Consider the following 56,598-nt stretch of genomic DNA (forward strand, 5'->3'; position numbering starts at 1 on the left):
AGGCGCGGCCTCGGCGGCGGCGGGCTCCTCGGCGGGGGCGGCGGGCGCCTCGGCCGGAGCGGCGGGAGCCTCCTCGGCGACCTCGGCGGCGGCCTCGACCGCAGCCTCGGGCTCGGCGACCTTCTCGACGACCTCGACGGCCTCGGCAACCTGCGCCTCGGCGACGTCGCGCGTCTCGCCCTCGCCGGCCTGGGTCAGCGCGGCCTCGGCCTCGGCGCGCTTGGCGGCCTCGGCGGCGGCCTGCTCCTCGGCCTCGCGGCGGGCGCGCTCCTCCTGCTCGCGCTGCTGCTGCGCGGCGGCCTCGGCGCGGGCCTGCTCCTCCTCGGTACGGAAGCGGGCGCGGCCCTCGTGGACCACGTCGGCGATCGCCTTGGTGATCAGCCCGCAGGCGCGGATCGCGTCGTCGTTGCCCGGGATGACGTAGTCGATGCCGTCCGGGTCGCAGTTGGTGTCGACCAGGCCGATGATCGGGATGCGCAGGCGCTGGGCCTCGCGCACGGCGATCAACTCGGTCTTGAGGTCGATGACGAACATCGCGTCCGGGACGCGCTGCATGTTCTTGACGCCGCCCAGGTTGGCCTGCAGCTTCAGGAGGTCGGCCTCGGCGGCCAGGCGCTCACGCGTCGGCAGCAGCGAGAGCTGGCCGTCGGCCTGGTAGCGCTCGAGGTCGTGCAGACGCTTGATTCGCGCGGACATCGTCTGGTAGTTCGTCAACAGGCCGCCGAGCCAACGGTGGTTGACGTAGGGCATGCCGGCGGCGGTCGCCATTTCCTTCACGCCGTCGCGCGCCTGCTTCTTGGTGCCGACGAACAGCACGGTGCCGCCGCGGTGCGCGATCTCGGTCGCGAACTGCTGCGCCTGCGCGAGCAGGGCCTGCGTCTTGAGCAGGTCGATGATGTAGATGCCGCCGTTTTCGCCGTGGATGAACCGGCGCATCTTGGGATTCCAACGTCGCGTCTGGTGGCCGAAGTGGACTCCGGCTTCCAGCAGCTCCTTGAGACCGACTTCGGCCATCGTGGAGAACTCCTTGTGTGATTGGGCTGTGCTTCCGGGGCACGAGGCTGCGCGGACCTGACGCTCGTTACGCCAGGCAGGAACCGCGATCCTCGGCTCGGGCGAATGCCGCCCGCGCCCCGGGGTCGATTACTGGACGCGGAAAGTTTAGAACAAGCTTTGCGGGAGGCCTGCGTTAGAGGCTTGCGACGAGCCGGCAGGTACCCCTACACCGACAGGTCGGCTCGTTCCCCTGAAGCCTGCCGGAGGGCCCTAACCAGGTCCTCCGGCAGTGGCGCCCGCAGTTCGAGGGCCTCTCCGGTCGCCGGATGCTCGAACGCGAGGCGCGCCGCGTGCAGGAACTGCCGCAAGAGCCCGTGTCGCCCCGCGTTGCCGTATTCGGGGTCGCCGGCGACGGGATGGCCGATCGCCAGCATGTGCGCGCGGATCTGGTGGGTCCGGCCGGTCTCGAGCGTCACCCGCAGCAACGTGTCCTCGGGCAGCGCCCGCTCGGTCTCGAAGTGGGTGACGGCGTGGTGCGGGTCGTCCGTATCGCTGGAGATGCGCGTTCGAACCCGCCGGTCGCGGCCCAGCGCCGCGTCGATCGTCCCCTGCCGCGCGGGCGGACGGCCTTCGACCAGGGCGAGGTACTCGCGGGTGATCTCCCGGGCGCGCAGCGCGGCCTGCAGCGCCGCGTGGGTCTGCTCGTCGCGGGCCAGGAGCATCAATCCGGACGTGTCGCGATCGAGGCGGTGGACGACGCCCGGGCGTTCGGGATCCGGCCCGCCGGCGACCCGGCCCGCCAGCGCCTGGACGAGCGTGCCCTGCTCGTGCCCGCGCGCCGGGTGGACGACGACGCCCGCCGGCTTGTCGATCACGAAGAGGTGCTCGTCCTCGTAGGCGATCCGGAAGTCGGCAGGCGCGACGTCGGCCCGCGGCGCGGCCTCGGGCGTCTCGTAGCGCACCAGCTCGCCCCCGGCCAGGATGTGGCGCTTGGGCTTGGGCACGCCGTTGACGCGCACGCTCCCGGAGTCGATCAGCCGCTGGGCCTTGGTCCGTGAGCCCGCCGCGTCGGTGAGGAAGACGTCCAGCCGCTCCCCCGCCGCGGACTCGGGCACGCGCAGCTCGGTCACTCGCCGCGCTCGAGGACGAAGATCAGCGAGAGCACGCCGAGCGTGACGCAGATGTCGGCGACGTTGAACGCCGGCCAATGCGGGAACTTGATGAAGTCGGTGACCGCGCCGACCCGGATGCGGTCGATCAGGTTGCCCGCGGCGCCGCCGAGCAGCAGGCCGGTCGGCAGCCACACGAGCGGCTTGTGCAGGTGGGTGAGAAAGAACGCGAGCAGCGCCCCGAGCGCGATGAAGGCGATGATGACCACCAGCGGCCCGCCGCCCGAGAACATGCTGAACGCGACGCCGGTGTTGCGGGTGTTGATCAGCTTGATGCCGAGGAAGAGCTCGTGCTCCTCGAAGCGCGTGATCTGCCCGCGCACGATCGCCTTGGCCACCTGGTCGGCCACGACGACCGCCACCGCGACCAGCGCGGTGAGCGTTGCCGTCCGGGTCGCGCTCACGGCGCGATCAGATTCACGATGATCCGCCCGCCGACCTGCAGCACGATGATCGCCACGATCGCGCTGAAGTCGATCGGGCCGAACTGCAACCCGAGGCGGCGGAAGAGCCGCAGGTACGGGTTCGTGACGTCGCGCAGGAAGTCCAGCACCGCGTTCAGCGGGCGCGAGTACGGCACGCGCACGCCGAAGGAGAAGATCCAGGACACGATGATCGCGGCGAAGATGATCAGCGTGTAGACGCCGAAGAGCGCGCTGAGGAAGTCGGCGATGTTCTGACGAAGCTCCATTACGCCCCCACCACAGCATCCATCGCGTTGGCGAGCGCGGCGCGGACGCCGCCCTGCTCGAGCGCGTTGAGCCCGCGGGCGGTCGTCCCGCCCGGGGAGGTCACCCCGCGCCGCAGCGCGAGGGTGTCGGTGTCGTTGAGCAACGCAGCGGTTCCGGCCATGGTCTCACGCACCAGTGTGGCGGCTTGGGGCGCCGGCATGCCATGACGGATCGCTGAGTCCGTCCACGCCTCGGCCAGCAGGGCCCAGTAGGCGGGGCCGACGCCCGAGATCGAGTTGCCCACGCGCATCAGCTTCTCGGGGAGCTCGATGACGGTCCCGACGCGCGCGAACAGCGCCTTGACGGGCTCGGCGCCCTCCTCGTCGGTCTGCGCGAAGAGCAGCACGCCCTTGCGCAGCGCCACCGGCGTGTTGGGCAGGACGCGGAACACGGTGGCGTGCGGGTAGAGGTCCTCGACCTCGGCGATGCTCGCGCCGGCCACGATCGAGACGACGATGCCGCGGGCGAACTCGCCGATCTCCGCGGCGACAAGTTCCAGCTGCGCCGGCTTGTGGCCGAGGATCAGCAGCTCGGCGCGCTCGGTAGCCTCGCGATTGGAGACCGCCTCGCCGCCGATCTCCGCGACGAGCGCGCGCGCCCGTCCTGAACCGTGGTCGGTGGCGAGCACGGGGTCGCCCCAGCCGCGGGCCAGCGCGCCCGCCATGTTGCCTGATCCGATGAGCCCGATCCGCATGTGCGGTCGGTGAGTCTACGAAGATCCGCGAAGCGATCTTCGAAGCTGAGATGCGCGCGCGCCGGCGAAGCCGGCCGCGCGCATAGAACGCCTAGGACTGATTGAAAAAGCCCTTTTCGATCAGCGCCGCGCGCTCCTCCGCCGAGACCTCGACGTTGCGCGGTGTGAGCAAGAAGACCTTGTCGGCGATGCGCTGCATCCCGCCGTCGAGGGCGTAGGTGAGGCCGGAGCCGAAGTCGATCAACCGCTTGGAGAGGTCGGGGTCCGAGCTCTGCAGGTTGATGATCACCGGGATCGAGTCCTTGAACTTGTCCGCGATGTCCTGCGCGTCGTTGAAGGACTTGGGGACCACGAGATGCACGCGGACCTCCCCGCGGCCGTTGCGTGTCGGAACCGGGCGCAGCTGCGTCGTGCGACGCTCCGACGTGGAGTCGTCGCCGAAGATGTCGTCGATCTCGTCGCGCCGGCGACGGGAGGACTGCAGGCGCCGCACGTTCGGGCGCTCCTCCTCCTCGTAGCGGCTCGGGGCGACGGGAGCGCGCTCGCGGACCTCGGGCTCGTCGTCCTCGTAATAGTCCCGGTCCTCGGCCAGACCGAAGTACACGGCAACTTTTCGGAAGGAATCGCTCAAGGCCATAGTCGGGTCTGTCGTTCGCGGCAGGGCAAGGTTTCCCTGCTCACTCTACGTATAGAGCGTCGTGCCGATCCGCACAATCGTTGCACCTTCCGCTGCAGCGACGGCGAAATCCTGCGATGTGCCCATCGAGAGCTGCGGCAGCCCGTGCTCGGCCGCGAGCTCCGCCAAGCGCGCAAAGTGCGGGCGGCTGGTCTCAGGATTCTCCGCAAATGGGGGCATCGTCATCAACCCTACGACCTTGGCGGTCGACGCTTCGAGATAGCGGGGGATCTCGCCCGGCTCGATCCCGGCCTTGCCGGCCTCGCGGGCGACGTTGACCTCGAGCAGGATCTCCGTCTTGCTCGTCCCGTGGAGCTCGAGCTGCTTGAGCGCCGACTCGGACGCGACCGAGTGGATCAGCTCGACGAACGGCAGCACCTGCTTGACCTTGCGCGACTGCAGCTGGCCGATGAAGTGCCAGCGGAAGCCGGGATGCAGCGTCGCCTTGTCCTCGAGCTCCTGCGCGCGGTTCTCGCCGAGCAGCGTGAGCCCCGCCTCGTGCAGCGTGTCGATCTCGTCAATCGGCACGTACTTGACCGCGGCGAGGACCTCGACGGTCGCGGGATCGCGCCCCGCGTCGGCGATCGTCTCGCGCACCCGCTCGAGATTCGCGGCGATCCGGCCGGCGTCGAGGCCGGTGATCAGGCGCGGCATATGACCCCCGCCTGGCGGCCCGTGATGCCCTTGTCGCGGCGGTGCGAGAAGAAGCGGGCGTCGCACATCGTGCACAGCTCGACGTCGTGGACCGTGTCGACGCCGGCGTCGCGCAGCTGCTGGGCCGCAACGGCCGCGAGATCGAGGTTGCGCTCGCCCCGGCGGGCGTCGTAGGCGGCGAAGTGCGCGTGGACCTCTTCGCCGACCTCGTAGCAGCACCCGCGGGCGGCGGGGCCGAGCGCGGCGACGATCTCGCTCTCGCCGGCGACCTCGCGCAGCGCCCGCACGCCCTCGGCCACGATCCCGCCCGCGAGCGGCCGCCAGCCGCAGTGCAGCGCGGCCACGCCGCCCGGCGCGGCCAGCAGGACCGGGAGGCAGTCGGCGGTGAAGACGATCGCGGCGGCGTCGGTGAGCGCCGTCGCCTGGCCGTCCTCCTCGGTGTAGGGCCGCTCGGCGCTCGGCGGCTCGGTCGCGCGGCGGACCGTCGTGCCGTGGACCTGGCGCCCGTAACAGAAGCGCGGCCACGGATGCCCGACCGTCTCCCCCAGCCGGCGCCGGTTCTCGGCGACGTTCTCGGGCGCGTCGTCGGTCAGCAGGCCGAGGTTCAGCGAGGCGAACGGCCCGGTCGACACGCCGCCGCCGGCGGACGAGAAGACCGCCCGGGCGTGCGGCAGCTCACCGACCAGCTGTTCGTTCTCCCAGCGAAAGATCACGGCTCAAGAGGGTATTGCCGCCCGCAGTTGCTCCTCCCGGCCGGGAGCGTGGCCTTCGAGGAGGGCGATCATGGCGCGCGAGAGCCCCTCCCCCACCGCCGCCCCCGTCAGCCCCGCGGCGACCAGGTCGTCGCCGGAGATCGAGAGCTTGCGGTGGCGGATGCGGTCCAGCCAGCGCTGCGCTCCGGCGTCGCCGGCCGCGGCCAGCAGCTGGACCGTCTCCACCCGCTCGCGGCGCAAAAGGCGCCACACGTCGGCGTCGCTGCCGTCCAAGTGACCGTGAAGGCGCTCGAAGCCGCTCGCCGAGGCCACGACGATCTCTCGGTCCTGCCTCTCGAAGCCGAGGTGGTTGAGGCGGGCGGCGAGCCCTTCACGAGCGATCGCGGTGCAGCACGCGGCGAGGGCGAGCAGGCCCGTGGGGGCGCGCTCGGTGAGCCACCACACGCGGAACTCGGGGCCGAGCAGCGCCGCTCCCAGCCCCCAGGCGCCGAGGTCCCCGAACGCCGAGCGCGGCTCGCGCAGGAGCAGCTTGAGCTCGTTGCCGAGGCGATCGCCCGTGACCGTCGCGAACAGGCCCGGGTCGATCAGGGCGAGCGAACTCGGGGCGAAGCCGAGCCGGGCGGCGTAGCGGGCCAGCCGCAGCATGCGCGTCGGGTCGTCGATGAACGAGCGCTCGTGGAGCACCCGCAGCACGCCGTTGTCGAGGTCCTCGCGCGCTCCCGGCCACGTGGTGAGACGACCGTCGTGCAGGCTCACCGCCATCGCGTTGACCGTGAAGTCCCGGCGCGCCAGGTCCTCCTCGATCGTCGCGCCCAGCTCCACCGTCGGCAGCGCTCCCGGCCGCTCGTAGGTCTCCCGGCGCGCACCTGCGAGATCGAACGCGAAATCGCCGGTGCGGATCGTCGCGGTGCCGAAGCGCTCGTGGACGGTCAGCGTCCCGCCCACCCGCTCGGCCGCGTGCCGTGCGACCGCGAGCGCGTCGCCCTCGACGACCAGGTCGAGCTCTCTCGGCACCTCGCCGCGCAGTGCGTCGCGCACCGCGCCGCCGACGACGTGCACGCCCGGTTCACCCGCCACGGCGGCGAGCACGATGTCGGCTCCGGGCGCCGCGCGCAGTGGGTCCATGCCGTCATGTTCCATTAAGAGGCGCGGCTACCCTGCCTGAGTTCATGACGGCCAGGAAGAAGCTGCTCCTGGGCGCCGGTGTGGTGCTGCTCCTGTTGATCGCGGGCGGCACCGTGTTCGCGCTCACGCGCCCACCCGAAGACGTCTCGAACCCGAATGTGGAGTTCGACGCGGAGCCGACGGCGACCGAGGTTCCCGACGCGATCCCCGAGGAGCCCAAGCCGGGGTCCAAGAAGGTCGATCCGCTGCGGAACTTCGAGTGGGCCGACTACGGCTACTCCAACGACCGGCGCAAGTTCCTGCCCGCCTCCAAGCTCCTGCGGCCGCCGTTCTGGCGCGTCTGGACGTACCCGGGCTCGGTCCTGCTCGAGTTCCCGCCGGTGATGGCCGAGGGCAAGCTCTTCCTGCTCAAGAACAACGGCGCGCTGCACGCGATCGACAAGCGAACCGGCAAGATGCTCTGGAAGCGCAAGCTCGGCGTCCTCGCCGCCGCGTCGCCCTCCTACGGCAACGGGCGCGTGTTCGTGCCGCTGCTCTCGCGCGGCAAGAAGCTGCCGGGCGCGGTCTACGCGCTCGACGCCAAGACGGGCAAGATCCTCTGGAAGCGGCTGCTGCCGTCGCGCTCGGAGTCCTCGCCGGTGTTCGACAACGACCGCATCTACCTCGGCTCCGAGAACGGCACCGTGTACTCGATCCGGGCGGGTGACGGCGCGGTGCGCTGGAAGTTCAAGGCCAGCGGCGCGGTCAAGGCCGGGCTGGCGCTGGCCAACGGCAAGCTCTTCTTCGGCGACTACAGCGGGCGCGTCTACGCGATCCGCCAGACCGACGGCGGCCAGGTGTGGGCGACCGGGACCAAGGGCGGCAAGTTCGGCCTGCGCTCCGGCCAGTTCTACTCCACGGCGGCGGTCGCCTACGGCCGTGTCTACGTCGGCAACACCGACGGCAAGATGTACTCGTTCGCCTCCGACAACGGGAAGCTCGCGTGGACGAAGGGCACCGGGTCCTACGTCTACGCCTCGCCCGCGGTCGCACAGGTCCCGGGCATGAAGCCGACGGTCTTCTTCGGCTCCTACGACGGCAAGTTCTACGCGGTCGACGCTCGCACGGGCAAGGTGCGCTGGCAGCGCAACTTCGGCGGCAAGATCTCCGGCGGCGCGTCGGTGGTCGGCGACATCGTCTACTTCTCCAACTACGGCCACAAGGACACGACCGGGCTCGGCGTGCGCACCGGCAAGACCGTCTTCAAGATGGGCCGGGGCGCGTTCAACCCGGTCATCTCCGACGGGCGGACGATCTTCCTGACCGGCTTCTCGAGCCTCTACGCGCTCAGGCCCGCATCGCAAAGCCGGAAGCACTGATCGCCGCCTTCACTTCAGAGATCGTGTGCATCCCGTAGTGGAAGATCGAGGCGGCGAGCACGGCGTCCGCGCCCGCCTGCAGGCCTTCGATCAGGTGCCGCGGATCGCCGACGCCGCCTGAGGCGATCACCGGGACGTCGACCGCGTCGCTGATGAGGCGGGTGAGCGTCAGCTCATAGCCGTCCTGGGTGCCGTCGCGGTCCATGCTCGTGAGCAGGATCTCTCCCGCCCCGCGCTCGACGCCCTCACGCGCCCAGGCGATCGCGTCGCGGCCGGTCGGCGTCCTCCCGCCCGCGACGTAGGCCTCGTAGCTGGCGTCGTCGCGCCGTTTGGCGTCGATCGCCAGCACCACGCACTGCGCGCCGAAGACCTGTGCGAGCTCGTCGAGCAACTCGGGGCGCGCGAGCGCGGCGGAGTTGATCGAGACCTTGTCCGCGCCGGCGGCCAGGACCGCGTGGGCGTCGTCGACGCTGCGCACGCCGCCGCCGATCGTGAACGGGATGAAGACGTCGTCCGCGGCCCTGCGCGCGAGTTCGACCACCGTCGCGCGCTTGTCGGAGGTCGCCGTGATGTCGAGGAAGACCAGCTCGTCGGCGCCCTGGGCGTCGTAGTGGGCGGCGAGCTCGACCGGGTCCCCGGCGTCGCGGATGTCGAGGAACCGGGTGCCCTTCACGACACGGCCGTTGTCGACGTCCATGCAGGGGATGACGCGCTTGTAGTGCAGTTTCTAGACCCCGTCGAGCGCGGCCTGGCCCTCGGCCACGGTGAACTTCTTCTCGTAAAGGGACTTCCCCGCGATCACGCCTGCCATGTTCACCCGGCGCAGCTTGGCCAGCGCGCGGAGGTGGTCGAGCGAGCCGATCCCGCCGGAGTAGATGAAGCGCCCGCGGACGGCGTCGGCGACGTGCTTGACGGCTTCCAGGTCGGGCCCGGTGAGCTTTCCGTCCCTCGAGACGTCGGTGAAGACGAAGGAGCGCACGCCGCGGCTGGTGAGACGCTGGATCGCGTCCACGACCGGCAGCGTGGTCGTCTGGGTCCAGCCCTCGGTGGCGATCATCCCGTCCTTGGTGTCGACGGCGACGACGATCCGGGCGCCGAAGGCGGCGACGATGTCGTCGAGGAAGTCGATGTCCTTGAACGCGGCGGTGCCGACGATGGCGCGCTCGGCGCCGGCGCGCAGCGCCTCGCGGACGGCCTCGACGGTGCGCAGGCCGCCGCCGTACTGGATCGGGACGCCGGTCTCGGTGACGATCCGGCGCAGGTGGTCGAGCGACTTGGGCTCGCCGGAGCGGGCGCCGTCGAGGTCGACGACGTGCAGGAAGCGGGCGCCGGCGTCGACCCACGAGCGGGCGGCGTCGAGCGGGTCGGAGTGGTAGGTGGTGGCGTCCTCGAAGACGCCCTCGACCAGGCGGACCGCCTGGCCGTCCATGATGTCGATCGCGGGGTAGAGGATCATGCGACGGCGACCGCCGCGACCTCGGCGAAGTTGCGCAGCATGCGCAGCCCGTCGCGGGAGGACTTCTCGGGGTGGAACTGGCTGGCCATGACGTTGCCGCGCTCGACGATCGACACGAAGCGCTCGCCGTACTCGCTCGTCCCGACCACGTCGGTGGCGTCGGACGGGCGGCAGGCGAAGGAGTGCACGTGGTAGAAGGCCGCGGCGTCGCCGAGGCCCTCGGTGAGCGCTGAAGGTCGTTCGAAGCTCACGAGGTTCCAGCCGATGTGCGGCAGTCGCGGGGACTCGAGCTTGGTCACCGTGCCGGGCAGGATGCCCAGGCCGCGGGCGCCCTCGTGCTCGGTCGAGGCCTCGAAGAGCAGCTGCATGCCGAGGCAGATCCCAAGCAGCGGGACGCCGGCCTGCGCTCTTTCGACGAGCACCTCGCCCAGCCCGGTGCGGTCGAGGTTGCGCATCGCCTCCGGGAACGCGCCGACGCCCGGCAGGATGACCGCGGCGGCGGAGCGGATCTCGTCGTGGTCGGCGGTGATGACGGACTCGGCACCCACGTGCGCGAGCGCCTTCTCGACGCTGCGGCGGTTGCCCATCCCGTAGTCGGCGATCGCGATCATCGCGTCAACGTCCCCTTGGTCGAGGGCACGCCGTTCTCGTCCGGGTCGATGCTGACCGCCTGGCGCAGCGCGCGGGCGAAGGCCTTGAAGCACGCCTCGATCATGTGGTGGGCGTTGGTGCCGGCCTGCAGGTCGAGGTGCAGCGTCAGCCTGGCCGCGCTCGCGACTGAGCGGAAGAACTCCTCCGCGACCTCGTACTCGAAGCCGTTGATGTGGCCCGCCGGCAGCTTGTCGAAGCCCTCGAGGCGGGTGTACGGGCGGCCGGAGATGTCGATCGCGGCGGCGGCGCGCGCCTCGTCCATCGGCACCACGGCGTGGCCGTAGCGGTAGATGCCCTTGCGGTCCCCGAGCGCCTGATCGAGCGCCTGGCCGAGCACGATGCCCGTGTCCTCGACCGTATGGTGCGAGCCGGTCTGCAGGTCGCCGGTGACGCTGACCTCGAGATCCAGCTTGCCGTGGCGGGCGAGCAGGTCGAGCATGTGATCGAAGAAGCCGACCCCGGTCGAGCGGGTGCCGGCACCGGTCCCGGAGAGGCAGAGCGTCAGGGCGACGTCGGTCTCGCCGGTCTTGCGGCTGAGCTGGGCGGTGCGGGTCACGGTCATCGATTCTGACGCAGGCCCGGCGTCAGCCGGGTTTGCGAGGTGGAGTGAAGACTCAAGGCGTCAGCCTTGAGTCTTGGCGGAACCTCATGCTGGCGGCGTGCGCGGCGAAGCCCTCGGCCTCGGCGATGGGCACCCCGGCTTGCGCGAGCGCAGGCGCGGCGTCGTGGAGGCGGACCTCGGCCATCCGGCGCCGGAAGTGGCGCACGTTGAGGCCGGAGGCGAAGCGGGCGGCGCCCTCGGTGGGGAGCGTGTGGTTGGAGCCGGCGACGTAGTCCCCGAACGCGGTGCCGGAGGCGTTGCCGACGAACAGGCAGCCGGCGCTGCGGATCCGTGGGGCGAGCGCCTCGGCGGCCTCGCCGGCCAGTTGCAGATGCTCGGGGGCGAGCGCCTCGGCCAGCGCCAGCGCGGCCTCGAGGTCGTAGGCGAGCACGCGGTTGCCCGCCACGTCGAGCTGCTCGATGATCTCCGCGTCGTCGGAGATCGCGACCGTCAGCGAGCCCTCGCCGTGCTCGGCCTGCGCTTGCAGATCCAGCCTCAGCGCCTCGACGTCGGCGCCCTTGGTCGCGATCACCGTCAGGTCCGACGGCCCGGCGAACCCGTCGATGCCGACGACACTGCTCACCTGGCGCTTGGCCTCCTGCACCCACAGGCTGCCCGGGCCGACGATCACGTCGACGCGCGGCACCGACTCCGTCCCGTAGGCGAGCGCGGCGATCGCCTGCGCGCCGGTGATCCGGTAGACCGCGTCGACTTCGCACAGCCGGGCCGCGGCGAGCAGCACCGGGTGTGGCGCGGTGGCGATGACGACCTCGTCGACCCCCGCGGCGCGCGCGGTGATCGCGCCCATGACGACGGTCGAGGGATAGGGATGCCGGCCGCTGGGCGCGTAGACGGCGGCGCGGCGCACCGGGATCTCGCGCAGGTTCACGGTCTGCCCCTCGGGCAGAGTGACCAGGCGGTCTTGATCGAGCCCCGCCTCGGCCACGGCACGCACGTTGGCGATCGCGACTTCGAGGCCGGCGCGGACCGCGTCGTCGAGGCCGTCGAGCGCGATGTCGAGCGCGGCGTTGGGCAGCTTCAGCGGCGGGCCGAGCGTGTGGCCGTGCGTCTCGCCGCCGCTCGAGAACTTCGCCTCGTACTCGTGCAATGCGTCGTCGCCGCGCGCACGGACCGCCGCGATGATCTCGGCGACGTCGCCGGCGACCGACGCGCCGGCCGGCACGGTGGCGCGGATCTGCGCCGCGACGTTGGGCGCGTGCTCAGCCCGCACGCAGGTGCTCCACGACGGCGTCGATCTCCGCCGCCTTGATCCGGTAGGAGACCGGGTTGGCGATCAGGCGGGCGGTCGATTGCATGATCTCTTCGCGCACGATCAGGCCGTTCTCGCGCAGCGTCGTGCCGGTCGCGGTGAGGTCGACGATGCCGTGGACCATCCCGGTCAGCGGGGCGAGCTCGACCGAGCCCTTGACCTCGACGATCTCGACCTGGCGCCCGGTGCGCTCGAAGTAGTCATGCGCGATCCGCGCGTACTTGGTCGCGATCCGCATGTGCCCGAGCCGGCGCAGCGCCTCGGCCGCGGGGTCCTCCCCGTCGACCGTCGCGAAGACCATCGTGCAGGGACCGAAGCCGAGGTCGTGCAGCTCGTAGACGCCCCGCCCGCCCTGCTCGGCGAGGACATCCTTGCCCGTGATCCCGATGTCCGCGGCGCCCGCCTCGACGTAGGTGGGGACGTCGCTCGGCCGCATCGTGATGATCCCGGCCTCCTCGAAGAGCAGCTTGCGGTCGTTGGAGCGGACCTCGCTCGTATCGATGCCGAGCGTGTCGAGCATGTCGAGCGTCTCTTTGAACATCGCCCCGCGGGGAACGGCGATCCTCATGCGCCTTCCTCCAACCGCGCCGCGTGGACGCGCTCGACGTCCAGCGCCCAGCCGCAGGCGGGCAGCTCGCGGCCGAAGCGCCCGAGCAGGTCGTCGTAGCGCCCGCCACCGCCCAGCGGCGAGCCGAACGCGGCGTCGTAGACCTCGAAGACCGCGCCCGTGTAGTAGCCGAGCGTGCGGACCAGGCCGAGGTCGAAGATCACGCGCTCCTTGACGTCGTCGCTCAGGCCCGCGTAGAGGGCGCGCAGCGTGTCGGCTTCGGGGACGCCGTCGAGCACCTCGACGCCGCCGCGGGTGCGGGCCAGCTCGAGCAGCTCGGCCGAGCCCACCCGCCCGAGCTCCCGCTCCAGCCCGACGAGGTCGCGCGTGGCGAGCTCGTTGAGGATCCGCGGGCGTGCGCTTTCGTCCACGCCGGCGCGTTCCAGCGCCCGCGGGAACAGCGACGCGTCACCCAGGCCGACCCGGTAGGTGCGCAGGCCGGCGGCGTCGAGCGCGGCGCAGAGCACGGAGACCGCCTCGGCGGTCCCCGCCGGCCCCGGCGCGCCCACGAGCTCGATCCCGGCCTGCAGGATCTCCCGCGGGTGGCCGCGGTGCTGGCGCACGGCACGGTAGGCGTGCTGGAGGTAATAGAAGCGCAGCGGCGTGGGCGCGGTCGGGTAGCGGGTGGCGACCACGCGGGCGATCGGGATCGTCATGTCCGAGCGCAGGACGAGCACGTTGCCGTGCTCGTCGAAGAGCCGGTAGGCGGGGTCGGCCGCGGCCTGGTCGCCGCGGGTCAGGACCTCCTCGTACTCCAGCGCGGGCGTGGCGACCTCACCGTAGTCGTGCGCCTCGAAGACCGCGCGGATCCCGTCGGTGATCACGCGCAGCTCGCGGAGCTCGTCCGGGAGGACGTCGCGCGTCCCCGATGGGATCGGGTGGATCACGCCGGGACGCGCTCGATCTGCGCGCCGAGGGCCTTCAGGCGCTCGTCGATCCGCTCGTAGCCGCGGTCGATGTCGCGCACGTTGTGGATCTCGCTCGTGCCCCGCGCGCAGACGGCGGCGATCAGCATCGCCATGCCGGCGCGGATGTCCGGGCTGCTCACGCGGGCGCCGCGCAGCTGGCGCGGGCCGATCACGATCGCCCGGTGCGGGTCGCAGATCGTGATCTCCGCCCCCATCGAGATCAGCTTGTCCACGAAGAACAGGCGGTTCTCGAACATCTTCTCGAAGATCAGGACGCTGCCCTCGGACTGGGTCGCGAGCGCGACCGCGATGCTCGTGAGGTCGGCGGGGAACGCCGGCCACGGGCCGTCCTCGACCTTGGACTGATAGTCGCCGGCGTCGCGCTGGACCTTGAGCTCCTGGCCACCGCGGACGAGGCAGGTGCCGTCCTCCTCCATCCACGAGTCCAGCCCGAGGCGGCGGAAGACCATCCGGATCATGCGCAGGTCCTCGGCGACACAGCCGCTGATGCGCAACTCGCCGCCGGTCACGCCCGCGAGCGCCATAAACGAGGCGATCTCGATGTGGTCGGGCGAGACCGTGTACTCGCACCCGCCGAGCGTCTGGACGCCGTGGACGGACATCACGTTGGAGCCGATGCCCTCGATCGCGGCGCCCATCTTGTTGAGCATCCGCGCGACGTCCTGCACGTGCGGCTCGCAGGCGGCATTGCGGATGATCGTGGTGCCGTTGGTCGCGGCGGCCGCCATGAGCGCGTTCTCGGTACCCATCACGGACGGCTCGTCCATGAAGAAGTCGCATGGGCGCAGGCCTCCGGCCGGCGCCTTCATCGAGATCTCCTTCCCGTGCTCGACGGTCGCGCCGAGCGCCCGGAAGGCGTCGAGATGCGGGTCCAGCCGCCGGCGGCCGATCACGTCACCGCCCGGCGGCGGCATCACCGCGCTGCCGAAGCGCGCGAGCAGCGGGCCGGCGACCAGGAAGGAGGCGCGGATGCGCTCGGCGAGCGCGGCGTCGACCTCCGTCTTGTGCACGTCGGCCGCGCAGAGGACGACGGTGTTGGGCTCGGGCCGATCGATCGTCACGCCGAGGTCGGCGAGCAGGTCGAGCAGGGCCTCCGTGTCGCGGATCCGCGGCACGTTGTGCAGGGTCACCCGCTCCTCGGTGAGCAACGCGCAAGCCAGCAGCGGCAGCGCGGCGTTCTTGTTCCCGGCGGGCACGACGGTGCCGGACAGCGGCACGCCGCCTTCGATCACGAACTTCTCCATAGGGGCGGCGGCTAGGCTACCGACTCGTATGTCTCTGCCCATGACGCGTGACGAGGCGTGGACGCTCTTCTGCGAGTGGACGGCGTCTGAGAGCCTGCGGCGGCACGTGCTGGCCGTGGAGGCCTGCATGCGGGCCTACGCCGCCAAGTTCGGGGAGGACGAGGAGCGCTGGGGGATGGTCGGGATGCTCCACGACCTCGACTATGAGCGGTATCCGGATCTTCACACGGGCCACCCGCGCTACGCGCTGGCCGAGCTGGAGCGACTCGGCTTCCCGGAGGACATGGTGCGCGCCGTGGCTTCACACGCGGACTACCTCGAGGTCTCGCGCGACTCTTTGATGGAGAAGACCCTGTTCGCCGTCGACGAGCTCTCCGGGTTCGTGATGGCGTGCGCCTATGTGCGCCCGCAGGGCATCGACGGCCTCACGCCCAAGTCCGTCAAGAAGAAGATGAAGTCGCCGGCGTTCGCCGCCGCGGTCGACCGGGCCGCGATGCGCGAGGGCGCCGAGGGCCTCGGGATCGACTTCGACGAGCACGTGGCGTTCGTCGTCGCGGCCTTGGAGCCGCATGCCGAAGCGCTCGGGCTCTCCGGCGCCGAAGCCACGGGCTAGTCTCACTCGGCCATGGCCGACACGCTGAAGATCATCGTCCTCGAGGGCGACGAGACCGGTCAGGAGCTGCTCGAGCAGTCCGTCCGCGTGCTCGACTCCGACCTGCTCGGGCTCGACCTCGAGCTCGAGTACTACGACCTGTCGCTCGAGAAGCGCCGCGAGACGGGCAATGAGATCGTCCACGAGGCCGCGCGGGCGATGAAGGAGGCGGGCTTCGGGTTGAAGGCCGCCACCGTCACGCCCGAGGGCAAGGACGACGTCGGCTCCCCCAACCGGATCCTCCGCGAGGAGGTCGACGGCAAGGTGATCGTCCGCACCGGGCGGCGCATCCCGGGCGTCGTCGGGCCGGTCTCCGGCGTGTATCACCCGATCTCGGTCGTCCGCATGGCCGTCGATGACGCCTACGGCGCCAAGCAGTGGCGCGAGGGCGAGGGCGACGAAGAGGTCGCCTACCTGACGCAGAAGATCACGCGCGCCACCTGCCGAGCGGTCTCGGAGTACTCGTTCCGGACCGCTTCGCGGATCGGCGCGAAGGTCTACGGCGGGCCGAAGTGGACCGTCTCCCCGGTCTATGAGGGGATGCTCAAGGAGGAGATGGACGCGGCCGCGGCGCGCCATCCGAACGTGCAGTACCAGCCCGTGCTGATCGATGCCCTGTATGCGGGCCTCATCTCCGGCGCCGCCGACTCACCGCTCGTGATTCCCGCACTGAATCGAGACGGCGACTGCCTGTCGGACCTCGTGCTGCCCATGTTCGGGTCGATCGCGGGGGCTGAATCGGTGCTCTTGGGCTTCGACGAGGACTACGGCGTCGAGGTCGCGATGGCCGAGGCGCCGCACGGAACCGCGCCGTCTTTGATGGGCAAGAACCTGGCGAACCCGATGGCCATGCTGCTCGCCTGCGGGTCCGTCCTCTCCTACGCGGGCACGAAGGGCTACGCGGGCGCGGACGTCGCGTCGCGCGCAGTCTACGAGTCGGTCCTGGAAGCGACCGCGACCGGTACCAAGACCGTCGACCTCGGTGGGCACGCGACGACGTCGGAGTTCACCGACGCGGTCGTCGAGCGGGTGCGCACCAAGCTCGAGGTCTGGTCCTCGCTCGGCGCGCGCTAGTTGGATACGTCGATCGTCCCGGTCATGCCGGGGTGGAAGATGCACACGTAGCCGATCGTGCCGGGCTCCGTCGCCTTGAAGACGAAGCGCTCGCCCTCGCGCAGCGTGCCGGAGTCGAAACTCTTCTCGGCGGTCGCGGTGTGCGCGATCTCGTCCTTGTCGACGAAGCTGACCGTCTCGCCGACCTTCACGCGCACGGCGCTCGGCGCGAAGGTCGAGTCGGTCATCTCGACGATCTTCACCGCGGTGTCGGCGGAGGTGGCGGCGGCGGGCTTCGTCGCATAGCCACCTGCTCCGCAGCCGGCGAGCAGCGCGCACGAGCAGAGCGCGGCGCCGATCAATGAGATCTTGGTCACGAACCGAAGGGACGCCTGGGCCCATCGTCCTATTCCCTCCGGCATCATTGAGCGCGATGGACGTCGAAGCGAGCATCGAACAGGTCACCGGCATCCTCGTACGCGAGGGCCTGAAGTACCACATGTCCGCGGACGGGCTGACGCACCGGCTGCTGTTCGGCTCCGCCGCGGTCTTCATCGACTTCAACGACTGGCAGGACGACAGCGTCGTCATCACGGTCCACTCCCCCGTGCTGCAGGACATCCACCCCGAGAGCGCGGGCGCCGCGCAGGCGCTGAACCTCCTCAACGACCTCAACCGGTCGTTCTTCTTCGTCAAGTTCACCTTCCGCGACGGCATCCTGATCGCCCGCTACGACCTGCTCGGGGAGACGTTGCAGGCGGGTGAGCTCGTGAACGCGCTGTTCGAGATCGCCGGCGCGGCGGATCGGCTGGACGACGAGCTCGCCGAACTGCTCGGCGGCAAGCCCTATGTGGTCAAGGCCGAGGAGTGGACCTCGGGCACCGATTAGATTCGATCAGGCAATCCAAAACGCGCAAACGTGTTCCGGAGCCGGGTCTCGTCGGTTCCGGCGGTGTCCCAGCGGTGGAAGCCCTCTGCTTCGGGCTCGTCGAGCTCCTTGACCGCGAACGCGACGGCGTCGGCGACCTTGTCGCCGCGGAACGTCAGGACGTTGAGCGCGAAGGCGAGATACGCCTGCTCGGTCTCGTCCCACGCGTAGGCGCCGAACGCGGGCTGGCCGTTGGCGGTGGTGATCCGCATCTTCCAGCGGATCTGGCCCGTCATCGGGTGCTCGCGGAGGAACTGCTCGAACTGGTCGCGCGGGCCGAACCAGCTCGCCAGCGGCGGCATGCTGATCGCGGCGTCCTCGGTGAGCAGGGCGACGACCGCGTCGACGTCGTTGCGCTCCCAGGCGTCGACATAGGTCTTGACGATCTCCTCGAGCTCGTCGTCGCCGAGCGCGCGCAGGGTCTGGGCCTGGCTCTGCTCGGGGGCGCGCTCCTCGATCGAGGCCCTCGCCCGCTGCAGCGCGCTGTTGACGCCGGCGACGGTCATCTCGAGGCTCTCCGCAACCTCCTTGGCGGAGAAGCCGAGGACCTCCCGGAGGATCAGCACGGCTCTTTGTGACGCCGGGAGGTGCTGGAGCGCGGCGATGAAGGCGAGCTCGACGCTCTCGCGCTGCTCGTAGCGGGCGTCCGGGCCGGCGAGGCCGTCTTCGAGATCGGTGTCCGGGTACGGCTCCAGCCACACGGACTCGGTGATCGGCTGGCCCGGGCCCTGGAACGGGTCGGTGCTGGGGCCGTAGTCGATCGGCAGCACGCGCTTGGGGCGGCGCTGGATCTGCGTCAGGCAGGTGTTGGTGGCGATCGTGTACAGCCAGGAGCGCAGCGTGCTGCGCCCCTCGAAGCGCTTCAGCGCCTTCCAGGCCCGCAGCTCCGCGTCCTGCAGGGCGTCGTCTGCGTCATAGACCGAGCCGAGCATCCGGTAGCAGTGGGCGTGCAGCTCGCGCTCGTAGGGCTTGACCAGACCGGCGAACGCGGTCTCGTCGCCATGCTGCGCGGCTTGGAGCAGTCGATCCTCTGTCATTCCGATGGCCACGTTCGACATTGAATCAGGGGTGACCGATGAGTTCAGCGGGTCACTGTGGTCTGAGTTCGTAGCCATGTCCTTCCAAGCCCCTGTCGTGCACCTCGAGCTGCACACCAACGATCTCTCCTCCGCGCGCGACCTCTACGGGGAGCTCTGCGGATGGACGCCGGACCGGGTCGACACCCGCCACGGTTCCTATCTCGCGCTCGACATGGGGCGCCGGCTCGGCGGCGGGATCGTCGAGAGCGCGGCGCCGCGGCCGATCTGGCTGCCGTATGTCGAGGTGGGTGATATCGGGGCGGCGACGGAACGTGCCCTGTCACTCGGTGCCGCGCTGTTGCTGGCGCCGCGTGAAGGGCCCGCGGGGTTTCGCTCGGTGGTGTCCTCGCCGGTGGGTGGGCAGCTCGCGTTCTGGCAGCAGAAGCCCTCGCGCTAGAAGCGACCGTCGCTCGTGCGCTGGTCGAGTTGCTCCTAGATCACGGCGCCGCGATCGCCCACGCGCCGGCCTCTCCGGCCGACGGGTCGGAGACGATCACACTCGCGTCCTCGGGTGAGACGTCGCACATCACGAGGTCGCCGTCGGGCCTCGTGGACGCGTTCTCGACCCGGCTCGCGTCGATCGCCGACGGCGTCTCGCGCGGCATCGCGTAGACGGTCCCGCGGCGCCACGACCCGCAGGCGGACCATGCGCACAGCCGATTCGGGACGCCGTGCAAGATCGGTTGCAGGTGGTCGTGGGCGTTTTGGCTTCACGCCGCGAATTCCGCGATTTGCGACATCGGGATCCCGGACGTTGCGTTGTTTTCCGTCCGACGGCGACCGTAGTCTTACGAACACATGTTCCCTTCGATGACCGACAGCCGACAGAACAAACGCTCGCTTCGAGCGATGGTGCGCGGGGCCATGGATACGGCCCTGGAGTTCGTAACGCTGGGTGAGGCCTCCGCGCCGGCACATCGCACGCCGCCGCCCGCCCCCACCGCCGTTCACCCGCACCGCCGGCAACTCGACCATCGTCGCCGCCGGCGCCGCACTGGGATGGTTGCGCCCCGGCCCCAGGTCTGCACCACGCCGGTTCATCGCCCGGCCAGCAGACCCTGAACACACCGCGCCCGCCGGCGATCAGCACTGGGAGGTCTGATCGATCCGGCCGGGCCGCGGAAGTTTCCCCATCCTCTCGAGCCGCGGCGGTCCTGCGCGGCTCGAGTGCGTTGTGGCGCCGAGCGCGAGGCCGCCGCGGACCGATGTACGCACGAGCGCCGCGTGGGACGCGGCGCGGCGCACGGCGGCGCGGCGGACAACGACCCGGCACAGCGGACAACGACCCGGCACAGCGAACGACCGCGCGGCGTCGCGGCAGCGCGGCATGACACCCGGCGACGAGGCGGGTTCTTCGGTGCGCGCCGCCTCGCGCACGTGCCGGATGGACCGCGGGCGAAATCGTCCCGCCGGCGCCACCATGCGCGTCGAACGTCAAGTTCATCGGGCTCTACACGGATAAGTTGACGTTCGATGGTCGGGGGTGTCGCGCGGCCTCTCTAACCGCGCGACCCCGTCTGCCGCGGACTCCCGCTCGCGGCTCGTTACCTCACGCGATCCCTCTTATCGCGTGGTCCTGCTCGCCCCGCGCACGACCCTCGCCACGCGGACCCCTGCGTGGGTTGGTTCGGTGGTGTTGCGCGGGGTCTGTCGCCGCGGCGGCCCTCATCCGCCACGGCCCCGCTCGCACCGCCGCCGCCGGCAGCGGCGACGGTGCAAGCAAGCGTGGTTACGGTGTCGTGGTCGACAGCGTGTAGGTCAGGGTCTTCGAGTACGTGCCGGTGCGGAGCGCGTCGTTGGCCGCGACCGGCTGGGCGAACTCGAGCGTGATGGCGTCGTTGGAGACCGGTGCCGACCAGGCGAGCAGGTTCAGCGGGGTGCCGCTGACGGTGTTGAACGCGGTGCCGGTGTTGGCCGCATTGCGGGCGCGGGCCTGGAGGGCCGACGGGAGGACGAAGGTGCCGTTGACCAGGTGACCGGGTGCGGTCGCGCTCGGGTCGACGACGCTGAGCAGGGCGTCGCCGGCGGTCGAGACCACGTTGGCGGCGGTCGTCGCCGAGTAGGTCTTCGCGATACCCGGGGTGAAGGGTCCGAAGGACGCAGGCGGGCCGATCGTCAGGGCGAGGGTCGCCGGGACGCTGCCGTTGACCGTGCCGGGCGTGCTCGTCGTGATCGCCGGGATCGTGACCTCGGTCGAGACGACGCTCTTCTGCCCGGAGGAGTCGGTGATCGTCGCCGCCAGCGTGACGATGTCGCCGATGTCACCGTACGCGGGCGACCAGGTGAACTCGTAGGGCGTGTGGCCGACGGTCGCGACCGGCGCGCCGTTCGCGGTCAGTGACACCGACTTCACGCCGAAGTCGTCGGAGGCGACGACGACCGGGTAGATCGTCTCGCCGTACTGGACGACGGTCGGGCCGAACGGGTCGACGATCGAGCCCGTCGGCAGCGCGTCGAGCGTCGGGGCCGGCACGCTCAGCGCGGCCGGAGCGGCGGCGAGGGGCGTGCCCGCATCGACCGGACCGGTCGTGGTGGGACCCGTCGCGCCCCACCAGTTGCCGGCCGCCAGTGCGGTGCCGGCGCCGGTGTTGGCCAGGCTGGCGAGCGAAGAGCCGGACACCGAGAACGCGCGGACGGCCGGGTTCGACGGGTCAGGGCCGAGCTCGGCGTCGGTCAGCGTCAGCGGGCCCGAGAGCTCGCTGCCGGAGATCGTGCCGCGCGCGCCGTACGTGTAGGTGACCGGGCCGGCGACACGGGAACCGAGCAGGTTGCCGTAGGCGACCATGCCCGAGCGGGCCGTGGTGGTCGCGGCGCCGTCGGCACCACGGGCGTCGTCGAAGAAGACGCCACCGGTCGTCAGGACGCTCTTGTCGAGCGTGACCTGGCGGCGCGCGCCGGCCTCGGCACCCTGCAGCGAGTTGGTCATGATCAGGCCGTAGCCGTACGGGCCGGCGGGCTTGATCGTGCCGATGACGCTGTTGGAGATCTTGCCGGAGGTGTTGAAGAAGGCGACACCGGCCTCGGCGGCGACATCACCGGACTCGATCGTCACGCCCGAGATGTCGACGAAGTTCTCGTTGTCGTCGGTCGCGCCGAGCGACTGGCGCGAGATCGTGACGACGTTGCCGCCGCCGTCGCGCAGGTACGGCGCGGTCCCGGCGAGCGTGGTCCCGACGGCCGGGGCAGGCTTGATCGTCACCTTCGAGGCGCCCGCGCCCTTGAGCGTGAGCGGCTTGGCGATCGTCAGACCGTTCTTGGAGCCTGCCTGGCTCGGCGAGTTGTTGCCGCTGTAGGGCGTCGACTGCTCGAGGTAGGTGCCCGCGCAGATGACGACCGTGTCCCACGGTGCCGCCTGATCGACCGCCGCCTGAATCGTGGTGAAGCGGGCGTTCGGGCAATCCGCCTTGTCGTCGTCGACCGTCCAGGTCGACGCGAACGCGGTTGACGGGGCAAGCGCCGCGACCACCGCGGCGGTCACCACGGCGCGGAGCGCTGGGACGGAGTTCATGTGAACGATGGGACCTTTTTCGAGAGGAGGCCGACGCGAGGGAAGCCATCAGTGGCTGCCGCCCGCGTGGCGGAGCGGCCGCAATGTACGTGTTCGGACAGTGAGGGTGTTATGTGGATTCGGTCGGTCGTTGACCCCTCACCTTTCTACCGCCGGTCCAACAAATGCCGAAGCGGTGGAACGTACGATCTCGCCGCCTCGCCGCGCACGGTTGTCGCCGTGCGAGCACGGACGCACATATGAACCGATCGCACGGAGAACCGGTGACCCCTGCCCCACTGAGAGTCCTCGCCATAGCGCTTGCGCTGGTCCTATTCGCGCCTGCCGCGGCGCTTGCCGCACCGCCGGACCCGTTGGCTCGAGGGCCTTACACGGCCACCACGGTGGACCCCATCCTCATGGGAACCGCGAACCTGCAGGAGCCCAACGCCGCCGGCGGAGCACCGACCGGCGCGTCCGCGGCCGCGACGGTCCAGGTCCGCGGCTCGATCTACTACCCGGCCAACCGGGCCACCGGCTCGCCGGTGATCCTGCTCGTGCACGGCAACCACGGCAGCTGCGACTCCGGCTCCGCGCCGAACTGCACCGCGTTCAAGCGCAACGACCGCGGCTACGCCTACCTCGGCGAGAACCTGGCGACGTGGGGCTACACGGTCATGTCGCTCGACCAGGACCAGCTCATCTACTACCAGGACGGCAACCAGGGCAAGGGCATGCATCAGCGCCGCCTGCTCATGGCCGCCGCCCTGGACTCGCTGTACGCGGCCAACCAGGCCGCGGTGCCGGTCACGGCCGACAACACCCTCGGCGCGGCGCTCGTCGGCAAGCTCGACTTCTCGCGCGTCGGTCTGATGGGTCACTCGCGTGGCGGCGACGCCGTCTCGAGTTTCATCGACTACAACCGCACTCGTCCCGCGCCTGGCCGCAAGTACAACCTCCGCGGCGTGATCGCGCTCGCTCCGACCGACTACGAGCGGCGCGCGCCGTATGGGATGCCGTACATGACGATGTTCGGCTATTGCGAGGGCGACGTCACGAACCTCCAGGGCGCCCGGCTGTTCGAGCGCAGCCAGTACATCCAGCCCAACGATCCGTTCCCGCGCGTCCAGGTCTCGGTCCTCGGCGCCAACCACAACTGGTTCAACACCGTCTGGTTCGCCGACGGCGATGACGCGACCGGCACCGACGTCGCGTGCGGCACGAGTCAACCGAACAACATCCGGCTTTCGGGCGGCGCGTATGACCTCACCACCCGCGGGTCGGGCGATCCCGCGCTGATGGGTGACCAGGAGAAGGTCGGTCTGGCGATGATGTCGGCGTTCTTCCGCCGGTACGTCGGCGGCGACGTCGCATTCGACCCCTACATGACGGGCGAGATCAGCGCCGACGGGACGACGCCGCAGCTCCCCGCGTCCGCCTGCCCGACCTCAGCGTCCGGCGCGCGCATCCCGTGCTTCGACCGGCTGATGACCAGCTACTTCGCCGCCCCCGCCGAGCGCCGCGACGTGCTCCGGCCCGAGACCGACAACCCGCTCGAGGTGAGCGCGCTCGGCACCTCGATCACCGGGTCCGGATTCTCGAACCCCTATCTGGCAACGGGCGGCATCACCCCGGTTCCGGCGACGACGCCGGGCGGGTTCGACTGGTGCAATCCGGAGCCGACGCAGTTCGCGCCGTCGCAGGTCGGCGTCAGCGGTCTCCCGACCGCGGTCAAGGGCTGCCCGCTCCCTGCCGCCGGCGCGCTCGGCGGCCAGAGCGGCACACGTGAGAACGCCCCGGTCAACCACTCCTACGGGCTGCAGCTCGCGCTCGCCTGGGATCAGCCGGCCTCGATCGGCACGCGCATCCCCGCCGCCTCGGGCAACGTGACCGGCTTCAAGACCCTCGCGCTGGGCGCCGTGGTCAACTTCTTCGACCCGCGCAACCCCACCCGCGGCACCGACGCGATCTGGAATCCGGGTCTGACGACCCAGAACTTCACGATCGAGCTGACCGACAAGAACGGGAAGGTCGGTTCGGTCGCCGCCGCCTCCCCGCGCTACGGCACCGCACTGCACCAGACGACCGGCTCGACCACCACCCGAGTCCACGAGGTACTCAACGAGATCCGGGTTCCGCTGAGCGACTTCGCCGCCCAAGGCGTCGACCTCGCCAACGTCCGCAACTTCGCGGTCAAGTTCGGCGGGACCGGAATGCCGGCTACCGGGTCGATTCAGCTCTCCGACGTCCGCTTCCAGGAGGCCGTCAGCGGCCCGACGGTCTACACGGACAAGCTCGCCGACGTCGCCCCCACCGCGCCGCCCGTTGCCACGCCGACGCCTGAGCCGTTCGTCGCCGCGGGCGCTCCCGCTGCCGCCGCCCCGTCGGCTCCGGCCGTCGCGGAAGCGCCGGCGACCACCGTTGCCTCGTGCGCAACCGCTTCCGCCGCGATCAGCGCCGTGAAGCTGGTCAAGCATCGACTCACCGTGACCGGCACGAGCTCACCGTGCGCGGCCGGGGTGACCGTCACGGTGGCCCGCGTGAGCGGCGCCCGCACGAGCAAGGCGATCCGCGCGGCGCTGACGGCCTCCAAGTGGTCGGCGGCCGCGTCACTGGCCAAGGGCAAGTACCGCGTCACCGTCACCGCTCTGGCCAAGGCGGGCGCCAAGAGCTCCAAGGCGACGACGAAGCTTGTGACTGTCAAGTAAGTCACACGCACACACGCGAATAGCACGAAGGGGCGGCCACTGGCCGCCCCTTTGGGGTTTAACGACACCACCTCCAGGGGGTGCCCCGTCAAACTCTCGCCCACCGACACTTTTCCGGGGCACCCCCGGCCGACGCACCGCGAGGCGAGCCGCGCTCCCACGCAGCGCCACCCTGCGGATCGCGGCGACGAGCGGCCGGCTACGGGGTCGCGGCCAGGTGGAGAGCGTAGAGCTCGATGGTGCCCGGGCGCTGTGGGTGTGCGCCGACGGACTCACGGCCGAACCCCAGCCGCTTCGCGACCGCGATCGACGCGACGTTCTCCGGGTCGATCACCGCGATCAGCCGGGACAACCCGAGCGACGTTCGCGCCGCAGCGACCGCCGCCCGCCCGGCCTCCGTTGCGTAGCCGTTGCCCCAGGCCGACGGGTGCAGGCGCCACCCCACCTCGACCTCGTGGGCGACGCGCGGGAACCAGAGCGGGTGACTGAGCCCCGTGAAACCGATGACCTCGCCAGTTGCGCGAACGCGGACGGCCCAGAGGCCGAAGCCGTGCTGCTCCCAGTGGGCGGCGAAGCGACGCGACTGGGCCGCGGACTCAGGCGCGGTGTACGGGACGCCATCGTTGAGATAGCGAACGGCCACAGGACACGCGTTGAGCCGCGTGAGCGCCGGCGTGTGGAGCGCAACGTCCCAGCGCGAGAGCTGCAAACGCTCGGTGGTGACGTCCGAAAGGGCCATTAACGAAGACGAGCCGCCTCAAGGGCGGCTCAAGTCTACGTATTCAAAGGACCGGCGGCGACCTACTCTCCCAGACCCTTGCAGGTCAAGTACCATCGGCGCTACGGGGCTTGACTGCTCTGTTCGGAATGGGAAGAGGTATTTCCCCCGTGCAATAGCCACCGGAAACTTGTCAAGACCACGCCTCAGCGGGCCTTCAAAACTGCACAACCCGCCAACGAACGGGTACCACTAAAAAATATCCGTCAAGCCCTCGACCCATTAGTACCGGTCTCCTACGAGTGTTACCACTCTTCCAGATCCGGCCTATCAACCTAGTGGTCTACTAGGGGTCTTACCCTCTCGAGGAGGTGGGAGAATTCATCTCAAGGTCGGCTTCCCGCTTAGATGCCTTCAGCGGTTATCCGGTCCGCACGTAGCTAACCTGCGATGCCCTTGGCAGGACAACAGATACACCAGAGGTGCGTTCATCCCGGTCCTCTCGTACTAGGGACGAATCCTTTCAATTCTCCAACGCCCATGGCAGATAGGGACCGAACTGTCTCACGACGTTCTGAACCCAGCTCGCGTACCGCTTTAATGGGCGAACAGCCCAACCCTTGGGACCTACTTCAGCCCCAGGATGCGACGAGCCGACATCGAGGTGCCAAACCGAGTCGTCGATGTGGACTCTTGGACTCGATAAGCCTGTTATCCCCGGAGTACCTTTTATCCGTTGAGCGACAGCACTTCCACTTGCTACTGCCGGATCACTAAAGCCTGCTTTCGCACCTGCTCGACCTGTCGGTCTCACAGTCAAGCTCCCTTACTGCTTTTGCACTCTACGTACGATTTCCAACCGTACTGAGGGAACCTTTGCGCGCCTCCGTTACATTTTGGGAGGCGACCGCCCCAGTCAAACTACCCGCCTGGCACTGTTCACTGCCCGGATTACGGCGCAGTGTTAGAAGCACAATACATCAAGGGAGGTATCTCAAGGTTGTCTCCACGCCAGCCGCAGCCGGCGCTTCAAAGACTCCCTCCTATCCTGAGCGAGATGCACCGCACTCCAATACCAGGTTGTAGTAAAGGTTCACGGGGTCTTTCCGTCTAGCCACGGGTACTCGGCATCTTCACCGAGACTGCAATTTCACCGAGCCCATCGTTGAGACAGCGTTCAACTCGTTACGCCATTCGTGCAGGTCGGAACTTACCCGACAAGGAATTTCGCTACCTTAGGACGGTTATAGTTACCGCCGCCGTTTACCGGGGCTTAGTTTCAGTGCTTCGCCTTGCGGCTAACACCTCCACGTAACCTTCCGGCACCGGGCAGGCGTCAGACCCTATACGTCGTCTTGCGACTTAGCAGAGCCCTGTGTTTTTGGTAAACAGTCGGTTGAACCTATTCACTGCGGCCCTCTCAGGCTCCGCACGCGAGGTGCTTCACCCTACTGGGGCGCTCCTTATCCCGAAGTTACGGAGCGATTTTGCCGAGTTCCTTAACGATGGTTATCTCGATCACCTTAGTATTCTCTACTTGCCCACCTGTGTCGGTTTTGGTACGGGCACGCGCGCTCTCCCTAGAGGCTTTTCTCGGAGGCATGGCGTCAGGGACTCGCCGGCTTTAAGCCAGCTGTCATCGCACCTCAGGTTATGCAGCCGCGCATTTATCATCGGCCACCCCTACATGCTTGACCCAGGACTACCATCGCCTGGGTTCCCTTAGCCTTCCCCGTCCCCCCATCAGTCAAATGAGTGCGACGTGGTACAGGAATATCAACCTGTTGTCCATCGACTACGCCTTTCGGCCTCGCCTTAGGTCCCGACTAACCCTGAGCAGACGAACTTTACTCAGGAATCCTTGGGCAATCGGCGGAGGGGATTCTCACCCCTCTTTCGTTACTCATGCCGGCATTCTCACTTCCCAGGGCTCCACGGCTGGGTTCCCCCGCCGCTTCACTGCCATGGGAACGCTCTCCTACCGCTCGACTTACGTCGAACCCGAAGCTTCGGTGTCTAGCTTGAGCCCCGTTACATTATCCGCGCCCGAACACTTGACCAGTGAGCTGTTACGCACTCTTTCAAGGATGGCTGCCTCTAAGCCAACCTCCTGGTTGTCTATGCACTCGGACATCGTTTGCCACTTAGCTAGAACTTAGGGACCTTAGCTGTCGGTCTGGGCTGTTTCCCTCTTGACGCTGAAGTTTATCCCCCAGCAACTGACTCCCGGAGTAACCGTAGCGGTCTTCGGAGTTTGCCTGATTTCGGTAACCTGGTAGGGCCCCTAGACCAAACAGTGCTCTACGGCCGCCACGGACTTTATCCGAGGCTATACCTAAATATATTTCGGAGAGAACCAGATATCTCTGAGCTTGATTAGCCTTTCACTCCGACCCACAGGTCATCCGCCCAGTTTTCAACCTAGGTCGGTTCGGTCCTCCACAGGGTCTTACCCCTGCTTCAACCTGCCCATGGGTAGCTCGCTCAGTTTCGGGTCTACCGCCTACGACTAAATCGCCCTATTCGGACTCGCTTTCGCTTCGGCTCCGCTCATCGCTTAACCTTGCCGCAGACGAGTAACTCGCCGGCTCGTTATGCAAAAAGCACGCCGTCACAGGACAAGCCTGCTCCGACCGCTTGTAGGCACGCGGTTTCAGGTACTATTTCACTCCCCTTCCGGGGTACTTTTCACCTTTCCCTCACGGTACTTGTCCGCTATCGGTCACCAGGTAGTACTTAGCCTTGGAGGGTGGTCCCCCCAGATTCAGTCCGCGTTTCACGGGAGCGGACCTACTCAGGTACCTCATCGGGAGACTGGCTCGATTTCGACTACGGGACGATTGCCCTCTGTGGTGCGCGGTTCCACGCGCTTCGTCTATCGACCAGCTTTGTAACTCCCGCCGAGAAACACACTTCTCGGGCAGAGGCCCTACAACCCCGAACCGGCAACGCGTGTGCGCTTACACCGGCCCGGTTTGGGCTGATCCCCTTTCGCTCGCCACTACTCGGGGAGTCTCGGTTGATTTCCTTTCCTCCGGGTACTGAGATGTTTCAGTTCCCCGGCTTGCCTCCAACCCGCCTATATATTCAGCGGGTGGTAACGCCGTATTAACAGCGCTGGGTTTCCCCATTCGGGTATCCGCGGGTCACTGGCTATTCAGCGCCTCACCGCGGCTTATCGCAGCCGTTCACGCCCTTCATCGACTCCTGGTGCCAAGGCATCCACCGTGTGCCCTTCCTATCTTGACGGTGATCATGCGGTCGACAAGGAATTGCCGACCGCGATGGTGATACCCGTTCGCACCGCTCGTGAAAGCGGTGCTTCGTTGGCATGATTGTGCAGTTTTCAAGGTCCGCTAGAGGCGCGCGCGTCCCGGACTGGGACGCGTGGTCTCTCAAAACTCAACAGCATGCGCCTGCGTTAGCAAGCTAAAACAGGCGCCAGGCTCGGTCGACATTAGGTACCGGGTCGAGCTCGAGGTGGACGGTATGCCCACCTGGCCTTCGCCGGCGCTCCAAGTCCTGGAGCTTCCCTAGAAAGGAGGTGATCCAGCCGCACCTTCCGGTACGGCTACCTTGTTACGACTTCACCCCAGTCACGAGTCCCACCTTCGACAGCTCCCTCCCTTGCGGGTTAGGCCACCGGCTTCGGGTGTTACTTGCTTCCATGGTGTGACGGGCGGTGTGTACAAGGCCCGGGAACGTATTCACCGCGGCAATGCTGATCCGCGATTACTAGCAACTCCGCCTTCATGCAGGCGGGTTTCAGCCTGCAATCCGAACCGAGACGCGCTTTAAGGGATTCGCTCCACCTCGCGGTATCGCAGCCCTCTGTACGCGCCAATGTAGCACGTGTGTAGCCCTGGACATAAGGGGCATGATGACTTGACGTCATCCCCACCTTCCTCCGGTTTGTCACCGGCAGTCTCGCATGAGTCCCCAACTAAATGCTGGCAACATGCGACGGGGGTTGCGCTCGTTGCGGGACTTAACCCAACATCTCACGACACGAGCTGACGACAGCCATGCACCACCTGTGATCCTGCCCCGAAGGGAAGCCCTGTTTCCAGGACGGTCAGGAACATGTCAAGCCCAGGTAAGGTTCTTCGCGTTGCGTCGAATTAAACCACATGCTCCGCTGCTTGTGCGGGCCCCCGTCAATTCCTTTGAGTTTTAGCCTTGCGGCCGTACTCCCCAGGCGGGGCACTTAATGCGTTAGCTTCGGCACGGAGGGAGTCGACACCCCCCACACCTAGTGCCCATCGTTTACAGCGTGGACTACCAGGGTATCTAATCCTGTTTGCTCCCCACGCTTTCGCGTCTCAGCGTCAGTAACGTCCCAGCGAGCTGCCTTCGCAATTGGTGTTCCTCCTGATATCTGCGCATTTCACCGCTACACCAGGAATTCCACTCGCCTCTTCCGTACTCAAGCCCGACAGTATCCACCGGCATCCGAGGGTTGAGCCCCCGACTTTCACAGCGGACTTACCGGACCGCCTACACGCGCTTTACGCCCAATGATTCCGGACAACGCTAGCCCCCTACGTATTACCGCGGCTGCTGGCACGTAGTTAGCCGGGGCTTCTTCTGAAGGTACCGTCACTCCAGAGGGCTATTAACCCTCGAAGCTTCGTCCCAACTGAAAGGGGTTTACAACCCGAAGGCCTTCTTCCCCCACGCGGCGTTGCTGCGTCACGCTTTCGCGCATTGCGCAAGATTCCCCACTGCTGCCTCCCGTAGGAGTCTGGGCCGTGTCTCAGTCCCAGTGTGGCTGATCGTCCTCTCAGACCAGCTACCCATCGCAGCCTTGGTGAGCCGTTACCTCACCAACAAGCTAATGGGCCGCGGGCCCGTCTCGATGCGAAGGCCAAAGCTATCTTTACTCAATCCCCTTGAGAGGATGGAGCACATCCGGTATTAGCCCGAGTTTCCTCGGGTTGTCCCGGTCATCGAGGTAGGTTACCCACGTGTTACTCACCCGTTCGCGGCTCTGCCCCAGGGCAAGCCCTGGTTCGTCGCTCCACTTGCATGTGTTAAGCACGCCGCCAGCGTTCGTCCTGAGCCAGGATCAAACTCTCCGTGAAGAACTTCACAAAGAGCGTCACTCGCTACTCGAGGACCCACCAGTACACATGAGGTGGATCGAGCGATTGACAGGGTTACTACTCAGGTACTACTGGCACTTCTGTACTTCTGATTCCTTGTACCGGTCGGATATACTCCAAGGAGTGTTTATCCGCCAGCATCACGAAACCTGGACACAATTTCGATGGCAAGGAGCCATCGAATGTGCATGCTGTTGAGTTTTCAAAGACCGCCGCGCCGTAAGTTCCGAGGTGATTCCTCAGTGCTTTCTGCGCTCAGTGCTTAGAGAAGCTTAGCAGCCCCTCTGTGAGCTATCCGCTCCCGGGGCGAACCCCGGCGGGCGTAGAAGCTTAGCGCATCACCGCTGGGAATCAATGTCCCTGGCGGCTTCCGAAGCGCAACTCCCTGCCCGACGGCGCGGAAGAGTAGCAGCGCGGATCCGGCTCTCAAGGGATCTCGCGAAATTTTTTGGGGAACTACGAGATCCGCACGCGGCGGTACTGGCGCTTGCCCATCTGCAGCACCCGCCCGTCGAGCGTCGCCGCCGGCACGTCCAGGGGGTCGGCCGGCAGCGGCTCGCCGTCGACCTTCACGCCCCCCTGGGCCAGCTTGCGCCGGGCCTCCGACCGTGAGCCCCCGAAGAGCGCGACGATCACCTCAGGCAGATGCAGGGTCCCCCCGTTGGCCGCGAGCGCGACCTCTTCGATCTCGTCGGGCAGTTCGTGCTTGATGAAGATCTGGTCGAAGCCGGCCTCGGCCTCGACTGCCGCGTCCTCTCCCCAGAAGCGCCTCACGAGCGCGCGCGCGAGGGCGCGCTTCGCGTCGCGCGGGCCCACGCCCTCCGGAACCGACCCGCCGAGCAGCAGCCCGTACCAGTTCTCGAGCTCGGCATCGGGCAACCGCAGCGTCTTGCCGTACATCTCCCCCGGCGGGTCGGTGATCCCGATGTGGTTGCCGTAGGACTTCGACATCTTGCGCTCGCCGTCGATCCCGTTGAGCAGGGGGACGGTCAGCACCACCTGCGGCGGCTGCCCGTACGACGTCTGCAGCGCGCGGCCCATGAACAGGTTGAAGGTCTGATCGGTCCCCCCGAGCTCGACGTCGGCGCGGATCGCCACCGAGTCATAGCCCTGCAGGACCGGGTAGAGCATCTCCAGCAGGGAGACGGGCTCTGCCGCGGCCATGCGCTTGGCGAAGTCGTCGCGCTCGAGCATCTGCGCCACCGTCACCCGCCGGATCAGGCGGAAGAGCTCCTCCATCGGCATGTCCAGCCACTCGGAGTTGCGCCGCACCTCAAGGCGCTCATCGTCGAGCAGCACCTTGGTCGCCTGGGCGAGGTAGGTCTGCGCGTGCTCGTCGATCTCCTCGGGCGAGAGCACCGGCCGAGTGGCGGAACGCCCGGATGGATCACCCACCCGCGCCGTGTAGTCCCCCACGATCAGGACGACCGTGTGGCCGAGATCCTGGAACTCGCGCAGCTTCTGCAGGACCACCGTGTGCCCGAGATGCAGATCGGGCGCAGTCGGGTCCAGACCGAGCTTCACGCGCAGAGGCCGGCCTTCGGCCAAGCGCTTCTCCAGCGCCCCCTCGGGGCGCACCGCGACAGCGTTTCGAGCGAGGAACTGCGCCGGTGATTCCATCCGACCCAATGCTAGAGTTCCGCGCCCGGCGAGGCCTGGTCCGCCCGCCCTCACGCTCGACGCTTACCCTTGGCAATGACACTTTGTCCGGAGGGACGTCGGTCGTCACCTGCACATGAGCGATCACGAGCGAACGAGCACCGTCCCAGCCGAGGCTTCAGCCGAAGGCGCCGAGGTGCTCCAGTTCCCGCGTACGCGCGAGAGCAGGCGCTTCAGACTGCGCTTCTGGCGCCGCCGCAAGCGGCCCAAGCGCTTCAAGGTCCGCAAGCTCCGCGTCCTCGCGGTCTTCTTCTTCCTCGGCATCCTCGCGATCGTCTCGGCGCTGTTCGGGATGTTCATGGCCGTCGCGTCGGACCTGCCGCCGCTCGAGGAACCCGCGCACCAGCCGTCGGTGATCGTCGACGCCCGCGGCCGTGAGATCGGCACCCTGACCGGCAACGAGCGCCGGATCTACCTCTCCGAGACGCAGATCGCGCCGGTCATGAAGCACGCGATCGTCGCGATCGAGGACCGCCGCTTCTACACCAACAGCGGCGTCGACCTGCGCGGCATCGCCCGCGCCGCCGTCGAGGACGTCACCTCCGGCGGGGCGGTCCAGGGCGCCTCCACGATCCCGCAGCAGTTCGTGAAGATCTCGCTCGCCGCCGAGAACCAGCGCACGGTCTTCCAGAAGCTCCGCGAGGCCGCGCTCGCGTACCACCTCACGCGCAAGTGGTCCAAGGAGCGGATCCTGCGCAACTACCTGAACTCGATCTACTTCGGCAACGGCGCCTACGGGATCGAGTCGGCCGCGCGCACCTACTTCGCGTACAACCACGACGGCTGCGGCGGCCGCGAGGACGATCCGCCGTGCGCCTCGGTCCTGCTCCCGCACGAGGCCGCGCTGCTGGCGGCGATGGTCGCCTCCCCGAGCGCGTTCGACCCGACCCAGCACCCGGTCGCGGCCAAGCGCCGGCGCGATCTCGTGCTGCTGCGCATGACCGAGCAGGGCTACCTGACGCACGACATCTACCTCAGCGAGAAGGCCGAGCCGCTGCCGACCCGCGACGACCTGACCTTCCCCAAGGAGGACACGGAGTACCCGTACTTCACCTCCTGGATCAAGCAGCAGGTCGTCGACCGCCTCGGCGGCGGGCAGCAGGGCGCCCAGCTCGCGTTCGAGGGCGGGCTGCGCGTGAAGACGACGATCGACTCGCGGCTGCAGACCGCGGCGCAGAAGGCGATCGACGCCTGGCTGCCCAACAAGTCCGGGCCGCGCGCCTCGCTCGTCGCGATCTCCAACAAGGACGGCGCGGTGCGGGCGATGATCGGCGGCGACAACTACGGCGTCGCGCCGTTCAACCTCGCCACACAGGGCCAGCGACAACCCGGCTCCTCGTTCAAGCCGTTCGTGCTCGCGGAGGCGCTGAAACAGGGGATCAGCCCGAACTCCACCTGGGAGTCCAAGAAGCTGACCTACACCCTCAAGGGCGGCGAGCGGTTCACGGTCAACAACTACGACGACGCCTACGCGGGCGTGACCACGCTCGCCAACGCCACGGCGTTCTCCGACAACGCGGTGTTCGTGCAGGTGGGCAAGAAGGTCGGGACCAAGAAGGTCTCCAAGCTCGCCCGGAGGATGGGCATCCGGACGCCCGTGTCTACCAACCTCGCGATCGCCCTCGGCGGTCTGCGCACCGGTGTGACGCCGCTGGACATGGCGCACGCCTATGAGACCTTCGCCAGCGGCGGGAAGCTCATCTACGGCTCGCTCTCGCCCGGCCAGAGCAAGCATTCGCTCCCGGTGCCCGGCCCGGTCGGCATCGAGCGCATCGATCGCCTGCGCAACAACAAGACCAAGCTGGTCGAGTTGCCCGACGGCGAGCGGATGATCAACAAGGTCAAGAAGCGCACGGTCATCAAGCCCGAGATCGCGAACGAGGTCGGGCAGCTGCTGCAGGGCGTCGTCAAGAAGGGCTCGGCCACCCGCGCCCAGATCCCGGGCGTGATGATCGCCGGCAAGACCGGGACCACCGAGAACTACGGCGACGCCTGGTTCGTCGGCTGGACCAAGGAGTACACGGTCGCGGTCTGGGTCGGCTATCCCGACGAGTTCAAGCCGATGAAGACCGAGTTCCAGGGCGCACCGGTCGCCGGCGGCACGTTCCCCGCCGGGATCTGGAAGACCTTCATGGAGTCGCTGCTGAAGTACGACCCGCTGCCCAAGAAGGACGGCGGCGACGGTACCGGCAAGGACCTCGAGCCGACCCCGTCGCCCAGCGGCGACGGGAGCGGGACGCCGCCGCCCGCGGCCACGGTCGCGCCTCCCGCGTCGACAACGGCCCCGCCCGCCACCGGCGGCGGGACGGGCGGCACCGGCAACACGACCCCGCAGCAGACGCCGACACCGCAGGCCACGACGCCGCCCGCCGCGACTCCCCCGCCTCAGGCCACGCCGCCGCCGGCCAACCCCGGGACCGACCCGGGCGGCACGACAGGGGGCGGCGGCCAGACCGCACCGCCTGCCGGCGGCGACACGGCAGCCGCCACGACGGGCTGACGGCCCGTCACCCGCGGGCGTTGAGTCCCGGCGGCCAGGGCCGGGAGACGTCGCGCGAGCCGATCGCGCAGAAGCGCCAGGGCAGCTCAGCGGCCTTCGTGATGCCGATCCGGGGACCGGTCACATACGGGCGCGGTTCACCCGCGAGGATCCGGATCGGCCCGTCGATCAGCGACGTGGCGTTCTCGGTCAACTCGATCCCGAGCGCCTGCGTCAGCTTGCCCGGGCCGTTGGAGAGGCCGGCGCCGCCGCCCCGGCGCAGTCGCATCACCTCGAGGCCCGAGAGCGGCTCGAGCGCCCGGATCAGCACCGCGGCGCCCACGTCCTCGGGCTCGCACACGGCGTTGAGCAACGCGTGGATCCCGTAGGAGCGATAGACGTAGGCGACGCCGGGCGGCCCGAAGAGCACGGCGGTCCGCGGCGTGAGGCCGACGTACGCATGGCACGCCGGCTCGCTGAAGTGGTAGGCCTCGGTCTCGACGATCACGCCCGCGGTGTCGCCGTGCACGACGACACAGCCCAACAGCGCGGGCGCGACCTCCAAGACCGGACGCGCGTAAAACGACTCGTCTACGACGTCGAGTCCAGCGACGCCTTCGCGTGGGCCAGCTGCTCGCGCACCCGCGTCAGCGACGTCCCGCCTTCGCTCTCCTTGGATTCCAGCCACGACCCTTGAGATAGCACCGCGTAGAAGTCGTCATCGAGCACATCGGAGTGCTCGGCGAGCTCCTCGCGCGTCAGCTGCGAGAGCACCCGCCCAGACTCGACGGCGGTGCGCACGAGCGCGGCAACGATGCCGTGCGACTGGCGGAACGGGATGCCGCGCTTGACGAGCATGTCGGCGACGTCGACCGCGGCCAGCATCTCGTCCGTCGCCGCGCCGGCGAGCCGATCGCGCTTGAAGGTCATGCTCTCGAGCATCCCGCGCGCCGCCGCCAGGCACAGCTCCAGCGTGTCGACGGTGTCGAAGAGGTGCTCCTTGTCCTCCTGCATGTCCTTGTTGTAGGTCAGCGGGAGGCCGTGCATCACGCCGTGCAGCGCGGCCAGGTGCCCGACGATCCGCGGCGCCTTGGCGCGCAGCAGCTCGGCGGCGTCCGGGTTCTTCTTCTGCGGCATGATCGACGAGCTGGAGGCCCAGTCGTCTCGCACCTCGGCGAAGCCGAACTCCTCCGAGGACCACATCACGATCTCCGCGCCCAGACGCGAGAGATGCGTGGCGCAGGTGGCGGCGGCCGAGAGGAAGTCCAGGACGAAGTCGCGGTTGGAGACGCCGTCGATCGAGTTCGGGACCACGCCCGTGAACCCGAGCTCGGAGGCCACCAGGCGGCGGTCGGTCGGGAAGTTCACGCCCGCCAGCGCGCCCGAGCCCAGCGGCAGCTCCGCCGTGGACCCCAGGACCACCTCGAACCGCGCCGCGTCGCGCCGGAACATCCAGAAGTAGGCCAGCAGATGGTGTGAGAGATAGACCGGCTGCGCGCGCTGGAGGTGGGTGTAACCGGGCATCGCCCAGTCCAGGTGCGCCTCGGCGACGCGCACGATCACGGTCTGCAGGTCCGTCAGCGCCTCGATCGCCCGCAGCGCGTGCGCGCGGGTGAACATCACCATGTCGGTGGCGACCTGGTCGTTGCGCGAGCGGGCGGTGTGCAGCTTGCCGCCGACTGGGCCGACGATCTCCGTCAGCCGTCGCTCGACGGCCATGTGGATGTCCTCGTCGGTCTCGAGGAACGGGAACTCGCCGGCGTCGAGCTCCGCGGCGACCCGATCGAGGCCGCCGAGCAGCTCGTCGCGGTCGGTCTCGGTGATGATGCCGGTCGCGGCGAGCATCGTCGCGTGGGCGCGTGATTGCTCGACGTCGTAGGGCGCGAGGCGCCAGTCGAAGCCGATCGACGCGTTCAACGACACGAAGACCGGATCGGGCGGAAGGCTGAAGCGGGACACGGACTCGGCATCATGAACCAAGATGGATCTGCTCGTCCGCCCCGCGGCCCCCGACGACCCGTGCGTCCCGCTGCTCTTCGAGTCGGCGAAGCCCTATTACACGGCCTACGCCGGGAGCTCGCGGCGCGCGCTGGCGCTCCTGGAGGCCGTCTTCGCCGAGCCCGGCCACGCCGCCAGCTACGACTGCTGCACGGTCGCCTGCGTCAACACCGAGCTCGTCGGCGTGGTCTCCGGCTTTCCCGTCGAGGCGGGCGATGAGCTCTCGCGGCGCTTCATCCGGCTCACGCTCCCGAAGCTCCCGCCATGGCGCTGGCCCGGGACCTTCCGCCACCTGCGAGCGGCGGGCCACGTGGCGCCCAGCCCACCGCCGGGCGCCTACTACGTCGACGCGCTCGCGGTCGCCCCGAGCTGGCGCCGGCAGGGCATCGCCAGGCGCCTACTCGACGAGGCGCACGAGCAGGCGCGCACCGCCGGCCTGGACCGGCTCGCGCTCGACACCGGCCTGCAGAACGCCGACGCCCGCCGCCTCTACGAGGCCTACGGCTTCGGCGAACGCGAGATCCGCCGCGCTCCCAACGACCGCACGGCCCGCGCACTGGGCGGGCCGGGCTTCGTCGGCTACCTCAAGGCCGTGTAGAGGACGCTCTCGAGCGCCTCGGCGACCTCGGCGACCTGTCCCTCCGTCAGCTCCGGGAAGAACGGGAGCGCGATCGAGCGCGCCGCGACGTCCTCGCACACGGGGAACTCCCCGTCGCGGTAGCCGAAGCGCTCGCGGTAGAAGGACATCAGGTGGATCGCGGGCAGGTACGGCTTGGACTGCACGCCGCGCTCATACAGCGCCCGGATCGTGTCGTCGCGGTCGGCGCCGCGCGGGAGCTGGACGACGAACACGAACCAGCCGCGCACATCGCCGCCGAAGTCCTCGCACGGCAGCTCCAGGCCCTCGAATCCGGCCAGCGCGCTGCGATACCAGCCGGCGACCCGCGCCCGCGCGGCGAGCATGTCGTCGAGCCGCTGCAACTGGGCCAGGCCCAGCGCGCACGCGATGTCCGTGAGCCGGTAGTTGAAGCCGAGCCGGTCGTGGTCGAGCCAGTCCATGTTCGGCGCGCGGCCCTGGTTGCGCTCGGAGTCGACGATCACCTTGTGCTCGAGCGAGCCGAAGGTGAGCATCCCGCCCTCGCCCGTCGTGAGCTGCTTGTTGGCGTAGAAGCCGAACGCCGCGGGATGGCCGCGCCCGCCCACCTTCACCCCGTCGGCGTGGACGGCGCCGAGCGCCTCGCACGCGTCCTCGACGATCGGCAGGCCGTGGCGCTCCAGCGCGGGCGTGCCGGCGGGGTAGCCGAAGATGTGCACCGGCAGCAACGCCGTCGTGCGATCCGTGATCGCCGCCGCGGCGGCGTCGACGTCCAGGTTCAACGTCACCGGGTCGATGTCGACGAACACCGGGCGCGCGTTCTCGAACAGGATCGAGTTCGCGCTCGCCACGAACGAGAACGGCGACGTGACGACCTCGTCGCCCGTCTTCACACCCACCGCCCGCAGCGCGAGGTGCAGCGCCGCGGTGCCGGAGGAGACCGCCGACGCGTGCGGCGCGCCCACGCGGGCGGCGAACTCGCGCTCGAACTGCGGGACCCGCGGGCCGAGCGAGAGGTGCCGCGAGCGCAGCACCTCGAGCACCGCCTGCTCCTCCAGATCCCCGATCACGGGGCGGGCGACCGGGATCACTTGATGACGCTCGCCTGCGACCGCAGCATGCCCGCCTCCAGGGAGTCCACGAGCGCGTCCCACGACGCCTCGATGACGTTCTCGTGCACGCCGATCGCGCCCCAGCTCGAGGTGCCGTCCGACGCGTCGAGCAACACACGCGTGGTCGCGCCGGTCGCCTTCCACTCGTCCAGGATGCGGACCTTGTAGTTGACGAGCTTGATGTCGCGCAGGTGCGGGAGCCGCTCGCCGATCGCGGCGCGCAGCGCGCGGTCGAGCGCATGGACGGGGCCGTTGCCCTCGGCGGTGCGCACGAAGCGCTGCGAGCCGACCCACAGCTTCACCGTCGCCTCGGTCTCCACCCGCCCGTCGGCGCGCTTCTCGGCGATCACCCGCCAGGACTCGAGCTTGAACAGCGGCTGGTACTCCCCGGTCTCGCGCCGGATCAGCAGCTCGAAGGAGCCGTCGGCGGCCTCGAACTGGAAGCCGCGGTGCTCGAGCTCCTTGACCTTCTCGACGACCCGCGCGGCGGTCGCGTCGTCCAGGTCCCCGCCCGCGTGGGCGATCACCGTGCCCTTGCCGGAGAGCTCTGACACCAGCACCTCGCGCGCGTTGCCGACCACGGACGGATCGATGTGCTCGAACGTCAGCGGGTCGGCGTTGACGCCCGCGACGTGCATCCCGCCCTTGTGCGCGAACGCGTTCTTGCCCACGTACGCCTGGTTGGCGTCCGGCGAGAGGTTGAGCATCTCGGCGACCAGGTGCGACGCCTCGGTCAGCCCCTCCAGCGATGGCAGGCAGCGCATGCCCATCTTCAGCTGCAGGTTGGGGATGATCGAGATCAGGTTCGCGTTGCCGCAGCGCTCCCCGTAGCCGTTCATCGTGCCCTGGACGAGCGTGGCGCCCTCGGCGATGCCGGCGAGCGAGTTGGCGACCGCGCACTCGGCGTCGTTGTGGGTGTGGATACCTAGCGCGGCGTGCGGGAGCGCGCGCCGGACGACGTGCACCGCCGACGCGATCTCGTGCGGCAGCGACGCGCCGTTGGTGTCGCACATCGTCAGGTTCTCGGCGCCCGCGTCCAGCGCGGCCTGCAGGCACTCGATGGCGTACGCCGGGTCGTCCCGATAGCCGTCGAAGAAGTGCTCGGCGTCGTAGATCACGCGCTTGCCCGAAGCGACCAGGAACGCGACGGACTCGGCGATCATCGCCAGGTTCTCGTCGCGGCCGACCTTGACGACCTTCTCGAGGTGCAGGCTCCAGGTCTTGCCGACGATCGTCGAGACCGGCGTCCACGACTCGGCGAGGACCCGGAGCGCGACGTCCTCCTCGGCGGAGACCCCGCGCCGGCGGGTCATCCCGAAGGCGCAGACGTCGGCGTTCAGCCCCGCCTCGCGCAGGCGCTCGAAGAGCTCCAGCTCCTTCGGGTTCGAGGTCGGGAAGCCCGCCTCGATCATGGGGACGCCCAGCTCGTCGAGGATCCGCGCGACGCGCACCTTCTCCTCGACGGACAGGGACATCCCCTCGCCCTGCATCCCATCGCGCAGGGTCGTGTCGTAGACGACGACGTCCATGACTTATGAGACCGCTGCGGGGACCTTGTCCAGCCAGCGGCTGTAGCGCTCCGAGCGCCCGTGCAAGGCGTCCTCGAAGATCGCCTGGATCTCGGCCGTGATCGGGCCGCGCGTGCCGTCGCCGACGGCGAGGTCGTCGACCTCGCGGATCGGGGTGAGCTCGGCCGCGGTGCCGGTCATGAAGATCTCGTCCGCGCGGTAGAGCTCGCCGCGGGCGATGTCACGCTCGACGACGTCGTAGCCCTGGTCGCGCAGGATCTCGATCGCCGCCGCGCGATTGATGCCCTCGAGGATGTCGTTGGCGAACCCGGGCGTGACGACCTTGCCGTCCTTGATCAGGAAGAGGTTCTCGCCCGTGCCCTCGCAGACGTAGCCACGGGTGTCGAGCAGGATCGCTTCCTCGTAGCCGGCCTTGTCGGCCTCGATCTTCGCCAGGATCGAGTTCAGGTACTGCCCGCCGGCCTTCGCCGTCGGGATCAGCGCGTCACTCGGGATCCGCCGCCAGCTCGACACCTTCGCGCGCACGCCGCCGACCTTGCCCTCGTCGCCGAGGTAGGCGCCCCACTCCCACACCGCGATCATCACGTCGACCGGGCAGTCGAGCGGGTACAGGCCCATCGGCCCCGCGCCGCGGAAGACCAGCGGGCGGATGTAGCAGGACTTCAGGGCGTTGGCGGTGATCGTCTCGAACGTCGCCGCGCGGATCTGGTCCTTGGAGTACGGGATCTCCATGTGGTAGAGCCCCGCCGAGCGGAAGAGCCGGTCGATGTGGTCCTGATGGCGGAACACCGCCGTCCCACCGTCGGGCAGCTCGTACGCGCGCACGCCCTCGAACACGCTCGTGCCGTAGTGCAGCGCGTGCGTGAGTACGTGAACCTTGGCGTCCTCGTACGCGACGAGCTCGCCATTCATCCAGATCGCTTGGCTCACGTAAGCTCCTTCAACACCGCCTCGGTCACCTCGGCGGTGGTCGCAGTGCCGCCCAGATCACCGGTGCGGATGCCCTTCTCAAGGGCCTTGTCGACCGCCGATTCTACGGCAGCCGCCTGAGCCTCCCGGCCGAGCCCGTGGCGCAGCAGCAGCGCGCCCGACAGGATCATGCCGATCGGGTTGGCGATGCCCTTGCCCGTGATGTCAGGCGCCGAACCGTGCACGGGCTCGAACAGCGAGGGACCCGTCCCGCCGAGCGAGGCGGTCGGCAGCATCCCGAGCGAGCCGGTGAGCATCGAGGCCTCGTCGGAGAGGATGTCGCCGAACATGTTCTCGGTGACGATCACCTCGAAATGCCGCGGCGCGGCGATCAGCTTCATCGCGGCGGCGTCGACGAGGATGTGCTCGAGCTCGATGTTCGGGAACTCGTCGGCGTGGATGCGGGTGACGACCTCGCGCCACAGGCGGCTCGTGTCGAGCACGTTGGCCTTGTCGACGCTGGTCACGCGGCTCTTGGCGGCGTTGAAGCCGGCGCGCGCGATCCGCTCGATCTCGGCGACCGTGTAGACCATCGTGTCGAACGCGCGGCCGTCCTTCGTGCCGCGCTCGCCGTAGTAGAGACCGCCGGTGAGCTCGCGCACGATCAGCATGTCGACGCCCTCGATCAGCTCGCGCTTGAGCGGCGAGGCGTCGTAGAGCGCCGGCAGCGGGCGGATCGGTCGCAGGTTGGCGTAGAGGCCGAGCTCGGCGCGGAGCTTGAACAGCCCCTGCTCCGGGCGGACGGCGCCGGGCTCGTTGGTGTCCCACTTCGGGCCGCCGAGGGCGCCGAGCAGGACGGCGTCGGACGCCTTGACGGCGGCGAGCGCCTCGTCGGTCAGCGCGGTGCCGTGGAGGTCGATCGCGGCGCCGCCTGCAGGGTGCTCCTCGAACGTGAGGTCATCGGCGACCGCGTTGAGCACGGCGACGGCGGACACGGCGACTTCGGGACCGATCCCGTCACCGGGGAGAAGGGCGATATTCGGCATAAGTTGCGGGACCCTACCTAATAGGTGATGAATTCCAGGAGCGATCCGTCCGGATCGCGGAAGTACACGCTCGTGCCGGCGCCGACCGCGCCGTGGCGCTCGACGGGTCCGAGCTCGATCGCCACGCCGGCGGACCGCAGATGTTCGACCGCGTCCTCGATCGGCCCGTGCCAGCGCAGGCACAGGTCGCTGTTGCCGGGGCGCACCGGGTCGCCCGCGACCGGGGTGGCCTCGACCCCCGGCCCGTGGACGTTGAACTGCTGCTCGCCGAGCCGGTACGCGTAGCCCGCGCCGCGCTCGACGATCTCGGCGCCCACCACGTCGCGGTAGAAGGCGTTCGAGCGCGCCCAGTCGCTCACGGCGATCACGCAGTGGTCGAACGAGACGCGCGTCACAGGTTCAGCGTGACCGGGCCGGGACGCTCTCGCTGCGCTTCGTAGGCCTCGATGTCCTCGCCCTTCTGCAGCGTCAGGGCGATGTCGTCGAGGCCGTTGAGCAGGCGGTGGCGGCGCTCGGCGTCGAGCTCGAACGGGACCGCGCGACCGGCGAAGCGGACCTCCAGCTTGTCCAGGTCGACCTCGCCCTCGCCCGCCTCCATCAGCGCCTGCACCTCCTCCTCCGGGAGCACGACCGGCAGCAGGCCGATCTTGGTGCAGTTGGAGAAGAAGATGTCGGCGAAGGAGGACGCGACGATCGCCTTGAAGCCGTAGTCCTGCAGCGCCCACGGGGCGTGCTCGCGGCTCGAGCCGCAGCCGAAGTTCGGGCCGGTCGCGAGGATCGGGTTCTTCGGGAGGCTCCAGCCGTCCTCCTGCGCCCAGTCGTAGAAGAGGAACTCGCCGAACCCGGTGCGCTCGATGCGCTTGAGGAACTGCTTGGGAATGATCTGGTCGGTGTCGACGTCCGCGCGCGGCAACTTGGTGACCGCGCCGGAGATGACCTGGATCGGTTCCATTTAGTGCGTCCTCCCGTAAATACGACGGATTCCGGCGGGCCCCGCCCGCCGCTGCCCGGCCGCGGCAGGCGCACACGTACAACCAGTATGCGAGCGCCTGCCGCGTGCGGGCAGCGACGACCGGTGATCTGGCCGGCGATCCGCCGTATTTCCGTTCGCACGCACTAGTTCCACTCCCGGATGTCGACGAAGTGCCCTTCGATCGCGGCGGCGGCCGCCATCTGCGGGGACACGAGGTGGGTGCGGCCGCCGCGGCCCTGGCGGCCTTCGAAGTTGCGGTTGGAGGTCGACGCGCAGCGCTGGCCGGGATCGAGGATGTCCGGGTTCATGCCCAGGCACATCGAGCAGCCCGCGGTGCGCCAGTCGAAGCCGGCGGCGCGGAAGATCTCGTCGAGGCCTTCGCTCTCGGCCTGCTTGGCCACCTGCTGGGAACCGGGGACGACCATGGCGCTCACGGTCGACGCCACCTTGCGGCCCTTGATCATCTCCGCCGCGGCGCGCAGGTCGCCGATGCGGCCGTTGGTGCACGAGCCGATGAAGACGCGGTCGAGCTGGAGCTCCTGCATCGGCGTGCCGGCCTCGAGGCCCATGTAGACCAGCGAGCGCTCGTCGGTCTCCGACTGCGGCACGGGCACGGCCTCCGCCACGGGGACGACCTGGCCGGGGTTGGTCCCCCAGGTGACGACGGGCGAGACGGCGCTCGCGTCGACGGTGATCTCGCGGTCGAACGTCGCGCCCTCGTCGGTCTTCAACGGGCGCCAGTACGCCAGCGCCTCCTCGAAGTCCGCCGGCGCGCCCGGGCGGCCTCGTACCCAGTCGAAGGTCGTCTGGTCGGGCGCGATCATGCCCGCGCGCCCGCCGCCCTCGATGGTCATGTTGCAGATCGTCATCCGCTCTTCCATCGACATCGCCTCGATCACCTCGCCGGCGAACTCGACGACGTGACCGGCGGCGCCGTTGGTGCCCATCTGGCCGATCGTGGCCAGGATCAGGTCCTTGGCGGTGACACCGTGGCCGAGCGTGCCGACGTAGTTGATCCGCATCGACTTCGGCTTCGGCTGTTGCAGCGTCTGGGTCGCGAGCACGTGCTCGACCTCGCTCGTCCCGATCCCGAACGCGAGCGCGCCGAACGCGCCGTGCGTCGCGGTGTGGGAGTCGCCGCAGACGATCGTCATGCCCGGCTGGGTGACGCCCAGCTCCGGCCCGATGATGTGGACGATGCCCTGACGATCGGAGCCGAGCGAATAGAGCGGGATGCCGAACTCGTCGCAGTTGGCCTCCAGCGCCTCGACCTGACGGCGCGAGAGCGCGTCGTGGATCTTGGCGCTGACCGGCGTGCCGTCGGTGGGCACGTTGTGGTCGGCGGTCGCGAGCGTGCGATCGGGGCGGCGGACCTCGCGACCCGCGAGCCGCAGCCCCTCGAAGGCCTGCGGGCTGGTGACCTCATGGACCAGGTGTAGGTCGATGTAGATGAGCCCGTCCGCGATCTCGTGCGCGGACCAGATCTTCTCGAACAGCGTGGTGGGCGTCATGACCGGCGCAGCCCGGCTGACACGATCGCCAGCAGGACGGCCTCCTCCTCTGAATGGTTGGCGAAATGGTGCGGCAGGTCGGCGTCGAACGTCACGCAGTCCCCGCTGTGCAGCGCGTGCTCGGCGCCATCGACGTGCAGGGTCAGCGCGCCCTGCTCGACGACGGCGGTCTCACGCGCGCCGGGTTCGTGGCGCGGCGGGTCGCCGGGACCGCCGGTGACGGCTCCGGCCTTGAGGGTGTGGCGCGTGACCTCGGCGCGCAGCCCCGGCAGTGGCGGGGTGAGCACCTCATACGCGTGCCCGCCGGCGCCGCCGCGGCGACCCTCGCCGGAGCGGACGACCGACACCATGCCCTCTTCGTCGAGGCGCAGGAGTTGCGACAACCGCAGCTCGAGCCCGGACGCGATCCGGCTTGCGATCTGCAGCGTCGGACTGGTCTCTCCGCGCTCGACCTGCGAGAGCATCGGCGCGGAGACACCGGAGCGTTCCGCGAGGTCGCGCAGCGAGAGATCCATCGCCTCGCGCAGCGCCTTCACGCGTGGGCCGACGGCCGCGATGGTGGGATCGACAGCCGCCGCCATTACGCTTGTACGTTATCACGTACGCGATCCGCGTACTCAGTTGCGCCAGCCGCTCATGCGCGAGCACCCTCCGTTAACGACGTTGCGCCGAGGTTCCCGCCCAGCTGATCCGACCGATTGTCCCCACCGGCCTCTCACCGATGGATGCGGAGAGTTTGGTGCCCCTAGACAAACCGCGTCAAACAGCAATAAGTTCTCGGACCGGTGCGTCAACTTTCCGGCTGCGCCTAGCCTGTGAGTGCCGTGACCGACGCCATCCGCGACCTGCCCGACGCGCTCGTCCTCGGCGCCGGCGGCACGCTGGGCGAGGCGTGGCTGCGCGGTGTGCTCGGCGGCCTGGAAGCGGGCGCTGGTCTGGATTTCGGCGCGTGCGAGTACCTGCTCGGGACCTCGGCGGGCTCGATCGTCGCGGCCACGCTGGCCGCGGGCAAGCGGCCCGAGGCGGGTGAGGCGGCGGCGCGCGCGTGGGCGCACGCGGCCGCGCTGCCCGCCGAGGCGGGCGAGGTCGGGGGCCCGGGCAACCCGCTCGGCGTCATCGGGCGCGGCGCGGCACGGTTCGGGCGCGCGGTCGCGACCCCGTTCGCCCCACTCGCGCTGGCCACCACCGCGCCGGCGGGACGGCTCGCGCGGGCGGCCGTGCTCAGCCGCGCGCCCCGCCCGGAGCGCACGCTCGGCGACCTCGGCGCCTACGTCGACGCGCTCGCCCCGCGCTTCGACGGCCGTCTGCGGATCTTCGCGGTCGCGCGCACGAGCGGGCGGCGGGTGAGCTTCGGCGCTCCGGACGCACCGCGCGCAACCGTCGCCGAGGCGGTGCTCGCGAGCTGCGCGGTGCCGTGGATCTTCGCGCCGGTCGAGATCAACGGGCGCGAGTACGTCGACGGCGGCGTCTGGAGCCCGACCAACCTCGACGCGGCGCCGGCCGGCCGCGGCTCGCGCGTGCTCTGCCTGATCCCGACCGCCGGTGCCGCACTGGCGCCGCTGCGCACCGCGTCCGCCGCCGCGGCGGGTTACGAGGCCATGGCGCTCAAGGCCCGCGGGGCCGAGGTGCGCACGATCGTGCCGGACGAAGCGAGCCTCGCGGCGATCGGCCCGGACCTGATGGACCCGTCGCGCCGTGCGACGGTCGCGTCCGCCGGGTACGCGCAGGGCCGCCGGCTCACCGGCACCTGACCATCGATTGCCTGGACGATTGTGCGATCCGCACAATCGCAACCTGGCGCGCGCAACCGCGTTGAACCGGCATGCGCATTCTGCTGGTCGCGATCGCTCTACTCGTCTTCCCCGCCGTGGCGGAGGCCCGTCCACTCTGCGGCCCCGTCAAGGCCAGGACGCTGGCGGGCTCCGACGAAGCGAGGCTGTACCGGAGCGGTTCGACGATCCGCGGGTGCGCGCCCGGCAACCGTTCGGTCCGCCTCGGCTCACATGCGGCGAAGTGGCGGGTCGCCGGCCACTTCGTCGCCGTCGTCGACCGCGGCGCGCTCCGCTACCACGACCTGGTCGGGCCGCAAGCCACCGAGCGCTTGAACGCCGCCGACGGGAAGGTGCGCGCGTTCTCCGCCAGCAGTACCGGCAGGGGCGCTTGGATCGAAGATCGCCCGGACGGCGTCCGCGAGGTGCGGGCAGGGCGCGGCCCGGAGACCAGGGCGATCGCGACCGGCCGCAACATCGCCTCGGACTTCGTGTACGCGGCCGGCAGGGTCGTCAGTTGGCAGCAGGGCGGTTACGTCAGGCTCGGCATCAACAACTGGGACGCGATCTTCAACCCGGGCCGCGGTGGCCTCGACGATCCGCTCGGAACGGCCGGGAACGTCGCGCTGTCGCTGGACGACGACGCGGTCATCGCGCGCTATCGGGGTGGTCGGCGGGTCCGTCTCGGTGTGGGCGCGTACGGCGGGGTCAGGGACGAACCGAGCGGCGGCATCGACGCGATCCGCGTGTCGGGCTCGACGGCTGCGGTCCGGTCCAACTCGGTCGGCGACCGGTACGCGAGGGGCGGCATCGGCGTGATCGACCTCATTCACGGCACCGCGCGCACGTCGTGCCAGGCACGCGCGGTGTGGAACTTCGTCCTGACCTCCGGCGGCTCCGTGGCCTGCGTCATCGCCCTCGACTCCGGCGGCAACCGCGTCGTGTCCGAGGGCGCCGTGCTCGACGAGGGCGACCAGGGCGTCACCGATCTCGACGAGCGCGACGGGAACCTCGTATGGCGCCACGACGGCGAGACGCGAACCGCCCCGCTCCCCGCGGCGCAGCCCATCGACCGCCACCCCTGCGGACCCGTCGCGGCCGGAACGTTCGAGGAAAGCGACGGCGTCCGCGTCTACGCCCGCGGCGGCGTGGCGAAGCTGTGCACGAAGGACGGGCGACGAAGCGTGTCGCTCGGCTCCTCGGCGCCCGTTCTGAGCGTCACGCTGTGGGCCAACTTCGCCGCGGTGGTCCGCGACACCGGAGACGGGCAGTCCCTGCGCGTCTATGAGGTCCACACGGGAGCGCCCGTCGGCAATCGGCTCACGGGACCGGGTTTCGGAGAGACCAAGTTCGATTTCTCCGGCTTCGTGGTGACCCGGATCGGGACGCAACTGCAGGACACCCTCGGCACGCCGTATCGGGTGCAGGAGGGCCCCGTCCTGTGGCAGCTCACCGGGCGGGTCGTGTCGTGGGGGGACTACTCGGGCCGCCTCTACGTTCAGGAGGTGCGGGACGATCGCGCGCTCTCACGCGCGATCGCGGGCAGGAACGGGACGCTGCTCGAGCGCGACGGAGTCACGATCGCGCTCGAAGGCAATCGGATCGTGGCCCGCCGCGGCGAGATCGAAGTGCCGCTCGGACGTCCGTCCACGGCCTGCATGAGCCGCAACCGGTGTGAAGGCATATCCATGCTCGGCGTCACGCCCACGTCGGTCGTGACCTTGGATCGCGCCGGTGTGGTCCTGCAGCACGATCTGGTCACGGGTGCGACGACTCGCCCCTGCCCGGCGCGCGCGCGGACGTTCAGCATCGGCGAGGACGGGGTCAAGTGCTCGTAGCCGCAACACTACTCAGGCCTCTGCGTTCAATCAGCATGCGCATTCTGCTGGCCACCATCGCTCTCCTGGTCTCGCCTGCCGCCGCCGAGGCCCGCACCGCCTGCGGCCGGGCCCAGACCAAGGCGATCGCGAGGACCGCCGACGCGTGGCTGTTCAAGAGCGGCGCGACGCTGGAGGCCTGCACCTCGGTGCATACGCCCCCGATTCGGCTCGGCTCGGCAGCGGCCAGGTGGCGCATCGCGGGCCGACACGTCGCGGTCGTCGACCGCGGGGCGCTGACGCTTCGCGACCTGTTGCTTCCGCTGTCGACGGACCGCAAGCGCCTGAACGCGAAGGACGGCACCGTGCGCGGGCTCTCCGTGTCCCTGACCGGCGGCGCAGCCTGGATCGAGGATCACGCCGGCGGCAGTCGCGAGGTGCGGGCGGCAAGCGATGGTCAGGCTCCTGTCGCGCTCGACGCCGGTCGCGGCATCAGCCCGGCGTTCGTGCACGTCGCGGCCTCGATCGTCAGCTGGCAGAAGGGGGGCTCCATCCGGGTCGGCTCGTTCCTCGACGAGCGGGACGCGCCGCAGAGCTGGGGCGAGGAGCCGCTCGGCACGGTCGGGGACGTCGAGCTGTCCTATGCGACACCGACCGTGATCGCCCGGTACAAGCACGGCCGCCGGGTCAGGCTCGGCGCCGCCTACACCCCGGACACGCGTGACGACAGCGCCGGCGGGATCGACGCGATCCGCGTGTCGGGCGCAGCGATCGCGGTCCGTGAGAACGCCACGGTGAACGGACGCAGCGCGAGCGGCCGGCTACAGGTCTTCGACCTCGCGCGCGGGACCTCGCGCACGCCGTGCCAGGCGCTCGCGATCTGGAACTTCGTGCTGACGACGGGCGGCTCCACGGCATGCGCGATGGTCGTCGACACGCTGGGCGGCACGAGCGTGAACCGCATCGTCGCCGAGAACGCCGTGCTCGACGAGGGCGACCGGACCGTCACGGATCTCGACCAACGCGGCACCGAGCTCAGCTGGCGGCACGGCGACCAGACGCGCACCGCCGCCCTCCCCGCGGCGCAGCCCGCGGTCCCGCTTCCCTGTGGGCCCCGGGCCGCCGGCACGTTCGAGATCAGCGCCGCCGCCCGCGTCTACGTGAGCAGCGGGGTCGCGAAGGCGTGCAGTACCGGCTCGCGGCGGGTCAGCACGCTCGGGTCCTCGGCGCGGGTGTCGAGCGTCAGCCTTGGCGGGCGCTTCGCCGCGGTCGTCCGCGACCAGACCAGCGGGCAGTCCCTGCACGTCTACGACATCCGCACCGGACGCCTCGCCGGGCGCCGGGCGACCGCTCCGGCGATCGGCGACGTCGTGCTCGCTCCGTCGGGCCTGGCCGTGTTCGTCGACGCGGGGCGCCTGCACGACACGCTCGGCACGACCTACCCCGCGGCCGATACGACGGGGTCGATCGACTCCGTGCAGGTCACCGGACGAGTCGTGTCCTGGGTCGACGCCCTGGACCGTCTCCACCTCCAGGAGGTAACGGGTGACCCGACGTTCGACGTGCCAGCCGCCGACGGGGACCTGATGACGCGTCTCGGGATCACCGTCTCGCTCGCGAAGGGTCAGCTCCTGGCCCGTTTCGGCGCGATCACACTGCCGCTCGGGACCGCGGCATGCGCGGGACTGCGGGGTTGCGAGGGCATCACCGGGGTCGGTGTCTGGGGGAGCGTGATCGGGACGTTCGGCCGCGCCGGAACCTTCGTCCTGCACGACCTCGCCTCGGGTGCGACGACGACGCAGTCGTGCTCGGTGGACGCATCGACCCCGCCCATCTTCCGGTGCTGAATTGTCCGTGACCTATGCGCAGTGCCGGAACGTGTAGGTCTGGACGGCCTGCCGGCCGCCCTTGGTGGCGATCGTCACCGAGATCGTCGTCTTCCCGGAGCCGGCCACGCGGACCCGCGTGCTCTTGCCCGGTCGCAACGTCACCGCCCGCTGGTTCGGCGCCTCGACCTTCAGCCGGCGCAGGTTGGAGGCCCGGCGGGCTTTCACCGCCACCGTGCGCCCGCGGACGCACATCTGGTGCTGAACCGCGACGTAGCGGGACGCGTTCAACCCGCGCGGAGCCGGCCTGGAGCCTACGATCGGTGGCTGGACGGGCGTGACCGGTACCGTCGGCGCAGGGCCGGAGGCCGGGAAGACGCGGCCGTCGCCGCGCTTGACCTCGAGCCGCACCTTGTCGCCATAGGGCGCGACGGCCGCGCGTGTCCCGTCCAGCAACGCCTGCGACGGATCGGCGTCACCCGTGAAGAGCCGCGCGATGACCCGCCAGCCGTCCGCCGCCGCCGGTGTGCCGGCCTGCGCTTGCGGGTCTCCGGGCACGCAGGTGATCATCCCGTCCAGGCCCCAGCCTTGGTCGAACGGCTTCAAGGCGTTCAGGAACACGTCGCTCTGGATGGCGCGGAGATCTCCCTCGGGGTAGGGCGTCGCCCACACGCTGAGCCGACCGCGCAGGAACGCCGCCTGCTCCGCGGTGAGCGTCGCGCTCAAGCGGTCGTCGATCGCTGCCCTGGCCGCATCGGGATCCAGTGCGCCCGGCGCGATGGCGACACTCCAGCCCTGGCGCTGGTCGTTGGACCACAGGAGGGCGTACTGCGCGCCGACCGCCGCCTTGACGGCGTCGGTGACCTCGCCACCCACGCTGATCCCGAGATTGCCGGCTCCCATCTGGAAGGCGACGTTGGGTTCGCTGCTCCCAGGCAGCGAGCCCCACAGGTTCTGGCACATCGTCATGTCCGCCGCCTGCGCGCCCGCGGGAATCGCGAGGGCGAGGGCGGTCACGGATGCCGCTGCCACAAGGCGCGTCCGCATCCCCATCCACTCACCGTTCGAGGACATGCGAGCCAATCTACCCGACGGATCCGGTGTTCCGACGTGGCGTTCTCACTTGTTCACGGCACGAACCTAGACCTTCGGCCTTCCGCCGCCCTGGCCGCGCCTCGAAGCTGCGCGCCAGTGTCCACTCTTTCTCTTCGCGCGCTGCTCGCAGCTGCGGCGGTCTTCCTTTCGGCCGGTGCGTTCCTCGCGCCGGCGGCGCACGCCCAGGCCACCCGGACGTGGGTCTCGGGTGTCGGCGACGACGCCAATCCGTGCTCGCGCACTGCGCCGTGCAAGACGTTCGCCGGCTCGATCTCAAAGACCGCGGCCGGGGGCGAGATCAACGTGCTCGACCCGGGCGGCTTCGGCGCGGTCACGATCACGAAGGCGATCACGATCGACGCGTCCAGCGTCGAGGCCGGGATCCTGATCAGCGGCAGCGCCGGCGTGATCGTCAATGCCGGCGTCAACGACAACGTCACGCTGAAGGGGCTGGACTTCAACGGGGTCAACCCGGGCACCGGCTGCCCCTACGCGACGACGGGCGTCCGCGTCCTGCAGGCCGGCTCGGTGCGGATCGAGGACTCCAAGATGGAGCGGATGCAGAAGGCCGTCGAGATCCTTCCCACCAGCCCCGTCGACGTGTTCATGAACCACGTCGACATCAGCAACAGCTGTACGAACGGCGTCCGCGTCGCACCCGCCGCCGGCGGCTCGGCCACGGTGGCGATCCAGGACTCGACGATCTCCAACTCGGGCACCGCGCTGAGCGTCGCCGACAACGGGAAGGCGTGGCTGACACGGTCGACGCTGTTCGCCAATGCGCTCGGCTACGAGCTCCTCGGCACGGGTGTGATCAACGACTACGGCGACAACCGCCTGATCGGCAACACCGCCGACGGCACGCCGACCAAGAACCTCGCGACGGTGGTCAACGCCGCCGTTCCGGGTCCGGCCGGGCCGGAGGGACCGCAGGGTGTCCCCGGCGTCGCCGGTCCCATCGGCCCGCAGGGCGAGCCCGCGTTGAAGCTGCTGCTCGCCTCGTCGCAGTCGAGCCTCGCGCTGAAGGCCGGCAAGGCGGTCACGCTCAGCTACGCGTCGACCGCCGCGGCCAAGAGCACGCTCACGATCACCAAGGGCAAGAAGCAGATCGCGACCGTGACCGGCAGCTCGAAGGCCGGCGCGAACACGATCAAGTGGAACGGCAAGGCCGGCAAGAAGGCCGCGGCCGCCGGTGCCTACAAGCTCACACTGAGCGCGCAGGGCACCGACGGTCAGAAGGCCACGACCACCGTCTCACTGAAGCTGAAGTAATCCGCTCACGGCGTGCCGGAGAGCTCGAGCGGCTGCGCGTCCTCGGGCTCCTCGGCCGCCATGATGACCTTGCGCTCGACGTTTGAGAGCGCGCGCACGTAGGCCAGGGCGGCGGCCTCGATGATGTCCGTCGAGACGCCCTGGCCGGCAGCGGTCGAGCCCGAGAGCTCGAGGATCACGCTGGCCTCGCCGAGCGCGTCCTGGCCGCCGGTCACGGCGTCGATGCGGAACTCGCGCAGCCGCGCCTCACGGCGCGTGGCGGAGTTGATCGCGCGGAAGATCGCGTCGATCGGGCCGTCGCCGGTGAAGTCGCCGCGCACGGTCTCCCCGTCCGGCGTGATGATCGAGACCGTCGCGTGCGGCGGGCGCCGCGTGGAAGCCTCGACGTCGAACCACTCGAGCGTGTAGGAGGACACGTCCGCGCGGAGCTCGTCGGTGACGAGCGCCTCCAGGTCCATGGCCGTGACCTGCTTCTTCTTGTCCGCCAGTTCCTTGAAGCGCTTGAAGGCCTGGTTGAGCGTCTGCCCCGCGACGTCGTAGCCGAGGTCCATCAGGGCCGACTGCAGGGCGTGGCGGCCGGAGTGCTTGCCGAGGACGATCGAGCTCACGTCGTCGAAGCCCACGGAGGCCTTGGACATGATCTCGTAGGTCGAGCGCTCCTTCAGGACGCCGTCCTGGTGGATCCCGGACTCGTGCTGGAACGCGTTGCGGCCGACGATCGCCTTGTTGGGCTGCACGCCGTAGCCGGTCAGGCGCGAGACCATGCGGCTGGCGCGGGCGATCTCGCGGGTGTTGATGCCGGTCGTCAGGCCGACGTCCGCCTCGCGGACGCGCAGCAGCATCACGATCTCTTCGAGCGAGGCGTTGCCCGCGCGCTCGCCGAGGCCGTTGATGGCGCACTCGATCTGGCGCGCGCCCGCCTTCAGACCCGCGAAGGAGTTCGCCACGGCCAGCCCGAGGTCGTTGTGGCAGTGCACCGAGAGGACCACGTCGTGCAGGCCGGGGACGAGCACGTACAGGCGCGTGAGGAACGCCGCGTACTCGTCGGGCATCGTGTAGCCGACGGTGTCCGGGATGTTGATCGTGGTCGCGCCCTCGTCGAGCGCGGCCTGCAGCACCTCGGCGGTGAACTCGACGTCGGCGCGGGTGGCGTCCATCGGGCTGAACTCGACGTCCTCGACCAGCGAGCGGGCGTGCGCGACGGCGGCGCGCGCCTGGCCCAGCACGTCCTCGCGGGTGGACTGCAGCTGGTGCTGGATGTGGATGTCCGACGTCGAGATGAACGTGTGCACGCGCGGGCGCTCCGCGTCGCGCACCGCCTCCGCCGCGCGTTCGATGTCGGCGGCGTGGGCGCGCGCCAGGCCCGCGATGATCGGCCCCTGGACCTCGCGGGCGATCGTCCGTACCGCCTGGAAATCACCGGGCGACGCGATCGGGAATCCAGCCTCGATCACGTCCACGCCGAGCCGCGCGAGCTGCTGCGCGATCTCCAGCTTCTCGGCGGCGTTGAGCGAGATGCCCGGCGACTGCTCGCCGTCTCTCAGGGTGGTGTCAAAGACGATGACCCGGTTGGGGTCCATGGCGCGGCTCCTTTTGAAAGTCTTTCCTGCTTCTTCTTCGGGCTGGTTTTGCGGCTAAGCGGCCGCCCACGCATTAATCCCCCTTGCGGGGGAGGAGAAGAAGAAGGGAAAGGCCGCGGAACAACGCCATGCGCTGCGAAGACTAGCTCAGACGTTCCACGCGTGCCAGCTCTCGACGTCGATCCAGGCGCTGAAGCGCGCGCTGTCGCGGGCCTGGTAGTCCTGGCCGCGGTAGTGGTTGGAGATCCGGTCGATGTCCTTGAGGTCCGCGTCGGGCTCGATCGCGACGACGCGGCCCTGCAGGCTGATGTGGCGGTACCAGTTGTTGTCGAGCACCGTCAGGGAGACCCGCGGGTCGTGGCGCAGGTGCTCGAGCCGGGCGCGGGTGTGGTCGAGGTTGACCAGCACGCGACCGTCTTCCCAGAGGTACCAGGTGGCCACGCTGAGCGGGCTGCCGTCGGGCTTCAAGGAGGCCATGACGGCGGGGTTGGGCTCGCGCAGGAGCGCCTGGAGTTCGTCGGGAAGCGGCGGCTTGGGCATCGCTCTCAGCGTGGCAGAACGCCCTTCGTATGGCCGGACGCGTCGTCCGTGTTGAACGCCTGCGACTGAAAGCGCAGGAAGATCGCCGTCCACGTCCCGTCGGTGGCGCCGGCGATCAGCCCGCCGTCCTGCCAGACGCCGTCGTCGCGGCGGAACTCGCGCAGGTTGCCCTGGTTCTGGTGCACGTCGTGCAGCCCGCGCCCGTGGTCGAAGCCGAAGTAGGGATCCCTGGCATCGTCAGGCCCCCACGGCTCCCCGAACGCGTAGATCCGGGCGTTGCGACGCAGGTGCGCGTCGAAGAGCTCGTTGAGGTCGTTGTTCGCGCCGGGCTTGTCGATCGGGAGCGGCTTGAACTGCTCCGGCCGGCACAGCTTGCCGCGGAGGTAGTCCAACCCGTCCTGCCCCTTGACCGGTCGCCAGCCTTCGTGGAGCTGCTCCAGGCGGGCGAGGATCGGATGGGCGAAGCGCGTGAGCGTCGCGTGCGCGACCTCCGCGGGGGCGTTGTCCGAGCGCGCGTTGATCGCGACCCGCCAGCGCGCCGTTCCGACGCCACAGAGGACGTGGTAGTGGGCGTCGCGATCCGTGGCACGCCGCCGGTCGAGGATCGTCGCCTTCAGGACGCCGTAGCGCTCGAGCGGCACGCGCGCACTCTAGAGTCCATCGACGCCGGCGTGGGTCTTTCCGCACGAGGAGGAGGTGCATCCCGATGAGCAAGTTCGTCGAGGACTACGAGGTCTTCGATCTCGGCGAGTTCGAGCTCCAGAGCGGCGCGGTGATCCATGGCGGCAAGCTCGCCTACAAGACGTTCGGCGAGCTCGACGCCGACAAGAGCAACGCCGTCGTGTACCCGACCTGGTACTCGGGCTTTCACTGGGACAACGAGTGGCTGATCGGCGACGGGATGGCGCTCGACCCGGCGAAGTACTTCATCGTCATCCCGAACATGCTGGGCAACGGGCTCTCGAGCTCGCCGTCCAACACGCCGCCGCCGTTCGACCGCGCGCGCTTCCCGCGCGTCACCTTCTATGACCAGGTCGAGGCGCAGCACAAGCTCATCACCGAGCAGTGGGGGATCGAAACGCTTCCGCTCGTGACCGGCTGGTCGATGGGCGCCGGCCAGACCTACCAGTGGGCGGTCAGCTACCCGGACATGGTCCAGCGCGCGTGCCCGTTCTGCGGCTCGTCGAAGACCAGCGAGCACAACTTCGTGTTCCTCGAGGGCGTCAAGGCGGCCCTGACCGCCGACGCGGCGTTCAAGCAGGGCTGGTACGACGCCCCGCCGGTGCGGGGCCTGCGCGCCGCCGCTCGCGTCTACGCCGGGTGGGGCTTCTCGCAGGCGTTCTTCTGGGACCAGGTCTACAAGCGGATGGGCCACTCGCGGCGGCTCGGGCTGGACCTGGCCTTCCCGTCGCTCGAGGACTACCTCGTGTGGTTCTGGGAGGGCCACTTCCTGGACCCGCGGCGCGACGCGAACGACCTGCTGTCGATGCTGTGGACGTGGCAGTACGGCGACATCGGTCAGACGCCAGGGTTCGACGGCGACACCGTGAAGGCGCTGCAGTCGATCAAGGCGCGGCTGATCGCGCTGCCGGCCGAGAAGGACCTCTACTTCCCGCCGGAGGACGAGCAGTGGGCCTCGCAGCACATCCCCAACGGCGAGGTGCGGGTCATCCCCGGCGTGTGGGGGCACTTCGCGGGCAGCGGCGACAGTCCCGTGGACCTGGAGTACATCGACGACGTGCTGAAAGAGCTGCTCGCCAGCTAGCGGCGCGCGCGACGTCAGATCACGCCGCGGGTGCAACGAACGTCAACTTCCTCGGGCACAGCACGGATAACTTTGCTCTCGTTGGGGCGCACCCGGCGCAGTTGACTTTGCGTCCTCTAGCGACGCGCGACGCGGAGGCGTTCGGCGTGGATGAAGCCGCTGCTGTTGTCGATCTTGACGCGGGCCGTGAGCCGGGTCGCGCCGCGCAGGCGGGCGTGGCGCAGGACCCGCAACGTCTCCACGCGCGTCTCGCCCGCGGGGATGCGGTACTGGACCCAATAGGTCTCGACGAGCTTGTGGCCGCCCGTGAAGAGGTCGGCCCCGAGCTCGCCGGCGCAGCCGCGCGCCGGTGACGGCGGGCACGACAGCTTCACCGGCAGGCGCGAGGCCGCGCGGTTGAGCTTCAGCGCTTTCGAGACGATCCGGGCGCGGATGCACCGCGCGTTGGCGGGCGGTGGCGGGTCGCTCGCGAGGTCCCAGACCTGGATCACGGGGAGCGCGCACGGCTGCGCCACCCAG

Annotated in this window: 51 protein-coding genes and 3 rRNA genes (1 of these 54 only partly in view); 13 read left to right on the forward strand and 41 right to left on the reverse strand. The window is 69.3% G+C overall.

Going from position 1 to position 56,598, the window contains the following annotated elements; genetic code table 11:
* From rpsB to OM076_RS25590, 9 genes are all read right to left on the reverse strand, one after another.
* The coding region (gene rpsB, locus OM076_RS25550; protein WP_372518080.1) for a 30S ribosomal protein S2 at nt 1-1,014 on the reverse strand (1,014 nt) is incomplete at its 3' end.
* A gap of 206 nt (nt 1,015-1,220) precedes the next feature.
* Nucleotides 1,221-2,126 (reverse strand): RluA family pseudouridine synthase, encoded by a 906-nt coding sequence (locus tag OM076_RS25555; RefSeq protein ID WP_270042931.1) that lies wholly within the window; start codon nt 2,124-2,126, stop codon nt 1,221-1,223.
* Entirely contained in the window at nt 2,123-2,569 is a 447-nt protein-coding gene (gene lspA, locus OM076_RS25560) for a signal peptidase II (RefSeq protein WP_270042932.1), read from the reverse strand. The genes OM076_RS25555 and lspA overlap by 4 nt, the downstream gene beginning before the upstream one ends.
* Nucleotides 2,566-2,856 (reverse strand): YggT family protein, encoded by a 291-nt coding sequence (locus tag OM076_RS25565; RefSeq protein ID WP_270042933.1) that lies wholly within the window; start codon nt 2,854-2,856, stop codon nt 2,566-2,568. The genes lspA and OM076_RS25565 overlap by 4 nt, the downstream gene beginning before the upstream one ends.
* Entirely contained in the window at nt 2,856-3,590 is a 735-nt protein-coding gene (locus OM076_RS25570; RefSeq protein WP_270042934.1) for a pyrroline-5-carboxylate reductase family protein, read from the reverse strand. The genes OM076_RS25565 and OM076_RS25570 overlap by 1 nt, the downstream gene beginning before the upstream one ends.
* A gap of 91 nt (nt 3,591-3,681) precedes the next feature.
* On the reverse strand, nt 3,682-4,194 hold the full coding sequence (locus OM076_RS25575; RefSeq protein WP_270042935.1) for a cell division protein SepF: 513 nt from the start codon (nt 4,192-4,194) through the stop codon (nt 3,682-3,684).
* A 78-nt stretch (nt 4,195-4,272) separates the two neighbouring features.
* Nucleotides 4,273-4,920 carry a YggS family pyridoxal phosphate enzyme gene (locus OM076_RS25580; RefSeq protein WP_270042936.1) on the reverse strand — a complete coding sequence of 216 codons (648 nt, stop codon included), beginning with the start codon at nt 4,918-4,920 and terminating at the stop codon, nt 4,273-4,275.
* Nucleotides 4,908-5,633, reverse strand: coding sequence for a peptidoglycan editing factor PgeF (pgeF, locus tag OM076_RS25585; RefSeq protein WP_270042937.1), 726 nt, complete (start codon nt 5,631-5,633; stop codon nt 4,908-4,910). Before pgeF ends, OM076_RS25580 begins: the two co-directional genes overlap by 13 nt.
* A gap of 3 nt (nt 5,634-5,636) precedes the next feature.
* Nucleotides 5,637-6,758, reverse strand: a complete 1,122-nt coding sequence (locus OM076_RS25590) for a CCA tRNA nucleotidyltransferase (protein WP_270042938.1) — start codon at nt 6,756-6,758, stop codon at nt 5,637-5,639.
* 44 nt (nt 6,759-6,802) lie between these two features.
* Between OM076_RS25590 and OM076_RS25595 the strand changes: the two genes are divergently transcribed.
* A complete protein-coding gene (locus OM076_RS25595; protein WP_270042939.1) occupies nt 6,803-8,116 on the forward strand; it encodes a PQQ-binding-like beta-propeller repeat protein in 1,314 nt (437 codons plus the stop codon).
* Here OM076_RS25595 and hisF read toward each other — a convergent pair.
* The 8 genes from hisF to murA are packed head-to-tail and all read right to left on the reverse strand — an operon-like array spanning nt 8,085 to nt 14,874.
* Nucleotides 8,085-8,840 carry an imidazole glycerol phosphate synthase subunit HisF gene (gene hisF, locus OM076_RS25600; protein ID WP_270043050.1) on the reverse strand — a complete coding sequence of 252 codons (756 nt, stop codon included), beginning with the start codon at nt 8,838-8,840 and terminating at the stop codon, nt 8,085-8,087. The genes OM076_RS25595 and hisF overlap by 32 nt on opposite strands.
* A 3-nt stretch (nt 8,841-8,843) precedes the next feature.
* Entirely contained in the window at nt 8,844-9,572 is a 729-nt protein-coding gene (gene hisA, locus OM076_RS25605) for a 1-(5-phosphoribosyl)-5-[(5-phosphoribosylamino)methylideneamino]imidazole-4-carboxamide isomerase (RefSeq protein ID WP_270042940.1), read from the reverse strand.
* On the reverse strand, nt 9,569-10,183 hold the full coding sequence (gene hisH, locus OM076_RS25610; protein ID WP_270042941.1) for an imidazole glycerol phosphate synthase subunit HisH: 615 nt from the start codon (nt 10,181-10,183) through the stop codon (nt 9,569-9,571). Before hisH ends, hisA begins: the two co-directional genes overlap by 4 nt.
* On the reverse strand, nt 10,180-10,785 hold the full coding sequence (gene hisB / locus OM076_RS25615) for an imidazoleglycerol-phosphate dehydratase HisB (protein WP_272598416.1): 606 nt from the start codon (nt 10,783-10,785) through the stop codon (nt 10,180-10,182). Before hisB ends, hisH begins: the two co-directional genes overlap by 4 nt.
* Before the next feature lie 52 nt (nt 10,786-10,837).
* Nucleotides 10,838-12,055 carry a histidinol dehydrogenase gene (locus OM076_RS25620; protein ID WP_270042943.1) on the reverse strand — a complete coding sequence of 406 codons (1,218 nt, stop codon included), beginning with the start codon at nt 12,053-12,055 and terminating at the stop codon, nt 10,838-10,840.
* The gene (gene hisG, locus OM076_RS25625; protein ID WP_270042944.1) at nt 12,045-12,662 is read right to left on the reverse strand and encodes an ATP phosphoribosyltransferase; all 618 of its coding nucleotides are present in this window, start codon (nt 12,660-12,662) and stop codon (nt 12,045-12,047) included. The genes OM076_RS25620 and hisG overlap by 11 nt, the downstream gene beginning before the upstream one ends.
* Nucleotides 12,659-13,588 (reverse strand): ATP phosphoribosyltransferase regulatory subunit, encoded by a 930-nt coding sequence (locus OM076_RS25630; RefSeq protein WP_270042945.1) that lies wholly within the window; start codon nt 13,586-13,588, stop codon nt 12,659-12,661. The genes hisG and OM076_RS25630 overlap by 4 nt, the downstream gene beginning before the upstream one ends.
* Complete coding sequence (gene murA / locus OM076_RS25635) at nt 13,585-14,874, reverse strand: UDP-N-acetylglucosamine 1-carboxyvinyltransferase (protein ID WP_270042946.1); 1,290 nt, start codon at nt 14,872-14,874, stop codon at nt 13,585-13,587. Before murA ends, OM076_RS25630 begins: the two co-directional genes overlap by 4 nt.
* Before the next feature lie 28 nt (nt 14,875-14,902).
* Here murA and OM076_RS25640 point away from each other — a divergent pair, with 28 nt between their 5' ends.
* Together OM076_RS25640 and OM076_RS25645 are read left to right on the forward strand one after the other, a co-directional pair.
* On the forward strand, nt 14,903-15,487 hold the full coding sequence (locus OM076_RS25640; RefSeq protein WP_270042947.1) for an HDIG domain-containing metalloprotein: 585 nt from the start codon (nt 14,903-14,905) through the stop codon (nt 15,485-15,487).
* 12 nt (nt 15,488-15,499) lie between these two features.
* Nucleotides 15,500-16,600, forward strand: coding sequence for an isocitrate/isopropylmalate family dehydrogenase (locus OM076_RS25645; protein WP_270042948.1), 1,101 nt, complete (start codon nt 15,500-15,502; stop codon nt 16,598-16,600).
* Here the strand turns inward: OM076_RS25645 and OM076_RS25650 are convergent.
* Nucleotides 16,597-16,956 (reverse strand): cupredoxin domain-containing protein, encoded by a 360-nt coding sequence (locus tag OM076_RS25650; RefSeq protein WP_270042949.1) that lies wholly within the window; start codon nt 16,954-16,956, stop codon nt 16,597-16,599. The two genes, OM076_RS25645 and OM076_RS25650, sit on opposite strands and share 4 nt — an antisense overlap.
* 56 nt (nt 16,957-17,012) lie before the next feature.
* On the opposite strand from OM076_RS25650, the gene OM076_RS25655 reads away from it, so the two are divergent.
* A complete protein-coding gene (locus OM076_RS25655) occupies nt 17,013-17,468 on the forward strand; it encodes a T3SS (YopN, CesT) and YbjN peptide-binding chaperone 1 (RefSeq protein WP_270042950.1) in 456 nt (151 codons plus the stop codon).
* Here OM076_RS25655 and OM076_RS25660 read toward each other — a convergent pair.
* Entirely contained in the window at nt 17,465-18,544 is a 1,080-nt protein-coding gene (locus tag OM076_RS25660) for a sigma-70 family RNA polymerase sigma factor (RefSeq protein WP_270042951.1), read from the reverse strand. The two genes, OM076_RS25655 and OM076_RS25660, sit on opposite strands and share 4 nt — an antisense overlap.
* 76 nt (nt 18,545-18,620) lie before the next feature.
* Here OM076_RS25660 and OM076_RS25665 point away from each other — a divergent pair, with 76 nt between their 5' ends.
* Nucleotides 18,621-18,983, forward strand: a complete 363-nt coding sequence (locus OM076_RS25665) for a VOC family protein (protein WP_270042952.1) — start codon at nt 18,621-18,623, stop codon at nt 18,981-18,983.
* A 40-nt stretch (nt 18,984-19,023) separates the two neighbouring features.
* Here the strand turns inward: OM076_RS25665 and OM076_RS25670 are convergent, their stop codons facing one another.
* On the reverse strand, nt 19,024-19,191 hold the full coding sequence (locus tag OM076_RS25670; protein WP_270042953.1) for a hypothetical protein: 168 nt from the start codon (nt 19,189-19,191) through the stop codon (nt 19,024-19,026).
* 1,124 nt (nt 19,192-20,315) lie between these two features.
* A complete protein-coding gene (locus OM076_RS25675) occupies nt 20,316-22,094 on the reverse strand; it encodes an Ig-like domain-containing protein (RefSeq protein ID WP_270042954.1) in 1,779 nt (592 codons plus the stop codon).
* A 383-nt stretch (nt 22,095-22,477) separates the two neighbouring features.
* Here OM076_RS25675 and OM076_RS25680 point away from each other — a divergent pair, with 383 nt between their 5' ends.
* A complete protein-coding gene (locus OM076_RS25680) occupies nt 22,478-24,781 on the forward strand; it encodes an alpha/beta hydrolase (RefSeq protein WP_270042955.1) in 2,304 nt (767 codons plus the stop codon).
* Nucleotides 24,782-24,980: 199 nt separating this feature from the next.
* Here the strand turns inward: OM076_RS25680 and OM076_RS25685 are convergent, their stop codons facing one another.
* The 5 genes from OM076_RS25685 to tyrS all read right to left on the reverse strand — a co-directional run bounded on the left by OM076_RS25685 (nt 24,981) and on the right by tyrS (nt 32,224).
* Nucleotides 24,981-25,520 (reverse strand): GNAT family N-acetyltransferase, encoded by a 540-nt coding sequence (locus OM076_RS25685; RefSeq protein WP_270042956.1) that lies wholly within the window; start codon nt 25,518-25,520, stop codon nt 24,981-24,983.
* Between the two features lie 49 nt (nt 25,521-25,569).
* Nucleotides 25,570-25,686, reverse strand: a 5S ribosomal RNA gene (gene rrf, locus OM076_RS25690).
* A 75-nt stretch (nt 25,687-25,761) separates the two neighbouring features.
* Nucleotides 25,762-28,748: ribosomal RNA gene (locus tag OM076_RS25695) — 23S ribosomal RNA — on the reverse strand.
* 288 nt (nt 28,749-29,036) lie between these two features.
* Nucleotides 29,037-30,583: ribosomal RNA gene (locus OM076_RS25700) — 16S ribosomal RNA — on the reverse strand.
* The 16S, 23S and 5S rRNA genes sit together here, the layout of an rRNA operon.
* A gap of 477 nt (nt 30,584-31,060) precedes the next feature.
* Nucleotides 31,061-32,224, reverse strand: a complete 1,164-nt coding sequence (gene tyrS / locus OM076_RS25705; protein WP_270042957.1) for a tyrosine--tRNA ligase — start codon at nt 32,222-32,224, stop codon at nt 31,061-31,063.
* A gap of 115 nt (nt 32,225-32,339) precedes the next feature.
* Between tyrS and OM076_RS25710 the strand changes: the two genes are divergently transcribed.
* Complete coding sequence (locus tag OM076_RS25710) at nt 32,340-34,763, forward strand: transglycosylase domain-containing protein (protein WP_270042958.1); 2,424 nt, start codon at nt 32,340-32,342, stop codon at nt 34,761-34,763.
* A gap of 7 nt (nt 34,764-34,770) precedes the next feature.
* On the opposite strand, the gene OM076_RS25715 is transcribed toward OM076_RS25710, so the two are convergent.
* Nucleotides 34,771-35,430, reverse strand: a complete 660-nt coding sequence (locus OM076_RS25715; protein ID WP_270042959.1) for a DNA-3-methyladenine glycosylase — start codon at nt 35,428-35,430, stop codon at nt 34,771-34,773.
* Nucleotides 35,334-36,701 (reverse strand): argininosuccinate lyase, encoded by a 1,368-nt coding sequence (argH, locus tag OM076_RS25720; protein ID WP_270042960.1) that lies wholly within the window; start codon nt 36,699-36,701, stop codon nt 35,334-35,336. Before argH ends, OM076_RS25715 begins: the two co-directional genes overlap by 97 nt.
* Nucleotides 36,702-36,723: 22 nt before the next feature.
* Here argH and OM076_RS25725 point away from each other — a divergent pair, with 22 nt between their 5' ends.
* Nucleotides 36,724-37,338 (forward strand): GNAT family N-acetyltransferase, encoded by a 615-nt coding sequence (locus tag OM076_RS25725; protein ID WP_270042961.1) that lies wholly within the window; start codon nt 36,724-36,726, stop codon nt 37,336-37,338.
* On the opposite strand, the gene OM076_RS25730 is transcribed toward OM076_RS25725, so the two are convergent.
* From OM076_RS25730 to OM076_RS25765, 8 genes are all read right to left on the reverse strand, one after another.
* The gene (locus OM076_RS25730) at nt 37,320-38,426 is read right to left on the reverse strand and encodes a DegT/DnrJ/EryC1/StrS family aminotransferase (RefSeq protein WP_270042962.1); all 1,107 of its coding nucleotides are present in this window, start codon (nt 38,424-38,426) and stop codon (nt 37,320-37,322) included. The two genes, OM076_RS25725 and OM076_RS25730, sit on opposite strands and share 19 nt — an antisense overlap.
* A complete protein-coding gene (gene cimA, locus OM076_RS25735) occupies nt 38,423-39,976 on the reverse strand; it encodes a citramalate synthase (protein ID WP_270042963.1) in 1,554 nt (517 codons plus the stop codon). Before cimA ends, OM076_RS25730 begins: the two co-directional genes overlap by 4 nt.
* Nucleotides 39,977-39,979: 3 nt before the next feature.
* The gene (locus OM076_RS25740) at nt 39,980-40,906 is read right to left on the reverse strand and encodes a branched-chain amino acid transaminase (protein ID WP_270042964.1); all 927 of its coding nucleotides are present in this window, start codon (nt 40,904-40,906) and stop codon (nt 39,980-39,982) included.
* A complete protein-coding gene (gene leuB, locus OM076_RS25745; protein ID WP_270042965.1) occupies nt 40,903-41,931 on the reverse strand; it encodes a 3-isopropylmalate dehydrogenase in 1,029 nt (342 codons plus the stop codon). The genes OM076_RS25740 and leuB overlap by 4 nt, the downstream gene beginning before the upstream one ends.
* A gap of 17 nt (nt 41,932-41,948) precedes the next feature.
* Nucleotides 41,949-42,326, reverse strand: a complete 378-nt coding sequence (locus OM076_RS25750) for a VOC family protein (RefSeq protein ID WP_270042966.1) — start codon at nt 42,324-42,326, stop codon at nt 41,949-41,951.
* Entirely contained in the window at nt 42,323-42,883 is a 561-nt protein-coding gene (leuD, locus tag OM076_RS25755; protein WP_270042967.1) for a 3-isopropylmalate dehydratase small subunit, read from the reverse strand. Before leuD ends, OM076_RS25750 begins: the two co-directional genes overlap by 4 nt.
* 164 nt (nt 42,884-43,047) lie before the next feature.
* Nucleotides 43,048-44,415: a 3-isopropylmalate dehydratase large subunit gene (leuC, locus tag OM076_RS25760; RefSeq protein ID WP_270042968.1), complete on the reverse strand. Its 1,368-nt coding sequence runs from the start codon at nt 44,413-44,415 to the stop codon at nt 43,048-43,050.
* The gene (locus tag OM076_RS25765; RefSeq protein ID WP_270042969.1) at nt 44,412-44,996 is read right to left on the reverse strand and encodes a helix-turn-helix domain-containing protein; all 585 of its coding nucleotides are present in this window, start codon (nt 44,994-44,996) and stop codon (nt 44,412-44,414) included. The genes leuC and OM076_RS25765 overlap by 4 nt, the downstream gene beginning before the upstream one ends.
* Nucleotides 44,997-45,239: 243 nt before the next feature.
* Here OM076_RS25765 and OM076_RS25770 point away from each other — a divergent pair, with 243 nt between their 5' ends.
* From OM076_RS25770 to OM076_RS25780, 3 genes are all read left to right on the forward strand, one after another.
* Nucleotides 45,240-46,166, forward strand: coding sequence for a patatin-like phospholipase family protein (locus tag OM076_RS25770; protein WP_270042970.1), 927 nt, complete (start codon nt 45,240-45,242; stop codon nt 46,164-46,166).
* A 71-nt stretch (nt 46,167-46,237) separates the two neighbouring features.
* Nucleotides 46,238-48,022 carry a hypothetical protein gene (locus OM076_RS25775; RefSeq protein ID WP_270042971.1) on the forward strand — a complete coding sequence of 595 codons (1,785 nt, stop codon included), beginning with the start codon at nt 46,238-46,240 and terminating at the stop codon, nt 48,020-48,022.
* Nucleotides 48,023-48,057: 35 nt separating this feature from the next.
* On the forward strand, nt 48,058-49,848 hold the full coding sequence (locus tag OM076_RS25780; RefSeq protein ID WP_270042972.1) for a hypothetical protein: 1,791 nt from the start codon (nt 48,058-48,060) through the stop codon (nt 49,846-49,848).
* Nucleotides 49,849-49,860: 12 nt separating this feature from the next.
* Here the strand turns inward: OM076_RS25780 and OM076_RS25785 are convergent, their stop codons facing one another.
* The gene (locus tag OM076_RS25785) at nt 49,861-50,901 is read right to left on the reverse strand and encodes a hypothetical protein (protein WP_270042973.1); all 1,041 of its coding nucleotides are present in this window, start codon (nt 50,899-50,901) and stop codon (nt 49,861-49,863) included.
* Nucleotides 50,902-51,018: 117 nt separating this feature from the next.
* On the opposite strand from OM076_RS25785, the gene OM076_RS25790 reads away from it, so the two are divergent.
* A complete protein-coding gene (locus OM076_RS25790) occupies nt 51,019-52,194 on the forward strand; it encodes a collagen-like protein (protein WP_270042974.1) in 1,176 nt (391 codons plus the stop codon).
* A 5-nt stretch (nt 52,195-52,199) separates the two neighbouring features.
* Here the strand turns inward: OM076_RS25790 and OM076_RS25795 are convergent, their stop codons facing one another.
* The 3 genes from OM076_RS25795 to OM076_RS25805 all read right to left on the reverse strand — a co-directional run bounded on the left by OM076_RS25795 (nt 52,200) and on the right by OM076_RS25805 (nt 54,955).
* A complete protein-coding gene (locus OM076_RS25795; protein ID WP_270042976.1) occupies nt 52,200-53,774 on the reverse strand; it encodes a 2-isopropylmalate synthase in 1,575 nt (524 codons plus the stop codon).
* Between the two features lie 147 nt (nt 53,775-53,921).
* Entirely contained in the window at nt 53,922-54,314 is a 393-nt protein-coding gene (locus OM076_RS25800; RefSeq protein WP_270042977.1) for a PPOX class F420-dependent oxidoreductase, read from the reverse strand.
* A 5-nt stretch (nt 54,315-54,319) separates the two neighbouring features.
* Entirely contained in the window at nt 54,320-54,955 is a 636-nt protein-coding gene (locus OM076_RS25805) for a YukJ family protein (RefSeq protein ID WP_270042978.1), read from the reverse strand.
* A 65-nt stretch (nt 54,956-55,020) separates the two neighbouring features.
* Here OM076_RS25805 and OM076_RS25810 point away from each other — a divergent pair, with 65 nt between their 5' ends.
* Nucleotides 55,021-56,079, forward strand: coding sequence for an alpha/beta fold hydrolase (locus OM076_RS25810; protein ID WP_270042979.1), 1,059 nt, complete (start codon nt 55,021-55,023; stop codon nt 56,077-56,079).
* A 116-nt stretch (nt 56,080-56,195) separates the two neighbouring features.
* Here the strand turns inward: OM076_RS25810 and OM076_RS25815 are convergent, their stop codons facing one another.
* A protein-coding gene (locus OM076_RS25815) for a hypothetical protein (RefSeq protein ID WP_270042980.1) crosses the window boundary here: on the reverse strand, nt 56,196-56,598 show its 3' portion. It continues 944 nt past the right edge of the window; only the last 403 of its 1,347 coding nucleotides appear in the window; its start codon lies beyond the right edge, outside the window; its stop codon occupies nt 56,196-56,198.

It is taken from the genome of Solirubrobacter ginsenosidimutans, from assembly GCF_027587205.1.

What these genes read in the sequence shown, in the direction of transcription:
- OM076_RS25565 (WP_270042933.1), bottom strand. Translation starts at nt 2,856, where the DNA reads ATGGAGCTTCGTCAGAACATCGCCGACTTCCTCAGCGCGCTCTTCGGC.
- OM076_RS25570 (WP_270042934.1), bottom strand. Translation starts at nt 3,590, where the DNA reads ATGCGGATCGGGCTCATCGGATCAGGCAACATGGCGGGCGCGCTGGCC.
- OM076_RS25580 (WP_270042936.1), bottom strand. Translation starts at nt 4,920, where the DNA reads ATGCCGCGCCTGATCACCGGCCTCGACGCCGGCCGGATCGCCGCGAAT.
- OM076_RS25590 (WP_270042938.1), bottom strand. Translation starts at nt 6,758, where the DNA reads ATGGACCCACTGCGCGCGGCGCCCGGAGCCGACATCGTGCTCGCCGCC.
- OM076_RS25595 (WP_270042939.1), top strand. Translation starts at nt 6,803, where the DNA reads ATGACGGCCAGGAAGAAGCTGCTCCTGGGCGCCGGTGTGGTGCTGCTC.
- hisA (WP_270042940.1), bottom strand. Translation starts at nt 9,572, where the DNA reads ATGATCCTCTACCCCGCGATCGACATCATGGACGGCCAGGCGGTCCGC.
- hisH (WP_270042941.1), bottom strand. Translation starts at nt 10,183, where the DNA reads ATGATCGCGATCGCCGACTACGGGATGGGCAACCGCCGCAGCGTCGAG.
- hisB (WP_272598416.1), bottom strand. Translation starts at nt 10,785, where the DNA reads ATGACCGTGACCCGCACCGCCCAGCTCAGCCGCAAGACCGGCGAGACC.
- hisG (WP_270042944.1), bottom strand. Translation starts at nt 12,662, where the DNA reads ATGAGGATCGCCGTTCCCCGCGGGGCGATGTTCAAAGAGACGCTCGAC.
- murA (WP_270042946.1), bottom strand. Translation starts at nt 14,874, where the DNA reads ATGGAGAAGTTCGTGATCGAAGGCGGCGTGCCGCTGTCCGGCACCGTC.
- OM076_RS25640 (WP_270042947.1), top strand. Translation starts at nt 14,903, where the DNA reads ATGTCTCTGCCCATGACGCGTGACGAGGCGTGGACGCTCTTCTGCGAG.
- OM076_RS25645 (WP_270042948.1), top strand. Translation starts at nt 15,500, where the DNA reads ATGGCCGACACGCTGAAGATCATCGTCCTCGAGGGCGACGAGACCGGT.
- OM076_RS25655 (WP_270042950.1), top strand. Translation starts at nt 17,013, where the DNA reads ATGGACGTCGAAGCGAGCATCGAACAGGTCACCGGCATCCTCGTACGC.
- OM076_RS25660 (WP_270042951.1), bottom strand. Translation starts at nt 18,544, where the DNA reads ATGACAGAGGATCGACTGCTCCAAGCCGCGCAGCATGGCGACGAGACC.
- OM076_RS25665 (WP_270042952.1), top strand. Translation starts at nt 18,621, where the DNA reads ATGTCCTTCCAAGCCCCTGTCGTGCACCTCGAGCTGCACACCAACGAT.
- OM076_RS25670 (WP_270042953.1), bottom strand. Translation starts at nt 19,191, where the DNA reads ATGCCGCGCGAGACGCCGTCGGCGATCGACGCGAGCCGGGTCGAGAAC.
- OM076_RS25675 (WP_270042954.1), bottom strand. Translation starts at nt 22,094, where the DNA reads ATGAACTCCGTCCCAGCGCTCCGCGCCGTGGTGACCGCCGCGGTGGTC.
- OM076_RS25685 (WP_270042956.1), bottom strand. Translation starts at nt 25,520, where the DNA reads ATGGCCCTTTCGGACGTCACCACCGAGCGTTTGCAGCTCTCGCGCTGG.
- tyrS (WP_270042957.1), bottom strand. Translation starts at nt 32,224, where the DNA reads ATGGAATCACCGGCGCAGTTCCTCGCTCGAAACGCTGTCGCGGTGCGC.
- OM076_RS25710 (WP_270042958.1), top strand. Translation starts at nt 32,340, where the DNA reads ATGAGCGATCACGAGCGAACGAGCACCGTCCCAGCCGAGGCTTCAGCC.
- OM076_RS25725 (WP_270042961.1), top strand. Translation starts at nt 36,724, where the DNA reads ATGGATCTGCTCGTCCGCCCCGCGGCCCCCGACGACCCGTGCGTCCCG.
- cimA (WP_270042963.1), bottom strand. Translation starts at nt 39,976, where the DNA reads ATGGACGTCGTCGTCTACGACACGACCCTGCGCGATGGGATGCAGGGC.
- leuB (WP_270042965.1), bottom strand. Translation starts at nt 41,931, where the DNA reads ATGCCGAATATCGCCCTTCTCCCCGGTGACGGGATCGGTCCCGAAGTC.
- leuD (WP_270042967.1), bottom strand. Translation starts at nt 42,883, where the DNA reads ATGGAACCGATCCAGGTCATCTCCGGCGCGGTCACCAAGTTGCCGCGC.
- leuC (WP_270042968.1), bottom strand. Translation starts at nt 44,415, where the DNA reads ATGACGCCCACCACGCTGTTCGAGAAGATCTGGTCCGCGCACGAGATC.
- OM076_RS25765 (WP_270042969.1), bottom strand. Translation starts at nt 44,996, where the DNA reads ATGGCGGCGGCTGTCGATCCCACCATCGCGGCCGTCGGCCCACGCGTG.
- OM076_RS25775 (WP_270042971.1), top strand. Translation starts at nt 46,238, where the DNA reads ATGCGCATTCTGCTGGTCGCGATCGCTCTACTCGTCTTCCCCGCCGTG.
- OM076_RS25780 (WP_270042972.1), top strand. Translation starts at nt 48,058, where the DNA reads ATGCGCATTCTGCTGGCCACCATCGCTCTCCTGGTCTCGCCTGCCGCC.
- OM076_RS25785 (WP_270042973.1), bottom strand. Translation starts at nt 50,901, where the DNA reads ATGTCCTCGAACGGTGAGTGGATGGGGATGCGGACGCGCCTTGTGGCA.
- OM076_RS25795 (WP_270042976.1), bottom strand. Translation starts at nt 53,774, where the DNA reads ATGGACCCCAACCGGGTCATCGTCTTTGACACCACCCTGAGAGACGGC.
- OM076_RS25800 (WP_270042977.1), bottom strand. Translation starts at nt 54,314, where the DNA reads ATGCCCAAGCCGCCGCTTCCCGACGAACTCCAGGCGCTCCTGCGCGAG.
- OM076_RS25810 (WP_270042979.1), top strand. Translation starts at nt 55,021, where the DNA reads ATGAGCAAGTTCGTCGAGGACTACGAGGTCTTCGATCTCGGCGAGTTC.